Source organism: Bradyrhizobium sp. AUGA SZCCT0160 (genome assembly GCF_018130105.1).
Lineage (GTDB): Bacteria > Pseudomonadota > Alphaproteobacteria > Rhizobiales > Xanthobacteraceae > Bradyrhizobium.
Genome location: NZ_JAFCMD010000018.1, coordinates 57,063 through 113,618, shown reverse-complemented (window position 1 = coordinate 113,618; position 56,556 = coordinate 57,063). Strand labels below are relative to the sequence as shown.

The 56,556-nt window shown below is 62.3% G+C and carries 55 protein-coding genes and 1 pseudogene (2 of these 56 running past the window's edge); 26 read left to right on the top strand and 30 right to left on the bottom strand.

Going from position 1 to position 56,556, the window contains the following annotated elements:
* The 4 genes in view from JQ558_RS25970 to JQ558_RS25955 are tightly spaced (at most 35 nt apart) and all read left to right on the top strand, a layout consistent with a single transcriptional unit that may run on beyond the window.
* Positions 1-892, top strand: the 3' portion of a protein-coding gene (locus tag JQ558_RS25970) for a DUF262 domain-containing protein (RefSeq protein WP_212295570.1). Its footprint begins 155 nt before the window's first position; only the last 892 of its 1,047 coding nucleotides appear in the window; its start codon lies off the left edge, out of view; its stop codon occupies positions 890-892.
* Positions 893-901: 9 nt separating this feature from the next.
* Entirely contained in the window at positions 902-1,525 is a 624-nt protein-coding gene (locus tag JQ558_RS25965; protein ID WP_212295569.1) for a hypothetical protein, read from the top strand.
* 35 nt (positions 1,526-1,560) lie between these two features.
* Positions 1,561-1,977 carry a DUF6636 domain-containing protein gene (locus JQ558_RS25960; protein WP_212295568.1) on the top strand — a complete coding sequence of 139 codons (417 nt, stop codon included), beginning with the start codon at positions 1,561-1,563 and terminating at the stop codon, positions 1,975-1,977.
* A gap of 15 nt (positions 1,978-1,992) precedes the next feature.
* Positions 1,993-3,045 carry an SEC-C metal-binding domain-containing protein gene (locus JQ558_RS25955; RefSeq protein WP_212295567.1) on the top strand — a complete coding sequence of 351 codons (1,053 nt, stop codon included), beginning with the start codon at positions 1,993-1,995 and terminating at the stop codon, positions 3,043-3,045.
* Positions 3,046-3,073: 28 nt separating this feature from the next.
* On the opposite strand, the gene JQ558_RS25950 is transcribed toward JQ558_RS25955, so the two are convergent.
* The 7 genes from JQ558_RS25950 to JQ558_RS25920 form a co-directional block, all read right to left on the bottom strand.
* Positions 3,074-3,667: a GNAT family N-acetyltransferase gene (locus JQ558_RS25950; RefSeq protein WP_212295566.1), complete on the bottom strand. Its 594-nt coding sequence runs from the start codon at positions 3,665-3,667 to the stop codon at positions 3,074-3,076.
* 96 nt (positions 3,668-3,763) lie between these two features.
* Positions 3,764-5,266, bottom strand: a complete 1,503-nt coding sequence (gene glpK, locus JQ558_RS25945) for a glycerol kinase GlpK (RefSeq protein ID WP_212295565.1) — start codon at positions 5,264-5,266, stop codon at positions 3,764-3,766.
* A gap of 246 nt (positions 5,267-5,512) precedes the next feature.
* Positions 5,513-6,286, bottom strand: a complete 774-nt coding sequence (locus tag JQ558_RS25940; protein WP_212275852.1) for an SDR family NAD(P)-dependent oxidoreductase — start codon at positions 6,284-6,286, stop codon at positions 5,513-5,515.
* A gap of 140 nt (positions 6,287-6,426) precedes the next feature.
* Entirely contained in the window at positions 6,427-7,569 is a 1,143-nt protein-coding gene (gene pimD / locus JQ558_RS25935) for a pimeloyl-CoA dehydrogenase small subunit (protein ID WP_212206195.1), read from the bottom strand.
* Positions 7,570-7,738: 169 nt separating this feature from the next.
* A complete protein-coding gene (gene pimC, locus JQ558_RS25930; RefSeq protein ID WP_212206193.1) occupies positions 7,739-8,929 on the bottom strand; it encodes a pimeloyl-CoA dehydrogenase large subunit in 1,191 nt (396 codons plus the stop codon).
* Positions 8,930-8,939: 10 nt separating this feature from the next.
* Entirely contained in the window at positions 8,940-10,622 is a 1,683-nt protein-coding gene (gene pimA / locus JQ558_RS25925) for a dicarboxylate--CoA ligase PimA (RefSeq protein ID WP_212295564.1), read from the bottom strand.
* Between the two features lie 121 nt (positions 10,623-10,743).
* Positions 10,744-12,837 (bottom strand): 3-hydroxyacyl-CoA dehydrogenase NAD-binding domain-containing protein, encoded by a 2,094-nt coding sequence (locus tag JQ558_RS25920; protein ID WP_212206188.1) that lies wholly within the window; start codon positions 12,835-12,837, stop codon positions 10,744-10,746.
* Positions 12,838-12,998: 161 nt separating this feature from the next.
* On the opposite strand from JQ558_RS25920, the gene JQ558_RS25915 reads away from it, so the two are divergent.
* The 10 genes from JQ558_RS25915 to JQ558_RS25870 all read left to right on the top strand — a co-directional run bounded on the left by JQ558_RS25915 (position 12,999) and on the right by JQ558_RS25870 (position 25,177).
* Entirely contained in the window at positions 12,999-13,862 is an 864-nt protein-coding gene (locus tag JQ558_RS25915) for an IclR family transcriptional regulator (protein ID WP_192737210.1), read from the top strand.
* A gap of 69 nt (positions 13,863-13,931) precedes the next feature.
* Positions 13,932-14,732, top strand: coding sequence for an ABC transporter ATP-binding protein (locus JQ558_RS25910; RefSeq protein ID WP_212206186.1), 801 nt, complete (start codon positions 13,932-13,934; stop codon positions 14,730-14,732).
* Positions 14,729-15,442 carry an ABC transporter ATP-binding protein gene (locus tag JQ558_RS25905; protein WP_212038501.1) on the top strand — a complete coding sequence of 238 codons (714 nt, stop codon included), beginning with the start codon at positions 14,729-14,731 and terminating at the stop codon, positions 15,440-15,442. The genes JQ558_RS25910 and JQ558_RS25905 overlap by 4 nt, the downstream gene beginning before the upstream one ends.
* An 11-nt stretch (positions 15,443-15,453) precedes the next feature.
* Positions 15,454-16,332 (top strand): branched-chain amino acid ABC transporter permease, encoded by an 879-nt coding sequence (locus tag JQ558_RS25900; RefSeq protein WP_212206184.1) that lies wholly within the window; start codon positions 15,454-15,456, stop codon positions 16,330-16,332.
* Between the two features lie 2 nt (positions 16,333-16,334).
* The gene (locus JQ558_RS25895) at positions 16,335-17,357 is read left to right on the top strand and encodes a branched-chain amino acid ABC transporter permease (protein ID WP_212038499.1); all 1,023 of its coding nucleotides are present in this window, start codon (positions 16,335-16,337) and stop codon (positions 17,355-17,357) included.
* A gap of 33 nt (positions 17,358-17,390) precedes the next feature.
* Positions 17,391-18,611, top strand: a complete 1,221-nt coding sequence (locus tag JQ558_RS25890; RefSeq protein ID WP_409410581.1) for an ABC transporter substrate-binding protein — start codon at positions 17,391-17,393, stop codon at positions 18,609-18,611.
* Positions 18,612-18,795: 184 nt separating this feature from the next.
* Positions 18,796-20,025, top strand: coding sequence for an ABC transporter substrate-binding protein (locus tag JQ558_RS25885; protein WP_212206174.1), 1,230 nt, complete (start codon positions 18,796-18,798; stop codon positions 20,023-20,025).
* A gap of 172 nt (positions 20,026-20,197) precedes the next feature.
* Positions 20,198-21,427 (top strand): ABC transporter substrate-binding protein, encoded by a 1,230-nt coding sequence (locus tag JQ558_RS25880; protein ID WP_212295563.1) that lies wholly within the window; start codon positions 20,198-20,200, stop codon positions 21,425-21,427.
* A 126-nt stretch (positions 21,428-21,553) separates the two neighbouring features.
* Complete coding sequence (locus JQ558_RS25875; RefSeq protein ID WP_212295562.1) at positions 21,554-22,837, top strand: glycerate kinase; 1,284 nt, start codon at positions 21,554-21,556, stop codon at positions 22,835-22,837.
* A gap of 198 nt (positions 22,838-23,035) precedes the next feature.
* Positions 23,036-25,177: an EAL domain-containing protein gene (locus tag JQ558_RS25870; protein WP_212295561.1), complete on the top strand. Its 2,142-nt coding sequence runs from the start codon at positions 23,036-23,038 to the stop codon at positions 25,175-25,177.
* Positions 25,178-25,236: 59 nt separating this feature from the next.
* On the opposite strand, the gene JQ558_RS25865 is transcribed toward JQ558_RS25870, so the two are convergent.
* Positions 25,237-25,755, bottom strand: a complete 519-nt coding sequence (locus tag JQ558_RS25865; RefSeq protein WP_212275867.1) for a MarR family winged helix-turn-helix transcriptional regulator — start codon at positions 25,753-25,755, stop codon at positions 25,237-25,239.
* A gap of 174 nt (positions 25,756-25,929) precedes the next feature.
* Here JQ558_RS25865 and JQ558_RS25860 point away from each other — a divergent pair, with 174 nt between their 5' ends.
* The 3 genes from JQ558_RS25860 to JQ558_RS25850 are packed head-to-tail and all read left to right on the top strand — an operon-like array spanning position 25,930 to position 29,473.
* Positions 25,930-26,970 (top strand): branched-chain amino acid ABC transporter permease, encoded by a 1,041-nt coding sequence (locus JQ558_RS25860; protein WP_212295560.1) that lies wholly within the window; start codon positions 25,930-25,932, stop codon positions 26,968-26,970.
* Between the two features lie 5 nt (positions 26,971-26,975).
* Positions 26,976-28,745 carry an ABC transporter permease subunit gene (locus tag JQ558_RS25855; protein ID WP_212275870.1) on the top strand — a complete coding sequence of 590 codons (1,770 nt, stop codon included), beginning with the start codon at positions 26,976-26,978 and terminating at the stop codon, positions 28,743-28,745.
* Positions 28,742-29,473: an ABC transporter ATP-binding protein gene (locus JQ558_RS25850; RefSeq protein WP_212275872.1), complete on the top strand. Its 732-nt coding sequence runs from the start codon at positions 28,742-28,744 to the stop codon at positions 29,471-29,473. Before JQ558_RS25855 ends, JQ558_RS25850 begins: the two co-directional genes overlap by 4 nt.
* A gap of 96 nt (positions 29,474-29,569) precedes the next feature.
* Here the strand turns inward: JQ558_RS25850 and JQ558_RS25845 are convergent, their stop codons facing one another.
* The 10 genes from JQ558_RS25845 to JQ558_RS25800 all read right to left on the bottom strand — a co-directional run bounded on the left by JQ558_RS25845 (position 29,570) and on the right by JQ558_RS25800 (position 39,551).
* The gene (locus JQ558_RS25845) at positions 29,570-30,721 is read right to left on the bottom strand and encodes an ABC transporter substrate-binding protein (protein ID WP_192737102.1); all 1,152 of its coding nucleotides are present in this window, start codon (positions 30,719-30,721) and stop codon (positions 29,570-29,572) included.
* A gap of 114 nt (positions 30,722-30,835) precedes the next feature.
* A complete protein-coding gene (locus JQ558_RS25840; RefSeq protein ID WP_212206158.1) occupies positions 30,836-31,255 on the bottom strand; it encodes a thioesterase family protein in 420 nt (139 codons plus the stop codon).
* Positions 31,256-31,289: 34 nt separating this feature from the next.
* The gene (locus JQ558_RS25835) at positions 31,290-32,051 is read right to left on the bottom strand and encodes an SDR family NAD(P)-dependent oxidoreductase (protein ID WP_212275876.1); all 762 of its coding nucleotides are present in this window, start codon (positions 32,049-32,051) and stop codon (positions 31,290-31,292) included.
* Between the two features lie 46 nt (positions 32,052-32,097).
* A complete protein-coding gene (locus JQ558_RS25830) occupies positions 32,098-33,993 on the bottom strand; it encodes a feruloyl-CoA synthase (RefSeq protein ID WP_212295559.1) in 1,896 nt (631 codons plus the stop codon).
* Position 33,994: 1 nt separating this feature from the next.
* Positions 33,995-34,795: a crotonase/enoyl-CoA hydratase family protein gene (locus JQ558_RS25825; RefSeq protein ID WP_192737098.1), complete on the bottom strand. Its 801-nt coding sequence runs from the start codon at positions 34,793-34,795 to the stop codon at positions 33,995-33,997.
* Between the two features lie 637 nt (positions 34,796-35,432).
* The gene (locus tag JQ558_RS25820) at positions 35,433-35,969 is read right to left on the bottom strand and encodes an REP-associated tyrosine transposase (protein WP_212206149.1); all 537 of its coding nucleotides are present in this window, start codon (positions 35,967-35,969) and stop codon (positions 35,433-35,435) included.
* Positions 35,970-36,043: 74 nt separating this feature from the next.
* Positions 36,044-36,505 (bottom strand): DUF3237 domain-containing protein, encoded by a 462-nt coding sequence (locus JQ558_RS25815; protein WP_212275881.1) that lies wholly within the window; start codon positions 36,503-36,505, stop codon positions 36,044-36,046.
* 4 nt (positions 36,506-36,509) lie between these two features.
* Positions 36,510-37,826: a TRAP transporter large permease gene (locus JQ558_RS25810; RefSeq protein ID WP_212275882.1), complete on the bottom strand. Its 1,317-nt coding sequence runs from the start codon at positions 37,824-37,826 to the stop codon at positions 36,510-36,512.
* A 6-nt stretch (positions 37,827-37,832) separates the two neighbouring features.
* Positions 37,833-38,342: a TRAP transporter small permease gene (locus JQ558_RS25805; protein WP_212206144.1), complete on the bottom strand. Its 510-nt coding sequence runs from the start codon at positions 38,340-38,342 to the stop codon at positions 37,833-37,835.
* Positions 38,343-38,534: 192 nt separating this feature from the next.
* Positions 38,535-39,551, bottom strand: a complete 1,017-nt coding sequence (locus tag JQ558_RS25800) for a TRAP transporter substrate-binding protein (RefSeq protein WP_212295558.1) — start codon at positions 39,549-39,551, stop codon at positions 38,535-38,537.
* Between the two features lie 270 nt (positions 39,552-39,821).
* Between JQ558_RS25800 and pobA the strand changes: the two genes are divergently transcribed.
* Both pobA and JQ558_RS25790 read left to right on the top strand, forming a co-directional pair.
* Entirely contained in the window at positions 39,822-40,991 is a 1,170-nt protein-coding gene (gene pobA, locus JQ558_RS25795) for a 4-hydroxybenzoate 3-monooxygenase (RefSeq protein ID WP_212295557.1), read from the top strand.
* Positions 40,992-41,230: 239 nt separating this feature from the next.
* Positions 41,231-41,650 carry a PaaI family thioesterase gene (locus JQ558_RS25790; RefSeq protein ID WP_212295556.1) on the top strand — a complete coding sequence of 140 codons (420 nt, stop codon included), beginning with the start codon at positions 41,231-41,233 and terminating at the stop codon, positions 41,648-41,650.
* A gap of 132 nt (positions 41,651-41,782) precedes the next feature.
* Here the strand turns inward: JQ558_RS25790 and JQ558_RS25785 are convergent, their stop codons facing one another.
* A complete protein-coding gene (locus JQ558_RS25785; protein ID WP_212295555.1) occupies positions 41,783-42,676 on the bottom strand; it encodes a LysR family transcriptional regulator in 894 nt (297 codons plus the stop codon).
* Positions 42,677-42,801: 125 nt separating this feature from the next.
* On the opposite strand from JQ558_RS25785, the gene JQ558_RS25780 reads away from it, so the two are divergent.
* A complete protein-coding gene (locus tag JQ558_RS25780; protein WP_212295554.1) occupies positions 42,802-43,431 on the top strand; it encodes a pyridoxamine 5'-phosphate oxidase family protein in 630 nt (209 codons plus the stop codon).
* Between the two features lie 101 nt (positions 43,432-43,532).
* On the opposite strand, the gene JQ558_RS25775 is transcribed toward JQ558_RS25780, so the two are convergent.
* The 3 genes from JQ558_RS25775 to JQ558_RS25765 all read right to left on the bottom strand — a co-directional run bounded on the left by JQ558_RS25775 (position 43,533) and on the right by JQ558_RS25765 (position 45,004).
* A complete protein-coding gene (locus JQ558_RS25775) occupies positions 43,533-43,688 on the bottom strand; it encodes a hypothetical protein (protein ID WP_212295553.1) in 156 nt (51 codons plus the stop codon).
* A 265-nt stretch (positions 43,689-43,953) separates the two neighbouring features.
* Positions 43,954-44,685 carry a glutathione S-transferase family protein gene (locus JQ558_RS25770; RefSeq protein ID WP_212295552.1) on the bottom strand — a complete coding sequence of 244 codons (732 nt, stop codon included), beginning with the start codon at positions 44,683-44,685 and terminating at the stop codon, positions 43,954-43,956.
* Between the two features lie 67 nt (positions 44,686-44,752).
* Positions 44,753-45,004, bottom strand: a complete 252-nt coding sequence (locus JQ558_RS25765; RefSeq protein WP_212206122.1) for a hypothetical protein — start codon at positions 45,002-45,004, stop codon at positions 44,753-44,755.
* A gap of 129 nt (positions 45,005-45,133) precedes the next feature.
* Between JQ558_RS25765 and JQ558_RS25760 the strand changes: the two genes are divergently transcribed.
* Entirely contained in the window at positions 45,134-45,832 is a 699-nt protein-coding gene (locus JQ558_RS25760) for a YafY family protein (protein ID WP_211999372.1), read from the top strand.
* 149 nt (positions 45,833-45,981) lie between these two features.
* Entirely contained in the window at positions 45,982-46,302 is a 321-nt protein-coding gene (locus JQ558_RS25755) for a YkgJ family cysteine cluster protein (protein ID WP_212206845.1), read from the top strand.
* A gap of 130 nt (positions 46,303-46,432) precedes the next feature.
* On the opposite strand, the gene JQ558_RS25750 is transcribed toward JQ558_RS25755, so the two are convergent.
* Complete coding sequence (locus JQ558_RS25750; RefSeq protein ID WP_212206114.1) at positions 46,433-46,834, bottom strand: hypothetical protein; 402 nt, start codon at positions 46,832-46,834, stop codon at positions 46,433-46,435.
* 305 nt (positions 46,835-47,139) lie between these two features.
* Positions 47,140-47,493, bottom strand: a complete 354-nt coding sequence (locus JQ558_RS25745; protein ID WP_212206112.1) for a DUF3307 domain-containing protein — start codon at positions 47,491-47,493, stop codon at positions 47,140-47,142.
* Positions 47,494-47,905: 412 nt separating this feature from the next.
* Between JQ558_RS25745 and JQ558_RS25740 the strand changes: the two genes are divergently transcribed.
* On the top strand, positions 47,906-49,309 hold the full coding sequence (locus JQ558_RS25740) for a TAXI family TRAP transporter solute-binding subunit (protein ID WP_212206110.1): 1,404 nt from the start codon (positions 47,906-47,908) through the stop codon (positions 49,307-49,309).
* A gap of 275 nt (positions 49,310-49,584) precedes the next feature.
* Here the strand turns inward: JQ558_RS25740 and JQ558_RS25735 are convergent, their stop codons facing one another.
* On the bottom strand, positions 49,585-50,469 hold the full coding sequence (locus JQ558_RS25735; RefSeq protein WP_212206108.1) for a DUF6537 domain-containing protein: 885 nt from the start codon (positions 50,467-50,469) through the stop codon (positions 49,585-49,587).
* 17 nt (positions 50,470-50,486) lie between these two features.
* Positions 50,487-51,155, bottom strand: coding sequence for a Crp/Fnr family transcriptional regulator (locus tag JQ558_RS25730; RefSeq protein ID WP_212206106.1), 669 nt, complete (start codon positions 51,153-51,155; stop codon positions 50,487-50,489).
* A 237-nt stretch (positions 51,156-51,392) separates the two neighbouring features.
* Between JQ558_RS25730 and JQ558_RS37450 the strand changes: the two are divergent.
* The 3 genes and pseudogenes from JQ558_RS37450 to JQ558_RS25715 all read left to right on the top strand — a co-directional run.
* Positions 51,393-51,512, top strand: a pseudogene (locus JQ558_RS37450) (cyclic nucleotide-binding protein); the annotation flags it as partial.
* A gap of 40 nt (positions 51,513-51,552) precedes the next feature.
* Entirely contained in the window at positions 51,553-52,338 is a 786-nt protein-coding gene (locus JQ558_RS25720; RefSeq protein WP_212295550.1) for an enoyl-CoA hydratase/isomerase family protein, read from the top strand.
* Between the two features lie 341 nt (positions 52,339-52,679).
* Positions 52,680-52,925 carry a hypothetical protein gene (locus JQ558_RS25715; RefSeq protein WP_192737077.1) on the top strand — a complete coding sequence of 82 codons (246 nt, stop codon included), beginning with the start codon at positions 52,680-52,682 and terminating at the stop codon, positions 52,923-52,925.
* 110 nt (positions 52,926-53,035) lie between these two features.
* On the opposite strand, the gene JQ558_RS25710 is transcribed toward JQ558_RS25715, so the two are convergent.
* The 4 genes from JQ558_RS25710 to JQ558_RS25695 all read right to left on the bottom strand — a co-directional run.
* Entirely contained in the window at positions 53,036-53,749 is a 714-nt protein-coding gene (locus JQ558_RS25710; protein WP_212295549.1) for a nitroreductase, read from the bottom strand.
* A gap of 2 nt (positions 53,750-53,751) precedes the next feature.
* Positions 53,752-54,996, bottom strand: a complete 1,245-nt coding sequence (locus JQ558_RS25705; protein WP_212295548.1) for an acyl-CoA dehydrogenase — start codon at positions 54,994-54,996, stop codon at positions 53,752-53,754.
* 18 nt (positions 54,997-55,014) lie between these two features.
* Positions 55,015-56,262, bottom strand: a complete 1,248-nt coding sequence (locus JQ558_RS25700) for an acyl-CoA dehydrogenase (RefSeq protein WP_212295547.1) — start codon at positions 56,260-56,262, stop codon at positions 55,015-55,017.
* 115 nt (positions 56,263-56,377) lie between these two features.
* Positions 56,378-56,556, bottom strand: the 3' portion of a protein-coding gene (locus JQ558_RS25695) for an acyl-CoA dehydrogenase family protein (RefSeq protein ID WP_212206096.1). Its footprint extends 949 nt past the window's final position; 179 of the gene's 1,128 nt are visible here — the last part of the coding sequence; its start codon lies beyond the right edge, outside the window; its stop codon occupies positions 56,378-56,380.

Below are 56,556 nucleotides of genomic sequence, written 5' to 3'. Positions count from 1 at the left end.
GATACCGAAGGTATTCATGCGCCAGAAGATAAACGTGACTACAAAAACGTCCATTCGAGAGGTGGTTGACGGCCAACAGCGATTGCGATCGATCCTATCGTATATCAAGGACGGCTTCAAAGTGAGTAAACTTCAAAATCCTGAGTATGGGGGCAAGCTATTCAGCCAATTGCCTGAAGATATCCAAGCACAGGTGCTTTCATACGAAGTCGCGGCCGATCTCTTAATCAATCTTCCAGATGCAGAAATCTTGGACATCTTCGGGCGCTTGAACTCGTATGCAGTGGTTTTGAATGAACAGGAAAAAATTAACGCAACACACTTTAGTGCCTTCAAAGTTTTAGCCGACAAGATCGGCTACAAATACAACGAATACTGGACTAAGCAGAAAATCCTCACTTCTCGGAATATTTTGAGAATGCAGGAAATAAACTTGGTGGCAGACCTGCTCATTGCGATGATCGAGGGTATTAAACCCAAAAAACAGATTCGACGATATTATTCTCGCTACGAAAAGTCATTTGACCACGACACAGACGAACTAGAGATGAAGTTTGCCGGTGTAATGGACAAGATCGCCCAACTCTACCCGGAGGGCTTGGCAGGAACGGAATTTGCTCGGGTACATCTATTTTATTCTCTGTTCGTTTCGGTCGCACATTGCTGCTATGGCGTACCGGGTTTAGGCGAGCAAACAGTAAATTTAAGATCCGCAGCTTCCATCGAACACGCCCGAAATGGCTTGGACCGAATTGGAGAAATGTTCGAATCAACCGACATTGCCGCGTTGGAGCCTAAGGAACGGCAGTTCATTCAAGACAGCCGCCGAGCAACGACCGACGAACCTGTTCGTGAACGGCGATCGTTATTCCTACTGGACTTAATGTCATAGGATTGCCTCGTGCCTTTGGCCATCGCGCTAGCTGAGTTCAGATCTAGCGTCGCCCAATGCGACAGTTTGATTGCTAATGCGCATCAAGTTGGTGCTTCCGGCGCACCGATCTTGCCCGCAATCGATCAAGAGCAAATAACCGTTGCAGCCTTTCTAAATCTATTCATCGCTTGGGAACGATTCCTCGAATCTTCCTTCGCCAATCTGATGACAGGTAGTCCGACGGTAAGCGGCACCTTACCTACTCGATATGTTGCGCCCCCGAGCCTGAATGACGCCAAATCCCTCATAATAGGCATCAACCGATATTTCGACTATGCGAACCACGACAACGTAAAGAAGATTTCATTGATGTACTTTCAGAACGGCTACCCTTTCGAACCTCATATCAGCAGCATCTTTTCAGATTTGGCCGACCTGAAGACTATGCGAAACTCTTCTGCACACATCACTTCGACCACTCACCAAGCTTTAGAGAGTCTGGCAGTGCGAATTTTTGGACAACCGCAGCCGGGGATATCGCTATATCGACTACTTACGACGATCGATCCGCGATCTCCCAATCAAGATACCGTTTTCGTTACTTACAAAGACAAGCTGTTGGTAACTGCGGAACTCATTGCAAACGGATGACTTTGAAAACATCGTCGTCAGACCGGAAGGACGCCATGCGCCTGCCACTCAACGTCCTCGGGCTTTTGTTGCTACTCTTTGCCGGCTCAGCTCACGCCCAGAGCGGCCCCGTCGGCTTCCAGTCGCCATCGAAAAACATCGCCTGCGCGTATTTCGACTACGACAAGCAGAACACGCTCCGATGCGACATCATGGAAGCCACGGTGACCGCGCGCCGGCCGGCCGACTGTGATCTTGAATGGGGCAAGGCGTTCGAGATGCGATCCAGGGGCAGCGCCGTGCGCCTCTGCTACGGCGATACAGTGATGGACCCCAGGATGCCGATGCTGGCCTATGGCGAGGTCTGGCAGCGCGGCGGATTTACCTGCACGTCGGAGCAATCGGGCGTGACCTGCTTCAACGCGGACAGGCGCGGGTTTTCGCTGTCGCGGGCGAAGCAGGAGACTTTCTAGGGATTGAGAAACTGCTTGCTCTATGAAGCATGGGTCGATGCAATGGCTACGATTAGCGAGCGAGAGGTGGGGTTTGGTTTAGAGTTGGGTGACAAACCTGCGGTTAGAGAGAGATGTCTTGAAGCCATACGAGACATTCAGAAGCAGTTAGCCGACGAACTGACAGGAACGTTTGAAGTATTTGATCTCGGAGTCAATCCGGAGCTTTCGTCAAAAATTGACATTAACAGAGATCTTGATTCATTGATGCAAGCTAGCATTTGGCACGCCATTGCAACTAAATTTGAGTTTAAGCTGAAGCTCTTGCACACGGTCGATGGCTATCTATCGGCGGTCGGGTCAAAGAATCCGGTCGCCACATTCCTATTGGCAAGATACCTCGTCGAACTAGTGGCGACGGTTAGCGAGATCGACCTCCTGATGTCGGCATGCCAGAAGATAAGCCTCCGCGACGGCATAGGTCGAGCGACAAATTTTCTCGCAGTACTGTACCGCGCTAGACACTCAACATCCGACGAACGCTTCAAGTCGATATTTTCCGAAGTCGGTATTCCGGCAGAACATCAACGACCAATTAGAATATCTACAGCGATAAAGCGTCTAACTTCGCGCCGCGGATTCAGTTCAGCAAATTCGATCTATGCTATGTTGTCCAATCTTTGCCATCATAACGGCTCCGGCCACAAAATGTTAGCAGAGAGAATTCGCGAAACTGATAGAATTGTTACACGGGGCGGAATGCCGATCTACGCAAAGAGTAAGGCTGCCGCAATAACGCTGGCTTACCCGGCGTCAGGCTTCGCATCAAATGCGCTCGGGTTGACAGCGCGAGTCGCTTGGTGGAGCGCCCATTCGGCAAACCAGATAATTGAAGAATTAGACGAGACACCTTTTACCGATAATGAGCTCCGCACCATCACCCGCGGTCGGATAATTAACGCAAAGCGATACTTCCAAGGCTCAAAGCCAGTAGCCATCAATCGCAAAGTACCAACGAAAGTAAGACGCAACGATCCATGCCCGTGTGGGTCGGAAAAGAAGTACAAACTTTGCTGCGGCAAGGCGTAACTATCGTGGATTATGCGATAGCCTTCTGTTATCCAATCACCGGCACGTGACTCGCCGCGTCACGCGGCGCCGTTCCATCAAGCCGCGGATCGTCCTCGATCTCGATTTGCCGCCGGAACGCGCGAAAACCCGAGCGCAGATAGAACGCCACCGCGCCGGGATGATCGTGGGTGCAGGTGTGCAGCCAGAGCCGCGCAATCGGACGCGACCATGAAAGCTCCAGCGCGCGATTCATGAGCCAGCGGCCGGCGCCGCTGCCGAACAGTTTTGTGGTGACGCCGAAGAAAGTGATTTCGCATTGGCCGGCCTCGCGAAAGTCCAGCTCCAGCAAACCCTCGTCGCGCCCCTCGTGCTCCAGCGCATAGACTTCCACCAGCGGCGAATGAATGATCGCCGCGAGTTTGGCGTCCCCCATCCGCGCCCGTGAAATCCATAGCCATTCCTCGCCGACGCGGCGGAACAGCTCGCGATACCAGTCGAGCGCGGGCGTCTCGACCCGGCGCAGCGTCCAAGCGCCCGTAGGGTCGGACGGGATTGCCGGAAGTTCGGTCATCTCCAGATGCGTAACGACGGTGGCGATCTTGCCGGAGGGAACGTCGAAGTCGCCGTCGGGAAGGATCATCGGGTACTCTCGGTCGAAGGAAGTAAAACGTGGATCGCCGGGTCGTCTAGTGCGAAGACGCGCTTCGCGCTTTTTGCCCGGCGACGACGGGTAGAGCTACCCCTCCCCCTCGTCGCTCGCCAGCAATCCCTTCACCGCCCTGCCCCACCCGGCGAGCTTCCGCTCCCGCGTTGCCTTGCTCATGTTCGGCTTGAACCTGTGCTCCAGCCGCCAATTGTCGGCAAATTTTGACGGCTCGGGATACACGCCGGCCTGCAGCCCGGCGAGGTAGGCGGCGCCGAGCGCGGTGGTTTCCTGGATCATCGGGCGATCGACCGGCGCATCTAGGAGATCGGCGAGGCGCTGCATGGTCCAGTCGGAGGCGGTCATGCCGCCGTCGACGCGGAGCACGTTGGCGGCTTTTTCGCCCGGCCAGTCGGCGCGCATCGCCTCGCGCAGATCGTAGGTCTGGTAGCAGACGCTTTCCAGCGCAGCGTGCGCGAGTTCGGCAGGGCCGGTGTTGCGGGTCAGGCCGAACAGCGCGCCGCGGACGCGCGGATTCCAGTACGGCGCCCCCAAGCCGACGAAGGCCGGCACCAGATAGACGCTCTGCATGGAGTCGGATTTGTCGGCGAGCGGGCCGGTTTCCGATGCCTGCTTGATGATGCCGAGGCCGTCGCGCAGCCATTGCACGGCGGAGCCGGCGACGAAGATCGAACCTTCCAGCGCGTAGGTGCGCTTGCCGTTCAATTGATAGGCGATTGTGGTGAGCAGCTTGTTCTTCGAGGCCACCGGCGTGGCGCCGGTGTTGAGCAGGGCAAAGCAGCCGGTGCCGTAGGTCGACTTGATCATGCCGGGCGTGAAGCAGGCCTGGCCGATGGTCGCGGCCTGCTGGTCGCCGGCGATGCCTGATATCGGAATCGCGCCGCCGAACAGGCCTGGCTCGCTCTCGCCGAATCTGGCGGAAGAATCCTTCACCTCAGGCAGCATCGAGCGCGGCACGCGCAGCAGTTTCAGCAGGTCGTCGTCCCATTCGCCGGTGTGGATGTTGAACAGCAGCGTGCGCGAGGCGTTGGTGGCGTCTGACGCGTGCACCTTGCCGCCTGACAGACGCCACAGCAAATAGCAATCGACGGTGCCGAACATCAGTTCGCCGCGCGCGGCGCGTTCGCGCGCGCCGGGCACGTGGTCGAGGATCCAGGCGACTTTGGTGCCCGAGAAATAGGGATCGATGATCAGGCCTGTTTTGGCCGAGATCGCCGGCTCATGGCCTTCGGCCTTCAGTTTGGCGCAGATGTCGGCGGTGCGGCGGTCCTGCCAGACGATGGCGCGGTGCACGGCCTGACCGGTGGCGCGGTCCCACACCACAGTGGTCTCGCGCTGGTTGGTGATCCCGATCGCGGCGATGTCTTTGGCCTTCAGCCCGGCTTTTTCCAGCGCTTCGCGGCAGACCATCACCGTCGAGGTCCAGATATCCTCCGGCTCGTGCTCGACCCAGCCCGAGGCCGGGAAATGCTGCGGGAATTCCTGCTGCGCCGTGGCGGCGATCGAAATGTCCGATCGAAACACGATGGCGCGCGAGGATGTGGTGCCCTGATCGATGGCCAGCACAAAGGACATGATGGTGCTTCCCGGAAAGGTTGGTGGTGGCCGAGAGGCAATCCGATTGAGAGGCGAAGGTCAATATCTCACCGTCGTCCCGGCGAACGCCGCTCTTCCTTCTCCCCTTGTGGGAGAAGGTGGCGCGAAGCGCCGGATGAGGGGTCTGTATCCTCAAACTCGAATCTTGCGTGAGGAGAGAACCCCTCACCCGTCGCCTCACTTCGTGAGGCGCCACCCTCTCCCACAAGGGGAGAGGGAAGAGCGCTACGTCGCCGCCGTCGTCACGCCGCCATCCACCACAATCGTCTGCCCGGTCATGAACGTCGAGGCATCCGACGCCAGATACGCCACGGCACCTGCGATTTCGTCGGGTTCGCCGATGCGGCGCAGCGGCGTCGAGGCGGTGCGACGCTTCAGATTGTCCGGGTCTTCCCACAACGCCCTGGCGAAATCGGTTTTCACGAGGCCCGGCGCCACGCAATTGACGCGGACGCCCTTCGGGCCCCATTCGCCGGCGAGGCTGCGGCACAGCGAGAAATCCGCGGCCTTCGAGATACCGTAGGCGCCGATCACGGTCGAGCCGCGAAACCCGCCGATCGAAGAGATGATGACGACCGAGCCGTTGCCGCGTTCGGCCATCTGCGGGATTGCCTGCGCGCAGAGCCAGATGTTGCTCTTGACGTTGGAGCCCATGATCTTGTCGAAGGCCTCGTCCTTGATGTCGAGCAGCGGGCCGTAATACGGATTGACCGCGGCGTTGCAGACCAGGATGTCGACCTTGCCGTAATGCTTTGTGGTGCCCGAGATCAGCGCGTCGACTTCCTCGCGGCGCGAGATGTTGCAGGGAATGACATGGGCATCGCCGCCTGATTTCTTGATGCCTTCGGCGACCTCCGCGCAGGCATCCGCCTTGCGGCTGGAAATCACGACCTTGGCGCCGAGCTTTGCCAGCAATTCCGCCGAGGAGCGACCGATGCCGCGGCTCGAGCCGGTGATGACGGCTACCTTGCCGGTGAGATCGAACGGGGTGTTTTTCATTGTTGTTTTCTCCCTGCTTCCATTTTTTCAGTCGTCATCGCCCGGCTTGACCGGGCGATCCAGTATTCCAGAGACGGCGATGGAAGAACCGAGAAGCCGCGGCGTACTGGGTCCCCCGCCTTCGCGGGGGACGACCATCATCAGATCAACCCGCCCGCATCCGTCACACGGCGCAGATGATAATCCGTGTCGCCAAAAGTGTTCTCGATCATGGTCAGGCGCTTGAAGTAGTGGCCGATCTTGGCTTCCTGGGTCATGCCGATGCCGCCGTGGAGCTGGATCGACTGCTGGCCGACGAATTTCAGCGACTTGCCGATCTGCACTTTCGCGGCAGCCACAGCCGTCGCGCGCTCCTTGGCGTTGTCGAAATCGGCCGCCATGGTCGCGAACATCGACATGCTGCGGGCCTGTTCGACGGCGACGAACATGTCGGCGGCGCGGTGCTGCAGGGTCTGGAAGGTGCCGATCGCGACGCCGAACTGTTTGCGGGTTTTCAGGTACTCGACCGTGGATTTCAGCGATTCATCCATCGCGCCCACGGCCTCCGCACACATCGCGGTGCGGGCGTCGTCGACCACGCGCTCGATCAGATCAAGCGCGTTCTCGGGATCGCCGATCGCAGCCTCAGCGCCAACCTCGACGCCGGTCAGCGTGATGTCGGCGGCGTGCAGGCCGTCCTGGGTCGGATAGCCCTTGCGGCCGATGCCCTTGGCGTTGGCGGGCACCAGGAACACGCCGATGCCGTTCCTGTCGCGCCGCTCGCCCTTGGTGCGCGCGGTCACGATCAGGGTGTCGGCGTTCTCGCCGTTGATCACGACGAATTTTTCGCCGTCGATCACCCAGCCCGCGCCCTTTTTCTTCGCGGTCGTGGCGACGTCGGACAGATCGTAGCGCGAATTCTTCTCGAGCTGCGCAAACGCAAAGGTCTTGCTGCCGTCGATGATCCCGGGAATATGCGCGGCCTTCTGCTCGGCCGAGCCGCCATGGCGCAGGAAGCCGCCGGCGATGACGACGGTGGCCAGGTATGGCTCCAGCACCAGCGCCTTGCCCATCGCCTCCATCACGATCGCGGTTTCAACCGCGCCGGCGCCGAAGCCGCCGTCTTCTTCCGAGAACGGCAGACCGAGCAGCCCCTGTTCGGCAAGCTTGCCCCACACGGTCTTGCTCCAGCCGCCCTTCTCGGTGCGGTATTTCTTGCGCGCCTCGAAGTCGTAGGAATCGTTGAGGAGACCGTCGACGCTTTCCTTGAGAAGCCGCTGCTCCTCGGACAAATCAAAATCCATGTTGTTTACTCTCTCCAGAAATCATGCGGGCAACGCTGTTGCCTGATCCTCGATCGTCATCCCCGCGAAAGCGGGGATCCAGTAATCACCGGCGGTGTGTAAGCCACGACTGCCGCGGCGTACTGGGTCCCCGCCTGCGCGGGGACGACAGTTGTGGTTGTGGCGAAGCTTACAACCCCAACACCGCCTTGGTGATGATGTTGCGCTGGATCTCGTTGGAGCCGCCGTAGATCGAGACCTTGCGGTTGTTGAAGTAGCTCGGCGCGATCTGCGCGGTCCAGTCCATCGCCTCGTTGGAGCCGTCGTCGCCATGCTCGTCATAGGGCGCGGCGAACGGTCCGATCACTTCCATTAACAGCTCGGTGGTGGTCTGCTGGATTTCCGAGCCCTTGATCTTCAAGACCGAGGACGCCGGATTGGGCTTGCCCTTGCCGTGCTTGCCTTCGTCGGCGACGACGCGCAGCTGGGTGAGCTCGAGCGCCTTCAACTCGATCTCGCAGGCCGCGAGCTTCTCGCGGAACCCCTGGTCTTCGAGCACGGGCTTGCCGTTGGATTCGACCTTGGCGGCGAGATCCTTGATGCGGCGCAGCCGCTCCTTGGAAACGCCGACCCGCGCGATGCCGGTGCGCTCATTGCCGAGCAGGAATTTGGCGTAATCCCAGCCCTTGTTCTCCTCGCCGATCAGATTCTCGACGGGCACCTCGACGTCATCGAAGAACACTTCGTTGACCTCGTGGCCGCCGTCGATGGTTTCGATCGGGCGCACCGTGATGCCCTTCGACTTCATGCTGAACACGATGAACGAGATGCCCATCTGCTTCTTGGCGTTGTTGTCGGTGCGGCAGAGGCAGAAGATCATGTCGGCGTGCTGCGCCAGCGTGGTCCAGGTCTTCTGGCCGTTGATGATGTATTTGTCGCCACGGCGCTCGGCCTTGGTCTTCAGCGAGGCGAGGTCCGATCCGGAGCCCGGCTCGGAGAAGCCCTGGCACCACCAGTCGTCGACATTGGCGATGCGCGGCAGATACTGCTTCTTCTGCGCCTCATTGCCGAAGGTGTAGATCACAGGGCCGACCATGCTGACGCCGAAGGCGAGCGGCGCCGGCGCCGGGTGCATCTGCAGTTCTTCGTTGAAGATGTAGTGCTGCACGGAGGTCCAGCCGGTACCGCCATATTCCTTCGGCCAGTGCGAGACGCCCCAGCCCTTCTTGTTCAGGATGCGCCACCAGGTCACCATCTCGTCCTTGGACAGGTGGCGGCCTTCCTGCAGCTTGCGCCGTGTATCCGGCGGCACGTTATCCTTGAAGAAGGCCCGCACTTCCTCACGAAACGCTATTTCTTCCTTGCTGAAAGCGAGATCCATCGGATCCTCCTTACTGAGCTAACCGTTGTTTGGGTTGGGCCGTCTGCGGCGAAGGCTGCCGCAGGCGCAATTCATGACGCGAAAGTTTTCCGACCGGCGTGCGCGGCAGTTCATCGACGAAATCGAGCGCGGCCGGAATTTCATGCTTGCCGAGCTTGCCGGTGAGGAAGCTGCGCAACTCGTCCAGCGCGAACGGTTTTGCATCCGCGCGTAGCTTGATGAAAGCCTTGGCGGCCTCGCCGCGGTAATCGTCGGGAATTCCGATCACGATCACTTCCTGCACCGACGGGTGGGTGTAGATCGCCTGCTCGATCATCTGCGGATAGACGTTGAAGCCGCCGGAGATGATCATGTCCTTCTTGCGGTCGACCAGGTAGAAATAGCCGTCGCCATCCATGTAGCCGATGTCGCCGGTCAGGAAGCGGTCGCCCACGAACGCTTCGGCGGTTTCCTGGGGCCGATTCCAGTAGCCTTTTGTCACATTTGGTCCGCGGATGCGGATTTCGCCGACTTCGCCGACCGGCATCAGCTGCTTGGGATCGTCGAGCGACACCACGTCCATCTCGATCCCCGGCAGCATCAAACCGATCGAGCCCGGCTTGTCCGGCCCTTCCTTCGGGTGCGCGGTGCCGGGCGAGCAGGTCTCGGTCATGCCCCAGCCGCTCTTCAGCTTCATGCCGACCCGCTGTTCGAGGATCCGCGCGACCTCGACCGGCAGCGGTGCGCCGCCCGAGCCGACGCTGACCAGCGAGGACAGATCGCGCTTGTCGAGATCGGGCAATGCGGCGATCGCGATCCACATCGTCGGCACGCCGGGGAACGCGGTGGCGCGCTTCGTCTCGATATCGCGCATGACAGCCTCGACGTCGAAACGTTGGTGCAGCGAGATCAGATGGCCGCGCCGGATCGAGGACAGCAGCACCACCGTCAAGGCATAGATATGGAACAGCGGCAGCACGCAGATCACGCGCTCGATTGGATTGTTGCGCTCGGCGCGCGATGGCCTGCCCCAGACGTCGTAGACCGACACGGCCGACGTCAGGTTACCGTGGCTGAGCATGGCGCCCTTCGGCAGGCCCGTGGTGCCGCCGGTATATTGCAGCAGCGCGACATCATCGGCGCTGATATCAGGCCATTGCGCGGGTCTTGCCGCGCCGTCGGTGAATTGCCTGTAGGTGATGACGGCCGGATTGTTCGGCAATGCCGTCTGCGGCGTGCCGACCTTGCCCCAATCATCGTCCTCGCAGACGATCAGGCGATCGAGCAGACCCTTCTCGAGGAATTTCAGTGCGGTCGGCAACAGCGCCGACAAATTGCTGGTGACCAGCACGCGCGCGCCGGAATCCGAGAGCTTGTGCGACAGCGCGATCTCGCCGTCGAGCGGGCTGAGATGCACGATGCGGGCACCGGCCTTCAGCGCGCCGAAGAAATTGACGGGATGGTCCGGCGAATTGCCGAGGAACAGCGCGACCGATTGATCCTTGCTGTAGCCGGCGCGAAGGAAGGCCGAGGCTGCCGTCGCTACCAGCGCTTCGAGCGCAGCGTAGCTGATCGGCCGGTCGCGGAATTCGAGCGCCGGGCGCGATCCGAACTCGCCGGCTGCTGCCGACAACAAATCAGGCAGCGTGCCGCGCGGCAGCGGATCGTCCCAGTGAACGCCTTGCGGATAGAACTGTTCGCCGGGATGGGTCATGTAAGTTTCGACGACCGTGAGGGAAGCATAAATCTAGGGGCTCCCTCCCCTCTTGCGGGGGAGGCCCTCCCCCGCAAGGGGGGAGGGAACGGAGAGTGCGAGCCTGTGTCGCCTTCGGCCATCAAGCCGCTTTCGACTGCGCCAGCGACGCAAAGGTCTTGCCCTCCGCGGCGAGACGCTTGAGCAGCGGCGCCGGTTCGAGCGAAGGATCGTTGGTCTCCTTGGCATAGTACGACAGACGATCCGCGATGTGCTTGAGGCCGACCTGGTCGGCATAGAACATCGGGCCGCCGCGATAGATCGGCCAGCCATAGCCATAGAGCCAGATCACATCGATATCGCTCGGACGCGCCGCGATGCCCTCCTCCAGGATCCGCGCGCCCTCGTTGATCATCGGGTACATCATGCGCTCGAGGATCTCGTCATCGCTGACGGTGCGGGTCTTGCGCCCCAAGCGCTGCAGGGTTTCCGCGATCAGCTTCTCGACTTCCGGATCGGGCATCGGCGAGCGCGAACCGCCTTCATACTTGTAGTAGCCCTTGCCGGTCTTCTGGCCGAAGCGGCCGGCCTCGCACAGCGCGTCCGCGATTTCCGACTTGATGCCGCGGTCTTTCCGCGAGCGCCAGCCGATATCGAGGCCGGCGAGATCGCCCATCGCGAACGGGCCCATCGGCATGCCGAATTTCGTCACGACGGCATCGACCTGCTGCGGCAAGGCGCCTTCGAACAACAGCTTTTCCGACTGCTTGCCGCGCTGCGCCAGCATGCGATTGCCGACAAAGCCGTCGCAAACGCCGACCACCGCCGGAACTTTCGCAATTTTGCGCGCGATCGAGACGGCCGTGGTCAAGGCATCCGGCGCGGTCTTGTCGGCGCGCACGATCTCGCACAGCTTCATGACGTTGGCCGGGGAGAAGAAGTGCATGCCGAGCACGTCCTGTGGACGGCTGGTCACCTTCGCGATCTCGTCGATGTTGAGATAGGAGGTGTTGGAGGCGAGCACGGCGCCCTTCTTGGCGTGCTTGTCGAGCGCGGTGAACACTTCCTTCTTGACCGCCATGGTTTCGAACACGGCTTCGATCACAAGGTCAGCGTCCTTGACGTTCTCAAGGCCGACCACGCCGGTGATCAGGCCCATCCGCTTGGCCGGCGCATCGGCTGGGATGCCACCGCGCGCGGCGGTCGCCTCGTAATTCTTCTGCATCACGCCCATGCCGCGCTTGAGCTGCTCTTCGCCGGTTTCGATCAGCGTCACCGGGATACCGGCATTGGCGAACGACATCGCAATGCCGCCGCCCATGGTGCCGGCGCCGATGATGGCGACACGCTCGACATTGCGCGGCTTGGTGCCTTCGGGAACGCCGGCGACTTTTGCCGCCTCGCGTTCGCTGAAGAAGGCGTAGCGCTGCGCCTTCGACTGGTCTGACGACACCAGCTTGAGGAAGCCCTCGCGCTCCTTCTTCAACCCCTCGTCGAACGGCAATTCGATCGCGGCGCGCACGGCGTCGGCGGCGGCGAACGGGGCTTCCAGCCCGCGCGCCTTCTTGGTGAGGGCCGCGACGGCGTTGGTGAAGATCGAAATGTCGGCTTTCGCCGCGGCGAGTTTTGAATCGTCGTCGCGCAGCTTGCGCAGCGGACGCTTCTCCGCCAGCACCTTGAGGGCAAAGGCCTCGCCGCCCGAGGCCGGGCCTTCGACGATTTCCTCGATCAGGCCGTTCTTGAGGGCTTCCGCGGCGCTGATCGGATCACCGCTGACGATCATCTTGACCGCCATTTCCGGGCCGATCGCGCGCGGCAGGCGCTGCGTGCCGCCGGCGCCGGGCAACAGGCCGAGCTTCACTTCCGGCAGGCCGAGTTTTGCCTCTTTGGTCGCGACGCGGTAGTGGCATGCCAGAGCGACTTCGAGACCGCCGCCGAGCGCGGTGCCGTGGATCGCGGCAATGATCGGCTTCGGCGAGTTCTCCATCGCGACCAGCACTTCATGCAGGCCGGGCGGCTTCGGCGGCTTGCCGAATTCGGTGATGTCGGCGCCGGCGATGAAGGTGCGGCCGCCGCAGGTCAGCACGATCGCCTTTACCTCGGGATCAGCGATCGCGGCCTTCATGCACTCGAAAATGCCGCCACGCACGGCGGCGCTGAGCGCGTTTACCGGGGGGCTGTTGACCGTGACGATGGCGATGGCGTCATGACGTTCGAGTGTTACGACTTCGTTCACGGGACTCTCCCTTGATCCTTGTTCTTGGTTTGCCGCTCGACTTGCGTTGAGTAGCTACGGGCTTTGTTGATTTCGCACTGCGAAATTCAATTCCACATCTTGACAGCGAGGGTTATTTTGAAGCACGTCCCTTGTCAACGAGCTCGGCACAGCAGCAGGCAATGAAACGTCCAGGGAAGAAAGCGGCGACTGACCGCAGCTTCGTCGTCGCGCTCTCCCGCGGACTTGATGTGTTGCGCGCATTCCAACCCAACGACGGGCTTCTTGGCAATCAAGAGATCGCTGCCCGTACTAAATTGCCGAAGCCAACCATTTCCCGGCTGACCTACACCTTGACCAAGCTGGGTTACCTTACACCCGTTCCGCGGTTCGAAAAGTATCAGCTCGCGCCATCAGCCATGGCCCTGGGGTATGCCGCGCTGGCCAATCTCGGCGTTCGGCATTTGTCCGAACCCTACCGTGAAGCGCTGATGCGCGAGACCGGCGGCGCGGTTGCGGTCGGCGGCCGCGACCGTCACAGCATGATCTATTTCGGCCAGAGCCGGACCGGCTTGCTTGGGGTGCAGCTCGACGTCGGTTCGCGGGTACCGATCGCGACCACCGCGATGGGGCGCGCCTACATCTGGGCACTGCCCGATGACGAGCGCGCCGCTTTGTTGCGCGAACTGCGCGATCACTACGGCAGCCGCTGGGCCCGGATGCGCGACGGCATCGAACGCGCGGGCGAAATGGTGGTGCGTCAGGGATTCACGATCTCCGCAGGCGAATGGCAAGACGATGTGCACGCGGTAGGCGTTGCGTTGAAGCTCAGCGATGGAACCGGGCCGTATGCCTTCAATTGTGGCGCGCCCGCTTTCCGTTTCACGGAAGATCGCTTGATCAACGACATTGGACCTCGCCTTGTGACGATGGTAAGGAACATCGAGGCGGCGCTGGGCGGCGCGGCCCCGCAATCCAAAAAAGAAGAGAACAAGAAATTGAAAGCAGGAGGGAAAGTTGCACGTGTGGTCGAGGGGATCAGGTAGCCATCATCATGGCCAGCGCAGAGTTTCGCGCGGTCATTCCCGCCCCATGAGTCATGTGGGCGGGACGCGATGACGCAGGCACAGCTCGCGCAGGGAAATGCTCCCTTGCTTGCGGTTCGCGACGTTAGCGTCGTGTTCGGCGGCATCATCGCGTTGAATGGCGTGTCCTTTGACATGCACAAGGGCGCCATCCTCGGCCTGATCGGACCGAACGGCGCCGGCAAGACGACGCTCTTCAACTGCCTTTCCAGGCTTTATCAGCCGAGCACCGGCGACATCCTGATGGAAGGCGTCAGCATCCTGACGCGGCCAGCGCACAAGATCGCCGAGATCGGCATCGGCCGCACCTTCCAGAACGTCGCGCTGTTTCCCAATCTCTCGGTGATGGACAATGTTCGCGTCGGCTGCCACGCGCGCTCCTCCAGCGACATCATCTCGGATTCGCTCAAGCTCGCCTGGGTTCGGCGCGGCGAAACGGAGATCAACAGGAAGGTTCATGAGATCCTCGATTATCTGGATCTCGGTGACGTCGCCCATACCGTGGTGTCCGGTCTGCCCTTCGGCACCCAGAAGCGCGTTGAGCTGGCGCGCGCGCTGGCTGCCGATCCGAAGATCCTGCTGCTCGACGAGCCCGCCGGCGGTCTCAACCACGAGGAAGTTCACGTGCTCGGCGACCTGATCCGCCGCATTCGCGACGAACGCCATATGACCGTGCTGCTGGTCGAACATCACATGGGTCTTGTCATGTCGATCGCCGACCATGTCGTCGCGCTCAATTTCGGCCGCAAGCTTGCCGAGGGAACCCCGGCCCAGGTCCAGGCCGACCCGGATGTCATCAAAGCCTATCTGGGGAGCAAGGACGACCAATGACCGCGATGCTCAACGTCAAGGATTTGCGGGCCTATTACGGCCAGGTCCAGGCGCTCCATGGCCTGTCCTTTGCCCTCAACGAGGGCAGCCTGACCACGCTGCTCGGGGCCAACGGCGCCGGCAAGACCACCACCCTGCGGGCGATCTGCAACATGGTTCGCTCCACCGGCGCTATCGAATTCGAGGGCAAGTCGCTCTCCGGCCGTTCGACCGAAAACGTCGTCCGTCTCGGCATTGCGCATGTGCCACAGGGCCGCGGCACTTTCACCACCATGACGGTGGAAGAGAACCTGCAGCTCGGCGCCATCACGCGCAGCGACTCGAAGAACATCGTTTCCGACATCGAGCGCATGTACGCGCATTTCCCGGTGCTGAAGGAACGCCATACCCAGCAGGCCGGAACGCTGTCGGGCGGCGAACAGCAAATGCTCGCGGTCGCGCGTGCGCTGATGTTGCGGCCGCGGCTGATGCTGCTGGACGAGCCGTCCTTCGGTCTCGCCCCCCTGATCGTGCGCGACCTGTTCAAGATCCTCGGCAAGATCAACCGTGAGGACAAGGTTACCATTCTGGTGGTGGAGCAGAACGCGCAACTGGCTCTGGAGCTCGCCGATCAGGCCTATGTGATCGAAACCGGAAAAATCGTGATGTCGGGGAACGCGAAGGAAATCGCGAGCAACGAAGACGTCCGCAAATCCTATCTGGGCTACTGAGGAGCACGGCCGTGGAACTATTTACCAACCAAGTCCTGGCCGGCGTCGCCACAGGCGCGATCTATGCCTGTATGGCGCTCGCGGTGGTCATGATCTACCAGGCGATCGACCATCTGAATTTCGCCCAAGGCGAAATGGCGATGTTCTCGACCTTCATCTCCTGGCAGCTGATGCAGTGGGGCATACCCTACTGGTGGGCCTTCCTGGCCACGCTGGCGATTTCGTTCGCAGGCGGCATCCTCATCGAGCGGCTGCTGTTCAAGCCACTCGCCAAGGCCCCGGTCCTGACCAACGTCGCCGGCTTCATCGCCCTGTTCGCCATCGTCAACTCGGTCGCCGGCCTGATCTGGGATTTCACCATCAAGCAGTATCCGACGCCGTTCGGATCCTCGCCCTTCCTCGGCAGCCAGCTGATCTCGACCCACCAGGCCGGGATGATCGGCGTCACTCTGCTGATGCTGGTCGGGCTGTACCTGTTTTTCCAGTTCACCCGGATCGGCCTTGCGATGCGCGCTGCTGCGGCATTGCCGGAATCGGCGCGGCTGGTCGGCGTCAACACCTCCTGGATGATTGCGCTCGGCTGGGGCATGGCCTCCGCGATCGGCGCCGTCGCCGGCATCCTGATCGCCCCGGTCGTGTTCCTCGAACCGAACATGATGGGCGGCGTCCTGGTTTACGGCTTTGCCGCCGCCGTGCTCGGCGGACTTAGCTCGCCGCTTGGCGCCGTCATCGGCGGCTTCCTGGTCGGCGTCTTCGAGAACCTCGCCGGCACCTACATCCCCGGCGTGGGCAATGAACTGAAACTGCCGATCGCGCTTGCGCTGATCATCACCGTCCTGGTCTTCAAACCTGCCGGTCTCTTCGGCCGAACCATCGTCAAGCGAGTCTGATCATGAGCGCAGCTGCAGAAGACGCCGTTACAGAAGCCCCGGCCGTCGAGGCCGTTCCGAAGCGCGCCATGACGCTGGGCACCGGCACCTCGCTGGTGATCCTGGCGGCGCTGCTCGTTACCCCCATATTCGTGAAGAACTTCGTCGTCTTCCAGATGACGATGGTCATGATCTACGGGATCGCGGTGCTGGCGCTCAACATCCTGACCGGCGGAAGCGGTCAGTTCTCACTCGGCCAGAGCGCGTTCTACGCGCTCGGCGCCTATACGTCGGCGGTCCTGATGGAAGTCGCCAACGTGAACTACGCGCTGACGCTGCCGATCGCGGGCCTGGTGTCGTTCGGCGCCGGCTATCTGTTCGGCAAGCCCGCCTTGCGGCTTTCCGGCATCTACCTGGCCCTTGCCACCTTCGCGCTGGCGGTCGCCATGCCGCAGCTCCTGAAGCTGCATTTCCTCGAGGCTTGGACCGGCGGCGTGCAGGGCCTCACCGTCATGAAACCCGATGCGCCGTTCGGCCTGCCGATCGGACAGGACAAGTGGCTCTACTACTTCACACTGGCGATCTCGCTGGCGATCTATATCGGGTCGATCAACCTGCTGCGCTCGCGCTCGGGCCGCGCCTTCATGTCGATCCGCGACAATGAGATCGCGGCCTCAGCCATGGGCGTCGACGTCGCGCAGTACAAGACGCTCGCCTTCGGCGTGTCCGCGGGCATCACCGGCATCGCCGGCGGGCTCAGCGCCATCGTCGTGGCGTTCGTGGCGCCCGACAGCTACACGATCAACCTGGCCATCGCGCTGTTCCTCGGCATGGTGGTCGGCGGCGTGGGCTGGCTGCCGGGCTCGTTCGTCGGCGCGGCCTTCATCATCTTCGTGCCCAACATCGCCGAGAGCATCTCCAAGGGCCTCTCCGGCGCCGTGTTCGGCGTGCTGCTGTTCCTTGTCATCTTCCTGGTGCCGCACGGCGCAAGGCAGGTCGCAATGGTTGCCCAGCATTTGCTCGGCAAACTAACGAAGAAAAACTAACCTCAAACTCGAATACAGGATCCGGATATAATGATGCTTTCGACAAGAAGCGCCGCGTTCGCGACGGCGCTCATCGCCTCTTTTGCCGTCAGCGGCAATGCTCTCGCCCAGAAGAAGTACGACACCGGCGCGTCCGATACCGAAATCAAGATCGGCAACATCATGCCCTACAGCGGACCGGCGTCCGCCTACGGCGTGATCGGCAAGACCGAAGAGGCCTACTTCAAGAAGATCAACGCGGAAGGCGGCATCAACGGCCGCAAGATCAACTTCGTCTCCTACGACGACGCCTATTCGCCGCCCAAGGCGGTCGAGCAGGTCCGCAAGCTGGTCGAAAGCGACGAAGTGCTCGTCGTGTTCAATCCGCTCGGCACGCCCTCCAACAGCGCGATGCAGAAGTACCTCAACTCCAAGAAGGTGCCGCAGCTGTTTGTGGCCACCGGCGCCACCAAGTGGAACGAGCCCAAGGACTTCCCCTGGACCATGGGCTGGCAGCCCAGCTACCAGAGCGAAGCGCGCATCTATGCCAAGTTCCTGATGAAGGAAAAGCCGGCTGCCAAGATCGCCGTGTTTTATCAGAACGACGATTTCGGCAAGGATTACCTCAAGGGCCTGAAGGACGGCTTCGGCGCCAAGGCGTCGATGATCATTGCCGAGGAAAGCTACGAGACCTCGGAGCCGACCATCGACAGCCACATCGTCAAGCTCAAGGCCACCGGCGCCGACGTCTTCATCAACATCGCCACGCCGAAATTCGCCGCCCAGGCGATCAAGAAGATCGCGGAAATCGAATGGAAGCCGATGCACCTGCTCACCAACGTCTCGGCGTCGGTCGGCAGCGTGATCAAGCCGGCGGGCTTCGAGAACGCGCAAGGCATCCTCTCGGCGGCCTACGCCAAGGACGGCGCGGACGCGCAGTGGGACAATGATCCCGCGATGAAGAAGTTCTACGACTTCCTCGCGAAGTATTATCCCGAGGCCAACAAGCTCGACGGCTCCGTGGTCTACGGCTACGGCGCGGCGCAGACCATGGTGAAGGTGCTGGAAATGTGCGGGGACGATCTCACCCGCGCCAACGTGATGAAGCAGGCGGCGAGCCTGAAGGACTTCACGCCCGACACCCTGCTGCCCGGCGTCAAAATCAACACGTCAGCCAAGGATTTCGCCCCGATCGAACAGCTTCAGATGCAGCGGTTCAAGGGCGAGAAATGGGAGCTGTTCGGCGACATCATCAGCGGCGAACTCAGTAATTAATATTCCGCGTCACGGGCAGTACGCCCGGGACCTTAGACAAAATATCGCCTCCCGCGGCTCCGTCGCGGGGGGCTTTTTGTTGCCCGGCGCGGCCGAAAGGTATTCAATAAAGGCAGGAGCCGGAAAGTGCTCCAACTTCAAGAAAAAACGACACATTCATCATGGTCTCCAGGGAGAGAAAAACATGCCTGCTATCAACTTGCGATTGGGGGCCTTTTCGGCTGCCCTCGCAGTACTTGCCGCCACCAGCAGCGGCGCACTTGCCCAAAAGAAATACGACACCGGCGCATCCGACACCGAGATCAAGATCGGCAACATCATGCCCTACAGCGGACCCGCTTCCGCCTACGGCGTGATCGGCAAAACGGAAGCCGCCTATTTCAACAAGATCAATGCGGAAGGCGGCATCAACGGCCGCAAGATCAACTTCGTTTCCTACGACGACGCCTATAGTCCGCCGAAGACGGTCGAGCAGGTGCGCAAGCTGGTGGAGAGCGACGAAGTTCTGCTCGTCTTCAATCCGCTCGGCACGCCGCCGAACTCGGCGATCCAGAAATACATGAACCAGAAGAAGGTGCCGCAACTGTTCGTCGCCACCGGCGCGACCAAATGGAACGACCCCAAGGAGTTTCCCTGGACCATCGGCTGGCAACCGAACTACCAGAGCGAAACCATCATCTACGCCAAGTACATTCTGAAGCACAAGCCGGACGCCAAGATCGGCGTGCTGTACCAGAACGACGATTACGGCAAGGATTACCTGAAGGGCCTGAAGGACGGACTTGGTGCCAAGGCGGCGTCGATGATCGTCCTGGAGGAGAGCTTCGAAGTGTCGCAGCCGACCATCGACTCCCACATCGTCAAGCTCAAGGCGAGCGGCGCCGATGTGTTCATCAACATCACCACCCCGAAATTCGCGGCACAGGCGATCAAGAAGAACATGGAGATCGGCTGGAAGCCGCTGCACTTCCTCAACAACGTCTCGGCCTCGATCGGCAGCGTCATCAAGCCTGCCGGCTTCGAAAACGCGCAGGACATCATCTCGTCGAACTACCTGAAGGATCCGACCGACAAGCAATGGAAGGACGATGCGGGGATGAAGGCCTGGAACGAGTTCCTGGACAAATACTACCCCGAAGCCAACCGTGCCGACGCGTCGGTCATGTACGCCTACACCGTGGCCCAGGGCCTCGTTCACGTGCTGAAAGCCAGCGGTGACAACCTGACCCGCGAAAACATCATGAAGCAGGCCGCCAGCATCAAGAACCTCGAGCTCGGCGGCTTGCTGCCCGGCATCAAGGTCAACACCTCGGCGACCGACTTTGCCCCGATCTCGCAACTGCAGCTCATGAAGTTCAAGGGCGAGGGCTGGGAACTGTTCGGCGAAATTCTCACGGGCGACGTCGGCGGCTAGCTCGACTGCCTGACTACTAAAGGAGCAGCCCCTGCGGCATCGCCGCAGGGGCTTTTTCTTGATGCTTTGCGCTAAATCGTATTCAATCCCGTCCACGTCATGCGCAAACTGCAATCAACAACAGAGCATGGCGCTTGCACAAAAAGACAATCTCAAAAAAGGGAGAATCGGAATGCCTATTGCTACCAGCAGACTCGCTATTGCCTCGGCCGCGTTCATTGCGTTCGCAGCCACGAGCAACGGCGCGCTCGCTCAAAAAAAATACGACAGCGGCGCCACCGATACTGAAATCAAGATCGGCAACATCATGCCCTATAGCGGTCCTGCTTCCGCCTACGGCGTGATCGGCAAGACCGAAGAGGCCTACTTCAAGAAGATCAACGCGGAAGGCGGCATCAACGGCCGCAAGATCAACTTCATCAGCTATGACGATACCTACTCACCGCCGAAGACCGTCGAGCAGGCGCGCAAGCTGGTCGAAAGCGACGAGGTGCTGCTGGTGTTCAACCCGCTGGGGACTCCGCCGAATTCGGCGATCCAGAAGTATCTGAACTCCAAGAAGGTGCCGCAGCTGTTCGTCGCCACCGGCGCCACCAAGTGGAACGATCCGAAGAACTTCCCCTGGACCATGGGATGGCAGCCCAACTATCAGAGCGAAACGCAAATCTATGCGAAGTACATTCTGAAGGAGAAGCCGAACGCCAAGATCGCCGTGCTGTATCAGAACGACGACTACGGCAAGGACTATCTGAAGGGCTTCAAGGACGGGCTCGGTGCCAAGGCGGCGTCGATGATCGTCATCGAGGAGAGCTATGAAGTCTCCGAGCCGACGATCGATTCCCACATCGTCAAGATGAAGTCGACCGGCGCCGACGTGTTCATCAACATCACCACGCCGAAATTCGCGGCGCAGGCGATCAAGAAGAACGCCGAAATCGGCTGGAAGCCGCTGCACTTCCTCAACAACGTCTCGGCTTCGATCGGCAGCGTCATCAAGCCGGCCGGCATGGAAAACGCCCAGGACATCATCTCGTCGCAATATTTGAAGGATCCGACGGATGCGCAGTGGAAGGACGATCCCGGCATGAAGGCCTGGAACGCGTTCCTGGACAAGTATTATCCGGAAGCCAACCGCGCCGACGCGTCGGTGATCTTCGGCTACACCGTGGCCCAAGGTCTGGTGCATGTGTTGAAGGCTTGCGGCGATAATCTCACGCGCGAGAACGTCATGAAGCAGGCGGCCAACATCAAGAACCTCGAACTCGAAGGCTTGCTGCCGGGTATCAAGGTCAACACCTCGCCCACCGACTTTGCGCCGATTTCGCAGGTGCAGCTGATCAAGTTCAAGGGCGAGACGTGGGAACGCTTCGGCGAAATCCTCTCCGGTGACGTCGGCGGCTAGCTATCTGGAATTTCGATCGGCCCATTTGTGGCCTCAAGCGCCCCCGCGGCCTCGCCCGCGGGGTTTTCTTTTGCGGCGATTGGATGGATAACCGGTCTCCCATTCGCGATCTCTGGCGTGAAACCGATGACCGACCGACGTCCCCTCCTGCGTGCGATCTTCGATGCGGCCGTCGCGGCCGCGCATCCCGATGTGGTGCTGTCGGCGCATTTGCCCCCAGCACCCAAAGGCCGGGTGATTTGCCTTGCCGCCGGCAAGGGCGCCGCGGCCATGGCCGCGTCCGCCGAGCGGCACTATCTCGATACGCTCGCGCTCGACCCGGAGCGCCTCACCGGCATTGCCACCACCCGGCATGGCCACGGCGTGCCGACGCGGCGGATCAGGGTAGTCGAAGCCGGCCATCCCGTGCCCGACGAAGCCGGGCTGAAAGCCGCCGACGACACGCTACGTCTCGCGGCCGAGGCAACCGCCGACGACCTGTTACTGGTGCTGCTGTCGGGCGGCGGCTCGGCGAACTGGATCGCCCCGGTCGAGGGCGTTACGTTCGCGCAGAAGCAGCAGGTGAACCGCGCGCTGCTCCGTTCCGGCGCGCCGATCGGCGAGATGAATATCGTCCGCAAGCATTTGTCGCGCATCAAGGGCGGCCGGCTGGCCCGCGCCGGGCACCGCGCCGCCGAAATCGTCACGCTGGCGATCTCGGACGTGCCGCACGACGACCCGTCCGCGATCGCCTCGGGACCGACGGTACCGGATCCGACCACGCTGGCGGACGCCCGCGCGCTGGTCGCAAAATACAATCTCGCCGTCGACGACGCGGTTCGGCGCGCGCTGGACGACCCGAAGAACGAGAGCTGCAAGCCCGGCGATTCCGCTTTCGCGCGCGCGCGATTCGAACTGATCGCGCGGCCGAAGGCCTCGCTCGATGCGGCGATCAGGATTGCACAGGAAGCGGGCTACACCATCATCGGTCTCGGTGCCGACCTCGAAGGCGAGGCGCGCGAGGTCGCGGCCGCGCACGTCCAACTGGCGCTGAAAGCGCGCAGCGAGGGCAAGCGCACCGCGATCCTGTCGGGCGGCGAACTCACCGTGACCGTGCGCGGCAACGGCCGCGGCGGCCCCAACCAGGAATATGCACTGGCGCTGGCGGACCTCTTGAAAGAGATACCGGACGTTAGTGCGTTGGCCGGCGATACCGACGGCGCCGATGGCGGCGCCGGCAGCGCGAGCGATCCCGCCGGCGCCGTGATCGACCAGACCACATTTGCGAAGATGAAATCGCTTGCCCTCGATCCCAGGGCCTATCTGGACAACAACGACGCCACCGCCTTCTTTGTGGCAACGGGCGACCTGCTGCTGACCGGTCCGACGCTCACCAATGTCAACGACGTCAGGGTGATCCTGGTCGACTGAATTTGGGCCGCGGTCCTTTGATTTGGGCCCTTCGACTTGATATCCGCCCAGGCCGACGGCATTAACGTTTTGTTGAGGACATTCGCAGGAATGCACGGGCAATGGCCGCCTCTCAAAGCTGCAATTCACCAGCCTGGTCCTTAATAGGACCCTCCTTATTGCCGGGGTGCCGCAAATCGCGGCAGGGGGAACGCGGAAATGGTGGATTCTGTAGCGGGGGCGATCCGCCCCGAGCCCGCTCACTTGAGTGCGCGGCTCGAGGAGGCGATCAATCATCTGTCGCTCGGCATTGTCGTCTTCGATGAGAAGCGGCAAGTCGTCTTCTGCAACAGACGTTACGCGCAGATGTACGGGCTTTCGCCGGAACAGGTGAAGCCGGGCACGCCGACCAGCGAACTGATCCGGCACCGGCTGAGGCTCGGCCTGAAAGCGGCGGTGGCGCCGGATGATTACGTTCGCGCCCGCGTCGGACAGGACATCGCGCTCGACACCACGTTCCAGGAGTTCACCGACGGGCGGATCATCGCCTACACGGTCTACCCGATGCCCGGCGGCGGCGGGATGTCGACCCATGAGGACATCACCGAGCGCGAAGAACTCCATGCCCGCCTGAAGACACAATACGAGCTGGGAAGGCAGCAGGAAGAGGCGCTGCGGATACGCAACTTCCAGTTCGACACCGCGATCAACAACATGTCGCAGGGGCTGTGCTTCTTCGATTCCGACCACCGCCTGATCGTGTGCAACGACCGCTTCGTCGAGATGTACGACATTCCGTTCGGCCGTGTCGGCCCCGGCACGCCGCTGACTGAAATCGTCGATCTTCGCTTTGAAGCCGGCAGCTTCCCCGCGATGACCCGGAATGAATATCTGGACTGGCGCACCAATGTCGCGGTTTCCAACGTCGCCAAAGACAGCATCGTCGAACTGCAGAACGGGCGCACCTTCATGATCCGCCATCGGCCGATGCCCGGCGGCGGCTGGGTCGCCACGCACGAGGACATCACCGAGCAGCGGCAATCCGAGGTCAAGATCGAATACATGGCTCACCATGATTCGCTCACCGAGCTCGCCAACCGGGTGCTGCTCAACGAACGGCTCGAACACGCCCTGGGCCGCGAGGAAACGGTCGCGATTCATCACCTTGATCTCGACCAGTTCAAGGCTGTCAACGACACGTTTGGCCATCACGCCGGCGACAAGCTTCTGAAGATCGTCGCCGAGCGCCTGTGCGGGTTGGTTCGCCACACCGATACCATTGCGCGAATGGGCGGCGATGAATTCGTCATCGTGCAGGCCCCGATCGCGGACCCGGCCGATGCAACGTCGCTGGCGCAGCGCGTCATCGGCCTTTTGAGTGAACCCTACGACCTTGACGGTCACCAGGCCGTGATCGGCGCCAGCATCGGCATCTCGGTCGGACCCGGCGACGGCAACAGCCCCGACAAGTTGTTGCGGAGTGCAGACCTCGCGCTGTACCGCGCCAAGGGCGACGGACGCGGCACGTTTCGCTTCTTTGAGCCTGTCATGGATCTGCAGATGCAGACGCGCCGCGTCATGGAACAGGATCTGCGCAAGGCGCTGCCGGCGGGCGAGTTCGAGCTGCACTATCAGCCGGTCGTCAATCTGGCGAGCAACGAGATCAGCGGCTTTGAGGCCCTGATCCGCTGGAATCATCCGACCAAGGGCATGATTTCGCCGGCCGCGTTCATCCCGCTGGCGGAGGAGATCGGATTCATCGTCCCGATGGGCGAATGGGTCATCCGCCAGGCCTGCGCTACCGCGGCGCAATGGCCCGGCAACCTCCACATCGCCGTCAACATTTCGGCGGTGCAGTTTCGCAACCCCGGCTTGATGCAGGTGATAACAGGCGCGCTTGCCGCATCAAGGCTGGACCCGGCCCGGCTGGAGATCGAAATCACCGAGACCGTGCTGCTGCACAACAAGGAAGCGACACTCGCGGTGCTGCATCAGTTGCGCGAGCTTGGCATCCGGATCGCGATGGACGATTTCGGCACCGGCTATTCCTCGCTGACCTATCTGCAGAGTTTCCCGTTCGACAAGATTAAGATCGACCGCTCCTTCGTCAAGGACATCACCGAGAATTCGGGCTCGCTCAACATCGTGCGCGCGGTCGCAGCGCTCGCCAACGGCATGGGCATGACGGCCACCGCCGAAGGCGTGGAGACCAAGGAACAGCTCGACAGCATCGCGTCCGAAGGATGCACGGAGATGCAGGGCTTCCTGTTCAGCAAGCCGCTTCCCGCCCGCGAGATCGAGCGGCTGTTTCTGAAGGGGAATGGGGCGAAGGCAACTGCTGGACGTATCGTCGCTGCGTGATTCAAACACTTCGTCATTCCGGGTTCATCGCTGCGCGATGCCCCGGAATGACAGTGCAGCTAAAACTCCGCCGCGATCTTCGACAGCATATCGAGCAGTGCGACGCGATTGGCCGGCCCCAGCACTTCGTTGAGGCGGGCTTCGTGTTTGGTGGCGACGAGCTTCTTGGCGCGCGCCAGCACCGCGCGGCCCTTGTCGGTCAGCATCAGGATGTGGGAGCGGCGGTCGTTGGTCGAACGCATCCGCGTGCAGAGATCGCGGCTCTCCAGCGCGTCGAGCATCGCCACGAAATTCGGCCGGAGGATACCGAGCGTATTGGCGATCTCGGTCTGGTTGCGGCCGGGATTCTTGTCGAGCAGCAGCAGCACCGAGAATTGCGCCGGCGTCAGCTGCAGCGGCGCGACGCAGCGCAGGAAGTCCTCGAACACCCTCAGCTGCGCACGCTTCAGCGAATAGCCGAGCAGGTCGGACAATTCGCCCATATGCAGGGCGGCATTGTCAGCAGCGCCGTCGACAGGATCCTTGCCGCCTGCGCGGGAAGGCTTGACGGCGTCGGTGGCCGCCTTGGAAACTGTCATCGCAGGGGCTCGCAATCCCGATAAAAAGGTCCGCCAATGGTCCGGGCCTTGAGGTTATGTTTGATAATTGTTATAGACTATATCAAATGTCGGCTTCTTTCAACTGCCGATATCGGACCGCCGGCTAACCCTTAAGGGTCGGGATCGGCGCGACGCGTGAGGGGAGCGCCAGTCTTGAATACGACGATCATGCTGTTCCTGCTGCAGGACGGCATCACCAATGGCGCGATCTATGCGTTGCTCGGGCTGGCGCTGGTGCTGGTGTTTGCCGTCACGCGCGTGATCCTGATCCCGCAGGGCGAATTCGTTACCTTCGGCGCGCTGAGCTACGCCATGCTGGCGACCGGTCAGGTGCCGGGCACGGCGCGGCTGGCGGTCGCGATGGGTGTCGTCGCCTTCGGCCTCGATCTGTATGCGGCACGGCGCTCGCTCCGCATCAAGCTGGTGGTGCGCTCGGTGCTGCTCAACATCGTGCTGCCGGTGGCGATCCTGGCGCTGACCTTCGCCCTGGCCGGTCCCAAAACCCCGATTGCAATCAATATCGCGTTGTCGCTGCTGATCGTCGCGGCGATCGGGCTGTTTCTCTATCGCATCGCCTTTCAGCCGCTCGCGCACACCTCGGTGCTGGTGCTGCTGATCGCCTCGGTCGGCTGCCACCTCGCGCTGCAGGGCCTTGGCCTCGTGTTCTTCGGCGCCGAAGGCCTGCGCGGACCGGCGCTGTCGAATGCGGCGTTCACGATGGGACCGCTGCGCTTCACCGGCCAGAGCATCGCCGTCTACGGCCTGACCATCGCCTTCATCATCGCGCTGTGGCTGTTCTTTGGCTTCACGCTAATGGGCAAGGCGCTGCGCGCCACCGCCGTCAATCGCCTCGGCGCCCGCCTCGTCGGCATCCGGACCACGCTGTCGGGGCAGATCGCCTTCCTGCTCGCCTCCGTGATCGGCGCGATTTCGGGCATCCTAATCGTGCCGATCACGACGCTCTATTACGACACCGGCTTCCTGATCGGCCTGAAAGGTTTTATTGCCGCCATCATCGGCGGGCTGGTGAGTTACCCGCTGACGGCGGTCGCGGCGCTGGTGGTCGGCAGCGTCGAGGCCTTCTCCTCGTTCTACGCCAGTAATTTCAAGGAGGTCATCGTTTTCACGCTGATCCTTCCCGTGCTGGTGCTGCGTTCGCTCGCAGCCCCCGCGGTCGAGGAAGAGAAGGACTGACGATCATGACGCAGCGGCTTCCCCTCATCATCTTCGCCATCGTCATGGCGGTAATCCCGTTCATCCCGGGCATACCGCCGTTCTGGATCGTCCTCTTGGACAATATCGGCCTCGCCGCGCTGGTTGCGATGGGCCTCGTACTGCTGACCGGCGTCGGCGGCCTCACTTCGTTCGGCCAGGCCGCGTTTTGCGGCTTCGGCGCCTACACCACCGCGGTGCTGACCACCGCCTATGGCGTGTCGCCGTGGCTGACGCTGCCGCTCTCGCTGCTCGTCAGCGGCATCGCGGCGGTCCTGCTCGGCATCGTCACGGTGCGGCTGTCCGGCCATTATCTGCCGCTCGGCACCATCGCCTGGGGCATCGGGCTGTTTTACCTGTTCAGCAAGCTCGAATTCCTCGGCCGCAATGACGGCATTTCCGGCATTCCGCCGCTCAGCATCGGCGGCTTCCGGATGCTCGATCCCGGCACGATCTATTTCGCGATCTGGATCGCCGTGCTGCTCTCGGCGCTGCTGACCATGAACCTGCTGGATTCCCGCACCGGCCGCGCCATCCGCGCGCTGCGGCGCGGGCATATCGCCGGCGAAGCGTTCGGCGTGCAGACGCCGCGCGCCAAGCTGCTGGTGTTCATCTATGCGGCGGTGCTGGCCGGCCTTTCCGGCTGGCTCTACGCGCATTTCCAGCGCGCCGCCAACCCGACGCCGTTCGGCGCCCATGCCGGCATCGAATATCTGTTCATCGCCGTCGTCGGCGGCGCCGGCTATGTCTGGGGCGCGGTGCTCGGCGCCGGCATCGTGGTGATCCTCAAAGAGATCCTGCAGAGCTACCTGCCGTATATTTTCGGCGGCCAGAGCCAGCTCGAAACCATCGTGTTCGGCATCCTGCTGGTCGTCCTGCTGCAACTGGCGCCGACCGGCGTGTGGCCCTGGCTGATGTCGAAGCTGCCGCTCAAGCCGGCGCGCAAGATCCCCGACACCTCGCTCGAGCCGCCCGGGCGCGTGCGTGCGCCGTCGACACCTGCGGCGCTGCTGCAGGTCGACAAGGCGCGCAAGCAATTCGGCGGCGTCATCGCCGTCAACGACGTCAGCTTCGACGTCGGGGCGCGCGAGATCGTCGCCCTGATCGGCCCCAACGGCGCCGGCAAGAGCACGACCTTCAACCTGATCACGGGTGTCTTGACGTCGACCAGCGGCGCGATCTCGGTGCTCGGCAACAAGGTCGACAACGCGCCGCCGCAGGAGGTCGTCAAGCTCGGCGTCAGCAGAACCTTCCAGCACGTCAAGCTGGTGCCCGACATGACCGTGCTCGAGAACGTCGCGATCGGCGCGCATCTGCGCGGCCATGCCGGCGCGATATCAAGCATGTTCCGGCTCGACCGCGCTGATGAGGCCCGATTGCTGGCCGAAGCCGCGCGCCAGATCGAGCGCGTCGGCCTCGGCGACCAAATCGACCAGCTGGCGGGAAGCCTGTCGCTCGGCCAGCAGCGCATCGTCGAAATCGCCCGCGCGCTGTGCGTCGATCCGCTGCTGCTGCTGCTCGACGAGCCCGCCGCCGGACTGCGCCACATGGAGAAGCAGCGGCTCGCCGCGCTGCTGCGGCAACTGCGCGACGGTGGGATGTCGGTACTGCTGGTCGAGCACGACATGGGTTTTGTGATGGATCTCGCCGACCGGATCGTGGTGCTCGACTTCGGCACCAAGATCGCCGAGGGCACGCCGGCCGCGATCAAGACCAACCCCGACGTGATCAAGGCCTATCTCGGAGCCACCGCATGAGCGCGCTGTTGAAGGTGAGCGAAGCGCATGTCGCCTACGGCAAGGTCGAGGCGGTGCGCTCGGTTTCGCTCGAAGTCGCTGATAACGAGATCGTCACCATCATCGGCGCCAACGGGGCCGGCAAGACGACGCTGCTGAACGCCATCATGGGCATCCTGCCGCTCACGGGATCTGCGGCTTTCGCCGGCGCGGATATGGCCGCCCTCGACATCGAGGACCGCGTCGCTGTTGGGCTCAGCCTGGTGCCCGAGCACCGCGAACTGTTCGGCACCATGAACGTCGAGGACAATCTGCAGCTCGGCGCGTTCCGGATTCCGAAGGCGATTGCTGCGAGATCGTTCGAGCGGGTCTACACGCTGTTTCCGCGGCTGAAGGAGCGGCGCAAGCAGCTGGCCGGCACGCTCTCCGGCGGCGAGCAGCAGATGCTGGCGATGGGCCGCGCGCTGATGGGTGCGCCGAAGCTCTTGATGCTGGACGAGCCGAGCCTCGGCCTCGCCCCGATCATCGTCGCCGACATCTTCCGCACCATCGGCGAACTCCGCGCCGCCGGCGTCTCGGTGCTGCTGGTCGAACAGAACGCGCAAGCCGCATTGAAGATCGCCGACCGCGCTTACGTGATGGAGCTCGGCGAATTCGTCCTGAGCGGCCCGGCCGGCGACATCGCCACCAACGCACGCGTCGCCGCAAGCTATCTCGGCTTCACGCACGAGGGCGAGAGCGCGATTTAGGCAGTAGGGTGGGCAAAGGCGCTCTTGCGCCGTGCCCACCATTCTTCATGGAGGTAGTGGTGGGCACGCTTCGCTTTGCCCACCCTACGACGTCCCTCACTTCGCCGGAACGTACTTCCCGTTGTTCACGGTCAGGATGATGCGCGAGCGGTCATCCAGGCCGTAGCGGTCTTTTTCGGTGAAGTTGTAGACGCCCTGGCTGGCGGCGATGTCGCGTTCGGTTAATAGCGCCTGACGGATGCCTTCACGGAATTCCGGCGTGCCGGGCTTGCCGGCCTTCAGGGCCGGCGGAATGACGCGCTTGAGGACTTCAAAGGCATCATAGGAATGGCCGGCGAACTGGCTGCGGCTGTTGGCGCCGTACTTGGCTTCATAGGCGGTGTTGAGCGCGAGACCCGGCTTCTTGGTCAGTGCGCTGTCGGGCTGGGTTTCCGGCGACATCACCGGACCGGAAGACATGATCACGCCTTCCGCCGCCGCACCAGCAATACGGATGAAGTCCATGCTGGCGGCGCCGTGGGTCTGATAGATCAGGCCCTTGTAGCCACGCTCACGCAGCGCGGCCTGCGGCAAGGCCGCGGCGGTGCCGGAGCCGCCGACGAGGACCGCGTCGGGATTGGCGGCGAGCAGCTTCAGCACCTGGCCGGTGACCGACGTATCGGTACGGGCATAACGCTCTTCAGTCGCGAGGGCTATGCCCATCGGAACGGCCTGGGCCTTGAAATCATTGAACCAGAGGTCGCCGTAGGAATCCGAGTAACCGATGTAACCGACGGTCTTGATGCCGTGGGCCTTCATGTGCTCGTACAGCACCTTGCCCATGATCGGGATCGGCTGCGGCATCGCGACCGACCATTTCATGCGCGCCTCGTTGATCGGCAGCGGCGCCAGCGCGAAATGCGGAATGCCGGCTTCGTTGGCGACGGTGGAGACGGCAATCGTCGGCGGCGTGGTCGACGAACCCATGATGATGTCGGCCTTGGATTCGGTGACGAAGCGCCGCGCGTTGGTGGTGGCGGCGGTCGGATCGCCGCCGTCGTCGAGCACGATCAGTTTCAGCGGCACGCCGCCAATTTCCTTCGGCACGAATTCCAGCGCATTGCGCTCGGGAATGCCAAGGGCCGCGGCCGGGCCGGTGGTGACGATGGTGATGCCGATGACGATTTCATTGGCTTGCGCCAACGCGGGCACGGCCGGCAGCGCCAGCGACGCCGCAATCACGGCAGCGGACAGATAAAACTTCTTCATTCATTCCTCCCTTGGATATTGTTTTAATTTTAGATCAAAAATCGGTCGCCAGTTCAGCCCCTTCTTTAGGTCATGCGACGCGCCAAGTCAGCTAACAAGTCCGCCATATATGTCTCAGCCCCGCGTAAACCGCTCGATGATCTCCGGCGGCATCGGAGCCGATTTCAGCCGCGCGGGATCGTCCGGATGCCTGCCGACCAGCACGCGGGTCTCGAACGCCTCAATCGCCAGCGCCTCGCCCTTGAACACGTTGTGGACCACCTCGAAGCTGGAGCGCTTGAAACTCTCGATCCGGCTTTCGATTCTGATCCAGTCGCCATGGGTCGATGGGATGTGGAATTTCGCCCGCGTATCGACCATGGGAATGCCGACGAGGCCGTATTTGTGGATGATGTCCTGTTTCGAAAAACCGGCCGCTTCGAACATGATCGAGGTCGAATCGTCGAACATCGCGAAGTAGCGCGGGTAGTAGACGATGTTGGCGGGGTCGCAATCGCCCCACTGGATCTGCACGTCGCGGCGGTTAACGAACATCACTCAACCCCGATGATGTAATCCAGGACCATACTTAGCGCGGGGCCATGCGGAGCGCGGCATCGAGCCGCACCACTTCGCCGTTCAGATAGGGGTTGTCGATCATATGCAGCGCCAGCGAGGCAAATTCATCGGCCTGCCCGAGCCGGCGAGGGAACGGGATCGAGGCGGCGAGCGAGTCCTGTGCTTCCTGCGGCAAATTGGCCAGCAGCGGCGTGAGGAACAGGCCGGGCGCAATGGTCAGCACGCGAATGCCGAATTGCGCCAGTTCGCGCGCGATCGGCAGCGTCATCGCGACGATGCCGCCCTTGGAAGCCGAATAGGCTGATTGGCCGATCTGGCCGTCATAGGCCGCGACCGAGGCGGTCGAAATCACGACGCCGCGCTCGCCGGTTTCAAGCGGGTCCAGCTTCGACATCCCTGCGGTTGCGAGCCGCAGCATGTTGAACGAGCCGATCAGATTGACCTTGATCACGCGGTCGAAATCGGTGAGCGCCATCGGGCCTTCCTTGCCGATCACGCGCTTGGCGACGCCGATGCCGGCGCAATTGACCAGCACGCGGGCCGGGCCATGCGCCTTCGCGGCGGCGGCGACCGCCGCTTCCGCCGAGGCGGCGTCCGAGACGTCGCAGACCACGGCGACGCCGCCGATTTCGGCGGCGACGGTTTCAGCAAGCTTGGCGTTGAGGTCGCACACCGCGACCTTGGCGCCCTGCGCGGCAAGCCGGCGCGCGGTGGCCGCGCCCAATCCGGATGCGCCACCGGTGACGATGGCGGCCTGGTCCTTCAACTGCATGGTGCTTCTCCCTGGTAGAATCTTCTCGAAGTTGAGTTGCTGGAATTCATTTCAGCGCGATGACCTGCGCCGGCGGCGCCGGTGAATAAATCTGATCGATCAGCGCGCTGCGATGCTCGATCACCGCGCGCTGGTTGATGGAGCCCTTGTCGGTGACTTCGCCGCGATCGATCGACAGCGCCGCATCGAACAGCACCGCGCGCGTGATCCGGGTCGACGAGCCCGTGGCTTCGGCCAGCAGCTTTTGAAACCGCTCGCGGAACGCCGCGCGGATCAGCGGATCGGCTGCCGCTGCCGCGAGATCGTTCGCCGGAAGTTTTGGATTGATGAGACGGCAGCCGTCGAGATCGAGCATCACCAGCGCCGATAGTTCGTCGCGGTTGATGCCGGCGATCACGACATCGCGCACCAAAGGCGCGCAGGCCGCGACGAACCGCGCTCTCAAGGGGCCGACGCTGACCCAGGTGCCGCTGGCGAGCTTGAAATCCTCTGCGATGCGGCCATCGAAGTCGAAGCCGGCGTCGAAATTGTCGGGATCAACAGGCTTGAGCGCATCGCCGAACTTGTAGAAACCTTCCTCGTCGAACGCCGCCGCGGTCAGTTCGGGCTGACGCCAGTACCCCGGCGTGACGTTCGGACCCTTGGCGCGGACTTCCAGCTTGCCGTTGTTGGGCAGGAGCTTTGCGTCGTTGCCGAGCACGGGCAGGCCGACATGGCCGGAGCGGCTGGTGTCGGGCCGTACCGACATGAAGAACGGCGAGGTTTCCGTGGCGCCGAGGCCGGTCAGCATCGGTACGCGAAAGCCGGTCTCCTGCACCGCGAGTTCGTCGAGGCTGTTCCAGATGAACGGCGACAGCGCCGCGCCGGAGAAGAACATCGCATGCAACCGTCCGAAAAACTTTGCGCGCAGCGCTGAATCTTCGCGCAGATAAGGCAGCAGCGATTCATAGCCCTTGGGGACGTTGAAATAGACCGTCGGCGAAATCTCCCGGAGGTTACGCACGGTCTCCTCGATGCCGCCGGGCATCGGCTTGCCCTCGTCGAGATACATCGAGCCGCCGTTGAACAGTGTCAGCCCGATATTGTGATTGCCGCCGAAGGTGTGATTCCACGGCAGCCAGTCGATGATCACGGGCGGCTCGTCCATCAGGAAGGCCAGCGTTTCGCGCAGCATCACCTGGTTGGCGCAGATCATCCGCTGGGTGTTGATGACGGCCTTGGGGTTGCCGGTCGAGCCCGACGTCAACAGAAACTTGGCGATGGTGTCCGGGCCGATGGCGTCATGGGCCGCGTCGAGGCGCCAATGCTCCGGCGTCGCCAAGAGGTCCGACAGCAGCGTCACGTCGCGGCCAGGCACCTCGCCGCGCGTTGCTGCGATCTCCGTTCCCTGCGAAACGTTGGTGGCAAGTGCATCGGCGAATTTGCCTGCGTCGTCGGCGAAGACGAGGCCGGGCGTCAACAGCTTCATCAGGAAGGCGAGCTTGCCGTAGTCGCGCGACACCAGCGAATAGGCCGGCGATACCGGGCAGAAGGGAATGCCGGCATAGAGCGCGCCGAACGCCAGCAGCGCATGGTCGACCGAATTGCCTGACAGGATCACGATCGGCTTTTCCGCCGAAAGCCCGCGCGCCAGCAGCGCCGAGGCGATGCGCCGCGTCGAGGTCAGCAGTTGCGCGTAGGTGAGCTTGCGCCAGCCGCCGGTCGTCGCGTCGCGTTCCGCCATGAAGACGCGCTCGGGCGCTTCCTTCGCCCAATGATGCAGGCGATCCGTTATGCGCACGGGATAGTCGCGCAGTTTGAGCTTCGGCCTGAGATAGATGGTGCCGTCATCGCGGCGATCGACCGTGATGTCGGGATTGCCGAACGAGATCGCGCGGAGCGGATGGGCGCTGCCGGTGCGCGTGCCGCTTTCAATCGGGGACATGCTGGGCTTGGCGCTCATGTCAGGTCGGTTTCACTTTGGCGGTCTTGCGATCGAGAAACTCGCGGATCCGGCGTTTTGCTTCCTTGTCGCTCTGCGCCACCGTGGCCATCAGCGACTCCATCAACAGGCCGGCCTGCGGATTGGCTTCCGCGATCATCGGCAGCGCCTGAAGCACCGCAAAATTGGTTAGCGGGGCATTGGCCGCGACGCGTTCGGCCAGTTCCAGCGCCTTGGGCAGCGCGCCGCCGGCCTCGGTGAGATATTGCGAGAAGCCGTAGGCGGCGCCTTCGGTCGCGGAATAGACCCGCCCCGTCAACATCATGTCGGTCATCCGCGCCACCCCGATCAGCCGCGGCAGCCGCACCGAGCCGCCGCCGCCGACGAAGATACCGCGCTGGCCCTCGGGCAGCGCGAAATAGGCTGACGGTTCGGCGACGCGGATATGCGCGGCGCAGGCCAGCTCCAGCCCGCCGCCGATCACCGCGCCCTTGAGCGCCGCAATGACGGGCACGGGGCTATATTGAATGCGGTCGAACACCCGATGCCACATCTGCGAGTGCCGCAGGCCCTCGGTCGCATCGTGCTCGGTCAGTTCGGACAGATCGAGGCCGGAGGAGAAATGGTCGCCGATGCCATGGATGACCACGGCGCCGGTCCCTTCGGGAAGATTGGCGAAGCAATCCTGGATCGCAAGGATAATGCCGTCGTTCAGCGCATTGCGCTTGGCGGGCCGGTTGAGGCCGACGGTCAGCACCGCGCCTGACTTCTCGATGGTGAGCAATCCGGCCTGGTCAGCGGTTGCGGAAGCGGCGTTTCCCATGGATTATTGTTTCCCGTCCAGAATAGTTATATTTTATAACTATTGGCGAGGGAGTCAATCCTCTCGCTTTTGTCGTCCCGGCCTTGAGCCGGGACCCATACTGCCGCGGCAGTCATTGTTGCAGAAGGTGTCTAACGCCAGCGCTCTAACGGATAGGCCGCGGCGTGGGTCCCGGGTCAAGCCCGGGACGACGGCGGTGTTTGTAGCTGCACCGTGCACTAAGCGCACTTTCACCTTCTCGCGACGCATTGCGCCCGAGCTTTGCCAGAAATTCCTTTGCCCTCGAAAATAGAGGGCGCAGGGAAGACCGGGTGCGCGCTGCACCCGCGGTCCCGTGTGCGGTTAGCACAAAACAAAATGCACACGAGCATACAGGGCAGCGGAGAACACCCGGCCTTCCCTGCGCAATGGCTTTACGGCTTATGCCGTGATCTCCCCGGAGACGAGTTCTCCAGCAACAAAGTTGCGGCGGTAGCCGGCCATGCGGGCACGCTCGGGCGGTAAGGTGATGGGTTTCGCGAAGAGCTCAACCCATCCTACGCTCTGCGTCAATTGGGACGACGTAACACATAGTCACGCTTTAAGTGCGTAGGATGGGTTGAGCTCTTCGCGAAACCCATCGTCTTGCTCAGCAAACCTATCCCCGTTCGCCAAAACCTGCATCCTCGTTCATCACGACGCCTGCCCAATCCTCAGGATAGACGCCTAGCTTCACCATGCGATGGAACGACGAAAAAGGCCAATCCACAACCCGCGCGACGAGACCATGTTTCACCGGATTGATATGGATGTAGTCGACGTGGCGCTCAAAGTCGGTCTCGTCGCGAACGGTATGCTCCCAGTACCGGCGTTGCCAGATGCCGCGCTCGCCCTTGGCCGCGCGGCTCCCGGAAATTTGTTCGCCGGCCGGCAGGCTGTGCGAGAACACCGACTTGATCAGTCGCCAGCGTGTGGCAAAATTGGCGTCGCCCTCGGGGAGTGTCCATACCGCGTGGAGGTGATCGGGCAGAACGACCATGGCGTCGATCGTGAACGGATGCTGCTGCCGCACCTTCCGAAACGCCATGCGCAATTCATCGATGTGCTCTGTCAGGAGGCGCAACCGTCGATCCGCGAGATTGACGGTGAAGAAGAAGCAGCCTCCAGCAACGAAGTTGCGACGATAGCCGGTCATACGGGCACACTCGCGCGGTGAGGTGATGGGTTTCGCGAAGAGCTCAACCCATCCTACGGCCTACTCCGAAAGGCTCACAACACCTGGTGCACGTCGATGACGACGCGGTCGGTGTGGCGGGCGGCGGAGCCGATGAAGAGGTTTTCCATCAGCCAGCGGTATTTTTCGTGGCCGGTTTCGAATTTCGGCACGGTGCGGAAGTAGATCAGCTTGGGATCGACCGGCTCGCCGCGCTTGAGTTTTTGCAGCAGATCGACCGGACCGAAACGCAGCCCCTTGTTCTCGACATAGACGGTCGCGCCGTCGTCGGTCTCGAAGGCGTATTTGGCTTCCAGCTCGATCAGCTCGTTGGGCCGGATGATCTGAAAATCCGCGCCGAACGCGCAGATCTTGCCGTTGACGCCTTCGCCCTGCACCTCGCCGCCCAGGATCGGGATGATCCGGCGCACGCCGTGGCCGGTCTCGCCGGCCGAAGTCACCTCGCCGATGCGGACGGTAAGCGTGAAGATATACTTTGTCTCAAGCTGCGGCGTCATGGAATTACCCCATCATGCGTTGCGGGAGCCAGAGCGCCAGGATCGGGAATGCGATCAGGATCACGAGGCGGATCAGGTCGGTCACGACGAACGGGATCACGCCGCGGAAGATCGTGGTGAACGACACGTCCTTGACCACGCTCTTGATGACAAAGACGTTCATCCCGACCGGCGGATGGATCAGGCCCAACTCCACCGTCATCACGATGATGACGCCGAACCAGATCGGATCAAAACCGAGATGCATGATGACGGGGAAGATGATCGGCACCGTCAGGATGATCATCGCCATCGCGTCCATCAGGCAGCCCAGCACCAGATACATCACCATGATCAGCGCGAGGATGCCGTAGGGGCCGAGCCCGAGGCCGGTGAGCAGTTCGGTGACCTTTTGCGGGGTCTGCGTCACCGTGAGGAAATAGCCGAAGATCAAGGCGCCGATCAGCACGGTGAAGACCGCGGCCGCGGTGCGGGTCGCCTGCAGCAGCGAGTTCAGGATTTTTTCCTTGTTCAGCCGCCCGGTGAGCACGCCGATCAGGAACGCGCCGGTGGCGCCGACGCCGCCGGCTTCCGTCGGCGTGAAGCGCGGCAGGAACGGCAGGCCGTACAGCCCGCCGATCACGAAGACGAACAACAAGACCGGCGCCCAGATGTCTTTCAGGCCGGCAAAGCGTTCGCGCCAGCTGGTTTGCGGTCCCTTCGGCAGGAAGTCGGGCCGGAACCAGCCGATCAGCGAGATCGTGATCATGTACATGGCCATCGCGAGCAGGCCGGGAATGATGCCGGCCATGAACAGCTTGCCGATGTCCTGCTCGGTGATGATGCCGTAGACCGCCAGCACGGTCGACGGCGGCAGCATCGCGCCCAGCGTGCCGCCGGCCGCGATCACGCCGGTGGCGAAGGATTGCGGATAGCCGAAGCGCCGCATTTCCGGATAGGCGACGGCGGAAAACGTCGCGGCCGTCGCCACCGACGAGCCGCAGATCGCGGCAAAGCCGCCGCAGGCCGCGACCGTGGCAATGCCGAGGCCGCCGCGCAGATGGCCGACGAAGCCGTTGGCGGCGCGAAACAGTTCGCGACTCATCCCGGAGTTGCTGACGAAGGCGCCCATCAAGAGGAACATCGGAATGACGCCGAACGTATAGTCGGTCACCGTGCGCATCGAGGTCTGGCCGACCATCTTGAGCGCCGGGGAAAAGCCGACGAGATATCCAAAGCCGGTGACGCCGACGAGGCCCATCGCCATGCCCACCGGCACGCGCAGCAACATCAGCGCGAACAGCGCGACAAATCCGAGAATGGCGACGGCGTCGGTGCTCATGATGCCCTACTCCACCGTGGTTTCTTTGGCATCATGGATGTCTTCCGGATGGAAGATCAGGCGGTAGGTGCGGATCGCGATCAGCAGCACCGCGGAGGCGTCGCCGGCCCACGCGATCGCGAAAAACGGCCAGGTCGGCATCCGCATGTCGAAGGTCAGGACGTTGTCGTTGTAGGTGCCCTGCACCTTGTCGAACAGCGTCCAGGTCTGCACCGCCACGACGAACAGCAGGACCAGGGTCGCGAACACGTCGATCCAGCGCTGGTATCTCGGACCGACATTGGCCCAGACCAGATCGACGGTGATGTGCCCGCCGCGATAGCTGGTCGCCGCGATGCCCCAGAAGATCAGGATGCCGAGCATCATGCGGCCGATGTCGAAGGAATCCGGGATCGAATAGTTGAAGATGTTACGCAGCAGCACGGCGAGGAAAATGTTGGCGGCGACGATGCCGACAAACGCCGCCGCGATCCATTCGATCGTATCGATGAAACGATCCATCGAAGCGCGATTCATGTGGGGAGGTCCTAAGACTTAAACGAGTTGATCAAGGTGGCGCCTGGAACTCAGTTCACCTCTCCCGCTTGCGGGGGAGGTCGGCGCGAAGCGCCGGGTGGGGGCTCTCTCCACACGAAGATTCTTATTGCGGAGACACCCCCACCCCGACCCTCCCCCGCAAGAGCGGGAGAGGGGGCGCAGCGGAGCGCGTTACTGCGCCAAAGCGTTGTGCTTGGTCAGTTCGGCGCGAAGCGCGGTCATCGCCGCATCCGGGTCGCCGCCGGCTTTCTTGACATTGTCCGCCCAGGTCTTGATCAGCGGCTCGGACGCCTTCTTCCAGAGCGCGGTCTGCTCCGGCGACAGTTTGTAGACCTCGTGGTCGGGCAGCGCCTTGATCTTGGCGACACCGGAGTTCTCGTAGATGCCCCAGGGCTCGCCGACGCGGCCGGCGGCCTCGGTGTTGCAGTTGTTGTCGATCGCCTTCTTCTGGCGGTCGGACATCTGGTTGTATTTGTCCTTGTTCATCACGAAGGCAAAGGTCGTGACATAGAGAGGCGCCTCGATGTGATACTTCGTCACCTTGTCGATGCCGAACAGCAGCACCGATCCCCACGGGAAGGTGACGGCGTCGGCGACGCCGCGCTCGATGATGTCGCGGACCTCGGGCGCCGAGGACTGCACGTTGGTGCCGCCGAGCAGGGTGACGTAATTCGCCATGGTGGCATGGGCGGGGCGGATCTTCATGCCCTTGATGTCTTCGGGCACCACGATCTTCTTGGTGCGCGAATGGAACGTGGAGGGCGAGTGAATGAAGCCGAGGCAGAACTTGACGTCCTTCATCTCCTTCTCGGCATATTTGCGGTACCAGGCGTCGAGCGCCATCGAGCCGCCCTTGGCGTCCGACATCAGGAACGGCAATTCGCCGGCGCCGATGATCGGGAAACGGCCGGGCTGATAACCCGGGTTGATATAGGTGACGTCGGCAATGCCGTCGCGCGCCATGTCATAATGGTCAAACGCCTTGCCGAGCTGCTGGGCCGGGAACACCTTGTATTTGATGGTGCCGCCGGATTCCTTTTCGACTGCGGAGCCCCAGTCTTCCAGCGCCTTCTGCAGCGGGTGCGACGCCGGCACCCAATGCGACAATTTCAATTCGAAGTTTTTTTCCTGCGCCATCGCAGGTGTCACACTGGCGGCGAGCAGCAGCGCCAAAAACGCTTTTCTCATCGGCATTCTCTCCCTTTGCGCATGAAGGCGGGCTTGGCGCCCGGTCTTGTTAGTTAACATGTTATATAGTTGGCGCGGCTTTTCAAGCCGGACGTTTGGTGCGACGCTTCCACGCGTCCGTCGACAGGACGGCCTTGCGGTGCAGCGCAACAAACGACAATGTTTCGCGCCAACGCTGTTTGCGAAAATTGTTATATGATATAATTATCATTGCAACACCTCGCGCAAGCGTCGGCGTGCCAATCTGTATCAGACCATGGGAGCAAACAATTGCGGACTAAAGTCGCAATCATAGGTGCCGGGCCGGCTGGATTGTTGCTTGGGCAACTACTTCACCGCTACGGCATCGATAACGTCATTCTCGAGCGCCAGACCCCGGAATATGTGCTCGGCCGCATCCGCGCCGGCCTCCTGGAAGAGGGCACCGTGGCGCTGCTCGACGAGGTCGGCGCCGGCGCGCGCGCCCATCGCGAGGGCCTGGTGCACCATGGCGTGGAACTGGCGTTCGGCGGCGCGCGGCACCGCATCGACATGCACGCGGCGACCGGCAAGACGGTCATGATCTACGGCCAGACCGAGGTGACGCTCGACCTGATGAACGCGCGCAAGGCCGCCGGCCTCACCACGGTCTATCAGACCAGTGAGGTCAAACCGCATGATTTCGACACCGATCATCCGCGCGTCACCTACACCAAGGACGGCGTCACTCACGAGATCGCCTGCGACTTCATCGCCGGCTGCGACGGGTTTCACGGCGTCAGTCGCGCCAGCGTGAAACCTTCGGCGATCCAGACCTTTGAGCGGATCTATCCGTTCGGCTGGCTTGGGATTCTTTCGGAAACCCCGCCGGTCAGCCCTGAGCTGATCTATTCCAACCATGCGCGCGGCTTTGCGCTGTGCACCATGCGCTCGACCCACCGCAGCCGCTATTACGTGCAATGCCCGCTGGACGACCATATCGATCAATGGCCGGACGAGCGGTTCTGGGACGAACTGAAACGACGGCTCGACCAGAAGGCGGTCGATGAACTCGTCACCGGGCCGTCGATCGAAAAGAGCATCGCGCCACTGCGCAGCTTTGTCGCCGAGCCGATGCGGTTCGGAAAAATGTTCCTGGCCGGCGATGCCTCCCACATCGTGCCGCCGACCGGCGCCAAGGGACTGAACCTGGCCGCCAGCGACGTGCATTACCTCTCGAGCGCGCTGCGCGAATATTACGACGAGAAATCCAGTGCCGGGATCGACAATTATTCGGGACGCGCGCTGACGCGGGTCTGGAAGGCGGTGCGCTTCTCGTGGTGGATGACCTCGATGCTGCACAAATTCCCCGACCAGGGCGAGTTCGGCGCGCGGATTCAGCTGGCGGAGCTGGAATACCTGGTCAGTTCGAAAGCCGCGTCGACGTCGCTGTCGGAGAATTACGTGGGGTTGCCGTTGTAGCTCATTACCGTCATTGCCTGCGACAAACGCGAAGCGTTTGCGCAAGGGAGCGAAGCGACGAAGCAATCCATCTCTCCCCGGGGGGCGCCATGGATTGCTTCGCTTCGCTCGCAATGACGGGGAGGGATCGTCCTGCATTTCAAACACCCATGCGAATCCCGTTTAAAACTTTGTAGGCGGTGACTTTGCAGGCGCGTTGCGTTCAATGACGAGAGACATCGTCAGCACGCGAGCCACACATGACAGTCATCCCCGATGGTTTTGAGCTCCACACCCGCAAGAGCCCGCTCACCGAGCCGTGGGAGCCGCTCTATGCCAAGCGGACCGACAAGGCCGTGATCATCGGGCTGCGACTTGCAAGACCGCACACCAACGGCCGCGGCCTGATTCATGGCGGGCTGATCGCGGCCCTCTCCGACAATGCAATGGGCTACAGCTGCGCGCAGGCGACGAACTGGACGACGTCATTCGTGACGATCGGGCTGGCGGTTGACTTCATCGGCACCGCGGAGGTCGGGCAATGGCTCGCGATCGAGAGCGAAGTGATCAAGACCGGCCGCACGATCTGCTTTGCGCAAAGCCTGATCAAGGCCGACGACGTCGTGATCGCGCGCGCCAATGCGACGTTCCGCGTGGTGCCGAAGAAGGAAGCAGCGTAGGGCCTCGCCTCGTGTCCCGGGCGCGGTGCGGCGTTCTTCACGCCGCTCCGCAGAACCGGGACCCACGCGGAGAGATGGGCCCCGGCTCTGCAGCGCATCGTTACACGCTGCGCTGCGTCCGGGGCACGATCGCTAACCAAAATGCCAATCCGCGGTCTCGGTCACCAGATCGATGAATGTCCGCACCTTGGCCGACAGCAGCCGCGAGGTCGGATAGACGATGTGGATCGGCAGCGCCGGCTGCTCGAATTCCGCCAGCACGATACGGAGCCTTCCTGCTTTCAGTGAATCGGCGGCCTGATAGGCCAGCACCCGGGTCAGGCCGCCGCCCGCCTCCGCATACTGGATCGCGGCGTCGGCGCTGTTGGAGGTAAACCGCGGTGTGCTCGAGACGCGAATTTCGCGCCCCTCGACGGCGAAGCGCCAATCCGGTGCAGCGCTCATGGCGCCGAAATGGATGGTGTCGTGCGTAGCGATTGCCTCGGGCGTCTTCGGCTCCCCGCGCCGTTTGAGATAATCCTTTGAGGCCACCACGATCCGCCGCATCTCGCCGACATGGCGCGCGACCAATGTCGAGTCCGGCAAATGGCCGATCCGCACCGCCAGATCGACGCCCTCCTCCACCAGATTGATCATGCGGTCCGATAGCCGAAGCTCCGCCGAGACGTCGGGGTAGCGCTTCAGATAGGCCGTCATCACAGGGCTGACGTGAAGCCGGCCAAAACCGTTCGGCGCTGATACCGCCAGCCGGCCGCCCGGCCTGGTGCGCTCGCCCTCGGCGGCGCTTTCGGCCTCCTCGACGTCGCTGAGGATCTGCCGGGCGCGCTCCAGGTAACGGGCGCCGGTATCGGTGAGCATCAGGGATCGCGTGGTCCGCTGCAGCAGCCGGGCGCCAAGACGGTCCTCCAGCGCCGCGATCAGCCGCGTCACGCCCGATGGAGACAGCCCGAGCTTGCGCGCGGCGGGGGCAAAGCCCTGCAGATCGGCGACAGTGACAAAGGCCTGCATGGCGTCGATACGGTCCATGCCATTATTTCATATATTGCAATAGTGTCGTGTCAATCGGAATGATTGTTTTAATTCCAGGTGAGAGCATCTTATGACCCAGCAGAGGCGCACCGGCGCCGCCGAACTTGGCAGGAGCAACCCCAATGTCAGACGTTCACACCTATTCCAGCGACGTCGCCTTCACCCCGGCGGTGAAGGCGGTGCAGGCCCGTAAGGGATCGCGCGACGCCTATGCCCGCGTCGAAGAAAACGGCGGCTGGCGCACCGAGATCGACGAGAACCTCGCGGGCTTCCTCGGCGAAACCAACAGTTTCTATTTTGCCACCGCCTCGGCCGCCGGCCACCCCTACATCCAGCATCGCGGCGGCCCGAAGGGCTTTGTCAAAATCATCGACAAGAACACGATCGCGTTCGCCGGCTACAGCGGCAACCGGCAATACATTACGCAAGGCAATCTCTCGGAGAACCCGCAAGCGCATATCTTCGTGATGGACTATGCGCACCGCAGGCGCGTCAAGATCTGGGGCGAGGCGCGCGTGGTCGATGACGACCCCGCGCTGACGCAGGCGTTGATGCCGAAGGGATACAAGGCGCGGCCGGAACAGGTCATCCTGTTCCGGATCTCGGCATGGGACACCAATTGCCCGCAGCACATTCCGCAAAAATTCGACGCCGGCGACGTCGCGACCGCCCTGGCCTCTCGCGACGCCCGGATCGCGGAGCTCGAGGCGGAACTGGCCGCATTGAAGGGCCAGCCTGCATCGGCGAATTAGTCAGTTCAATGAAAACTCGCCCGCTTCGTCTGCGGGCGAGTTCTCTTACGCGTCAGCCGATCAATAATAGCTGCGGCAAACGTTGATCACGCCGTAGGAGGTCACCCGCCAGCAGCCGTAGCCATGGGCGTGGTGGTAGTGGCCGTGATGGTGGTGGCCGTGGTGGTGATGGCCGTGGTGGTGATGGCCATGATGATGATGGCCATGATGGTGATGCCCGTGGTGGTGATGGCCGTGGTGATGATGGCCGTGGCCATGGCCGCCGTGCCCGTGGCCACCGTGGCGCCCGCCGGCGAAAGCCGCGCTGGACAGCGAGGCAGTGCTCAGAGCGAGAACTGCAATCGCCGACACAATGAGTTTCTTGATCGTCATGGTCATTCTCCGATTTGTGCAGCGCGAGTATCGCCTGCTGTGATCGGGAACGTAGGCCTGCTCAATGTCATGCGATGTGACGGAGATCACTCAGATCGCTGGGCGTGCCGGTCCCTGCCCGGCGCGCCGGAGATGCGTGAACGGACCCGACTACGCAGCCTCCTGCTGCAGCGGCGCCCAGCCGAATTCCGGATAATATTGCAGCATCATCCGGTCGACATAGGCGGTCAGGTTGCCGAACTTCTCGGTCTGCTGGCGCAGCGGAGATTCGAAGTACGGCGTCAGGATGCCGGCAATCGCACCGAAAGCGGTGGCATCGGTGCCGCAAGGCGTGTCGCCAAACAGATAGGGCTTGTCGCCGAGCTGAACCGACAGCGCAAACAGCGAACGGACCGCAAGGTCGACATCCTCTTCCGGGGCGTGGCGGCCGAGACCGCTCAGCAAGTAGTTCTCCGCCACCCGGAACTGCGCATCCTCGCGCAGCTTCTCGCGCATGTGCTCCGGCGCGGCGTCGAAGAAGTGCGCCGGTCCCTTGGCGAAATTCTCGGTATCGACCCAGCGGGCGCCGACCAGTGCCCAATAGACGTGATGTTCGATCATCCGCTCGAACGCCCAGGCCTGCGCCCGCGCCTGCAAGCTCAGCGGCGCGTCGAAATCGAAGCCGTATTTGCCCTCGATATGGGCGCGGATGAAGGTGGAATCGGCGATGCTCTCGGCCTCGTCGACGATGTATGGCAGCTGCCCCTTGGGCGAGGCCGGCGGCATCGCCTTCTCCTTGTGATAGGCAAGTCCAGCCATCTTCAGCTGGACCTCGGTCTTGGTCACAAAGGGGCTGATTTCCGGCAAGCCAAAGCCTGTGCCGAAACCATAGAGCGTGATCATCCGAAAAACTCCTGATCTCCGTAAGAACGTGGGGAAAGCCTAGCGACGCCCTGCTGCCACCGTGGTGTCAGCAGCAGCAGTGCCGGCCATGACCTTCCTCTTCCTGCGACGCACGGCGTCGCCCGCGGGCCCAGGCAAGGAACTGCCCTTGCGCAAGGGCGCACATTGCGGTCAATGAGCGCCATGCCAGCTCGACCATCGCCCAGCGCAAATCTGACGTGACGCTGTGGATGGAAACCAGCTGTTCCAGGGCGAAGACCTGGCTATTCGCAAGACGCCGGCGGCTTTCCAGGGGACCGAATTGGCTGAAAATCGTCATGGACAAATTCCCTTCAGTTGAGGTGTTGTCCCGATATACAGACCCCCTGCTGCCAACATGCTGTCAGCATCGGCCAGGCGGACCTATGAAAAGTGGACTTGCGAAAAGCGACCAGAAAAGAGACTCGCCATGAGACGCGCCGACCGGCTGTTCCAGATCATTCAGGTGCTCCGGCGCACGCGAAAGCCGCTGACGGCGGACGCGATCGCGGCCGAACTCGAGACCTCGAAACGCACCATCTATCGCGACATCGCAACCCTGATCGAACAGCGCGTACCGATCCGCGGCGAGGCCGGCATGGGCTACATCCTGGAGAAGGGGTTCGACCTGCCGCCGTTGATGCTGACGCCCGACGAGATCGAAGCCGCGGTGCTCGGCGCGCAATGGGTCGTAGGTCACGCCGATCCCGTGCTGGCGCGCGCCGCGCAGGACCTGATGGCGAAGATCGCCGACACGGTCCCGGAACGGTTGCGGCCTTTCGTGCTCGAACCTGCAAGCCGGGCGCGGTCGGTCTGGAACCGGGAACCGGACCGTATCGACATGGTGCGGACACGCGCCCAGATTCACGAGGGCAAGAAGATCACCCTGGACTATCGCGACGAACATGGCCGCGAGAGCAAGCGCACGATCTGGCCGATCGCGATCGGCTATCACGAGGCGGTGCGGATCATGGCGGCGTGGTGCGAGCTGCGGAAGGATTTTCGCAGCTTTCGCACCGACCGGGTCGTCGACGCGGTGTATCACGACGAGAAATATCCGGAGCGGCGCGATTTGCTGCGGGCGAAATGGCGGCGCAGCCTGGTCTGGGAAGCCCCGAAGGATACATAGTGTCGTTCCGGGGCGACACGTAGTGTCGAACCCGGAACCTCGAGATTCCCCGATGTGCAATGGCACATCTGAGGTTCACGCGAAGACGCGTGCCCGGAATGACGGAGCGTGTCACTGGCCGGACGCTTCATTCCGCGCTAAACGGCAGCATGGATGAAGCCGGATCAACATCTGCCAGCGAAAGCCCCTGCCAGGCCTGCGGCGCTTGCTGCAGCTATTCCCGGAACTGGCCGCGCTTCACGACCGAGGATGATGCCGACCTCGACCTGATCCCGGAGAAATTCGTCAACGATCGGCTGTCGGGAATGCGCTGCGACGGCGACCGCTGTTCGGCGTTGTCAGGCAAGGTCGGCGAGGCGACGGCGTGCACCATCTATGCGGTGCGGCCGGAGGTATGCCGGACCTGCATGCCCGGCGACCCCGAATGCGCGATGGCGCGGAAGCGGCATGGGTTGGCGGTGTTGGTGTAGCCTCACCGCTGTCGTCCCGGCGAAGGCCTAGCCACGATGCTTGTTGTTGAAAAGTCTCTACCCGCTTGCCGCATCACAACGGCCGCGGCGTATGGCTCCCGGCCTTCGCCGGGACGACGTGCGGAAAAACTTAAGCCGGCACCGCTTCGGCGAGGTCTTCGTCGTCGAGATCTTCAATCGGAGCGAAGGTGGAGAGCGGCTTGGTCGAGAGCGTGATCGGCTTGCGGTTGCCGTAGGACGACGAGGGCGTGGAGCGCGCGGCCGGTTCGCGGGACAGCGCGTAGAGAGTCGAGCCGACGCGCCCGCCCAGCGAGATCAGCTCGCGCTCGGTGCAGCTGGCGGCAATGGCGAGGGCCAGCGAGTGCAGGTGGCTGCGGCGGTAGCAGAACAGCGCCAGCATCGCGCGCGTCTCGGAGGAGACACTCTCCACCAGAAGCGGCAGCCCGTTGGCGTTGGCGCGGTACATCTCGCCGAGCAACTCGTCCCTAACGGGGCAGAAATCGTTCTCGAAGGCGTCGCGGCTTGAAAACATTGCGGTTCTCCCTATGCGGAAGATGCAGTGCAATACTCTAACGAAAGGTTAACCACCCGTACCAGTAGTGTTCCGGTGCTCTTGCCAGTTTCGACCAAATCGGACCGGCGCGGCCGGTGATTCGCCTGCGCGAATGGCGCCTAAATCCCTGCCGCCACGGGCTGGCCGGCGGTCACGTGCAGACCCGGCAGGCTATGCGTGAGGGAGGCTGGTGCCTATCCGGAATACTCCGGTCCGATTCTTGTTTTGACGCGTTTTCTTTACGCGAACCGGTATCCACTTCGCTGGAAAACGCTCTGACCGGATCAGTTCGCGGCCATGTAGATCGCCAGGCCGAAGCCGGTCAGATGGTGCAGCGCCTGGTCGACGCCGATCAGCGTCCAGAACCAGGGATGCTCGTTCTCCAACGTCACCCCGAAGGACGATGCGCAGATCCCCTTGATGCGGTCGATCGTGAGGTGAATGGCGAAATCGATGAAGGCGACGAACCAGAACCGCGGCGCGACCACCATGATCAGCAGCAACGATGTCACGAGATGCACCGAGCAGTGCGCCAGCAACGGCATCGCCCAGCCGGTCTTCTGGTCCTTGCCGATCGCCATCCAGGACGTCTGAAAAATGAAGTCGGCAATGATGTGCTTCACCGTAAGAAGCAACATCCATCCTATCAGCGCACCAACCGGGACCGACGACGACATGGAAGGAAACAACAAAGCTGACGCCCTTTGCTGGGACTAACGAGGTGGCAATAAAACCGGGGGTCTAGGCTGTCAGCGAATTTTCTTCTCGAACCCGGACGTGAACGTTGCCGTTATTTATGGCACCTCCCGGACCGGAATGCACCTGTGAGTGGCTGGAAAAAAGCGTGGTGTGGCCCAACGGCGATACTGCGGCATCGGCGCGCAGCTCTGTGCGGGTAAGGTTACCCGCGGGGGGCGATTTGCAATCCGGCGGGGGCAGGATATCATTGCCGTGCAGGAAATTGTCGTTCGTTTCTAGGTATTTACGAATTCATTTGGATGGCCTCCGACGCCGATTTGGCGGCGGGATGTCCTCCGACCGGGTATAGCCATGAGTGCTGAGGCCCCAACACCAAAACCCGGTATGCCACGGCGCCTCCGTATGCCGGTCGTCAAGAGCAACCGCTCCCAGATCGTGCTGTTTTCGATCCTGACCCTGATTCTCACCGCCGCAACGATGTGGGGCGGCCGGGCTTTGCTGCGAAATTCGGAGACGCTGGTCTTTGCCGTCGGCGAAGCCAATGGGCCCGAAGCGCGCTTTGCGGCCCGGCTTGCCGCCGTCCTGAAGAACAATTCGTCGCGGCTGCACCTCAAGATCGTGCCCAACGCCGACAACGCCAAGGCGGTCGCCCAGTTCGACCGCAAGGAAGCCAACCTGGCGATTCTGCGCACCGACGCGAAAATCCCGTCCCGGGCGCGCGCGGTTGCGATCCTTGAACACGACCTGCTGCTGCTGATCAGTCCCGCCGGCAAAAAGATCAAGACCGTCACCGAACTGAAGAAAAAGAGGATCGCCGTCGTCGCCGACCGCGAGAGCAGCGTCACGCTGATCCGGAACATGCTCGAACTTTCCGAGCAGCCGGAAGCAGCGGCGCGAATCCAGATGGCACCGCCGGGGTCGACCTTCGACAGGCTGTTCGCGTCGGGCTTCGGCGCCGTGGTCGCGGTCGTCCATGCCTCGAAGGTCGTGAAGGACAGGAGTTACGAGCAACATGCCAGGCGCGGCGGCTTCACGCTGAACGCGATCGACGCCGCGAAGGCTATCACCCGGAAACATCCTGCCCTTTCGGAGGAAACGGTCACGACCGGCATGCTGTCGGCGTCGCCGACGCTGCCCGAGGAAGATATCGAGACCATCGGGCTGCAATGGCTGCTGGTCGCGCAGTCAAATCTGTCGACGACAACCGTCAGCGACCTCGCGCGCATCATCTACGAGAACAAGGCCGAACTCGCGCTCGACGGCGGCTTCGCCTCCAGGATCGAACCGGCCGCGACCGACAAGGATGCCTTCATCGTCGCGCATCCCGGCGCTACCGAATACATCAACGACGAGATCAAGTCGTTCGTGGAGCGCTACAGTGACCTGATGTATGTTGCCATCGCGGCGCTCGGCATCATCGGCTCGCTGTTCGCCACCATCTACACCAAGGTCACACGCGTCGCGCCCGAAAAGGCCAGCCAGCTGGCCACCGCCATTCTCGATATCGGGCAGCGGATGGCGGATGCCAAATCCCTCGACCAACTCGACGAGTTGCAGGACCAACTTGAAGCCATTCTTCGGCGTGTGGTGATAGGGCTGCGCGACGGCACCATCTCCAGCGACGGGCTGGACACGTTCAAGCTCGGCTATGAATTCGTGCGCGACGAAATCGGCATGCGCCGCGATCACCTGAAGCGGCACCCGCCGCCCCAGGACGACAAGGTCGTAGCCGTGAAGACCGCGCAAAGCGCGTGACTTTAGCCAAGCAGAGATTAGATCGAAGTGCATCCACGACGGAGCAGCGCTCCCTCTCCCGCTCTTGCGGGGGAGGCGTAGGCGGCCTACGGCCGCCGTCCTTGAGCTTAAGAACGCCGATGCGTAGCATCGGCTATGGGTGGGGGTGCCGCCACGAGTCAGACTGTTCGTGTGGAGAGAGTTTCCCCCACCCGGATCGCATCTGCCGATGCGATCCGACCTAAGAGCGAGCTTCGCTCGTCTCGACCCCGCAAGAGCGGGAGAGGTGAAGCGAGTCACCCCGCAGCGGCGTTCGAGCCGCTGGCCGGGACCCGCGCCCTGATTTCCTCGATCTTGCGCTTGAGCGCGGCCTGCCGCGGATCGGGCAGCGCCGCCGCGCGCGCTTCCGCTACCGCTCCGGCCAGATCCGATAGCGCCAGCACGCCGTCGAAGGTCGGCTTGGCCAGGCCGTCGATGATCGCGTTCCAGTCCGCCATGCCCTGACGGTAGACGTCGCCATAGCCCTCGATCATGGTCGCGGTCTGCACGATTTCGGAAGCCGCGGCCGGCTGTTTGTCCAGGCTGCGGCTAATCATGTGCAGCCAGCGTTCGACCCACAGCCGCTCCTTGGCGTAACGCACCGAATAGCGTCGCCACCGCTTCAGCCCGGCTTCAATCTTGAGGCGGCGAACGCCGAGACGGCTTGCCGCGCTGAAACGCATGGAAATCCGCTTGTGCGCCCACCCCGCCCAGTTAAGCACATCGATCAGATATTCCGCGATAATGGCGGGGAGCGCGCTGACCAGTTCGTCGACCCGGAACTTCCTGATATCGACGACCGGATTGTAGTTCCCGCCGGACCCCTCGTTGAATTCGGCAAGCTTGAGCTGCGCGATCCGGATCGGATCCTGATAGCTCATGCGCACCGCCATCAGCCGCGCGATCTCGACCAGCATCGCATCATCGACCCCGTTGCGGCCGACGAACCGCCGCAACCGGTCGACGTAAAGCTGCGCGTAGCTGGTGCTTTGATATTCGATCAGGAGGTGGATGGCATCGCTTGCAACTGCGGTGACAGCCTCCGGCAGACCTTCGGGAAGAAACGGCGGGGTGTCGTCCTCTTCACCGATGAAATCGGCGAACAGATAACGGAGCGACGACAGGAAACCGCGGTCTGACACTCCCTTGGCTCCGGCCTCTATGCGGGTTTCGGCCCGGCGGCAGATGCCGCCGTTTGCTGGGCGAGCTGGTGCTGCAGCGTCTCGAGGTTCTGAAACAACCGGGCGCTGGCGAGGCGAAGGAAGTAAAAGCCGAACGCCGGGTTTTGAACGTAGAGTTCCTCGACCTTGCTGTAGCTGACGCTCAGCACGAGGCCGGCCTCGACGCATTCCAGCGACTGGGTGCGCGTGTTCGACGGCGACAGCATGCCAAGCTCACCGACGATGGCGCCGACCGGCAAGACGATGCCGGACTCGACCAGCTTGAACTTGCCGCTGACGATGTAGAGCATGTCTTCGGCCTTCTCGTCCTTGTAGAACAGCATCTCCCCGGCCGCGCAATCGCGCTCGGTCATGAACGGCTTCAGCCAATCCATCGACAGGTCGCTGTTGACCGATTTTTTCACGTCGCGCACGAGCTGCAGCATCTGGTGCAGCCGCCAGGAATTGACCAGCAGCATCGCCGCCTGCACCACCATGACCAGATAATTACGGGACGGAATGGCGGTCAGGAACAGGGCGATGTTGGCGAGAATGCCGAACACCCGCAAAGGAATCATGGTCCGCATCGTGGTGGTGGCGATCACGAAGATCGACGCGAAGAGCATGCCGGCGGTGCCGGCGTGTTGTGCCAAATGAGACGGATCCATTGGAGGCCAACCAATTTTTCAGGGAGTGAATTTTTTCGCGATTTTATTGCAGTGCCGCTGTCGTAAAGGCCGCAGGCTATTTTCGATATGCGGGGAAAAAACGACGATTTGTCGGGATTCGACAAAATTCACCCCCCGCCCGGGCTTGCCGCGCAGCCGCGCCGGCGGGCATTTCGACGCGATATCGCGGTTTGCCGGCCGTCGTTGACGGCCTTCCCTGCGGCGGGCACTTTCGGCAGCACCACGCGGCCGTCGAAGCTGTTGGTGCTTGACCTCGTCGATTTTCGCCTGCTGATGGCACGGCATCCTGACCTCGCCCGGGTCATCGACGCCGAGGCCAAACGGCGTGCGCAAGAACAAACAAGAGCACAAGTAAATAACAAGAATGGAGAACGAGATGCCCAATTCAGCCGCGGCGGCGAGCTCGCCGGTCCTCGACATCAGCGGCGCGCGCGCCACCATCCGCCTCAACCGGCCGAAACATTTGAACCGGCTGCAGAGCGAGGATCTCGGCGAACTGGTGAAACTGTTCGACCGGATCGAGGCCGATCCTGGCATCCGGGTGCTGGTGCTGACCGGCACCGGCCGCGCCTTCTCGGCCGGCTACGATCTCAATTCGGTCGCCGACCGCGCCGTCAGCGCCCAGGAAGAGCAGAGCGCGGGCTCCGCGTTCGAGGTGGTGGTCAACCGCCTGGAAGATCTCGGGGTGCCGACGATCTGCCGGCTCAATGGCGGCGTCTATGGCGGCTCGACCGATCTGGCACTGGCCTGCGATTTCCGCATCGGCGTCGATACGGCTGAAATGTTCATGCCGGCGGCGCGGCTCGGCCTGCATTATTACAAGAGCGGCATCGAGCGTTACGTGACGCGCCTTGGCGTCGACAATGCCAAGAAATTGTTTCTGACGGCGGAGAAGATCTCGGCGCCCGAGATGCTGCGGATCGGCTATCTCACCGCGATGGTGCCGATGGAGATGCTTGACGAGGAAGTAGGCAAGCTTGCGGACATCCTCGCCGGCAACGCACCTGTCGCGATGCGCGGCATGAAACGTGCCATTAACGAATTCGCCCGTGGCAAGCTCGACGAGGCCGCCGCGAACCAGCGCCACCGCGAGAGCATGCGCGGCAACGAGATCAAGGAAGGCATCAAGGCGTTCGCGGAAAAGAGGGCGCCGAAGTTTTGAATCCTTCCCTTCTCCCCTTGTGGGAGAAGGTGGCATAGGCGGCCTTCGGCCGCCGTTCTTAGAACGCCGATGCTCTGCATCGGCTATGGCGCCGGATGAGGGGTCTCTATCCGCATCTCGAAATCTTACCGTGAGGAGAGAACCCCTCACCCGTCTTCGCTGCGCGAAGCCACCCTCTCCCACAAGGGGAGAGGGGAAGAAAACGTGTCGAACCCTCCGCCGCCACGAAACACTCCTGAAACACGATTCTCCAGAACCGGCGTGAACGAATATTCACGTCGCGCCGACGAAGGTGCAGGGACGAAACAACGGCCCCCGCGCCATACAAACTGGAGAATACGATGCTTCGCAAGGTCACCCTCGGACTGATCGCCGCCACCGCCCTCACCTTCGCCGCTGCTGCGCCCGCCGCCGCCGGCCCCTTCCATCATCACCACCACCACGGCTATTGGGGCCATGGTTTTGGCCTTGGCTTCGGCGGCGTCTACCTCAACACCGGCTACGGCTACAACGACTGCATCCAGCAGCGCTGGGTCGAAACCCGTCGCGGCCTGCGCCTGCGCACGGTCAATGTCTGCGCCTACTGATCTCGTCTGAGTTCAGATAGCGAAAAGCCCCGGCCGCCATTGGCGATCGGGGCTTTTCCTGTGCGCGCTATCTCCGCGCAAACGCTCACGCGTTTGTCGCGATAGGTGTTCTATTCGTCGAAGAACGTCACGGTATCGGCCACGCTTGCGCGCGAGGTCCGGTAGCTGTTGACCTTGTGCGCATTGTCGGCAAAGCCGAACGAAATGCCGCAGACCACGCGCCGGTCATCGGCGAGATTGAAGTGACGGCGGATCAGCCCGGAATGCCGCGCTAATGCTGCCTGCGGAATGGTGCCGAGACCGAGCGCCTGCGCCGCCAGCATGAAATTGCCGACATAGGCGCCGCAATCGACCGCGCCGTAAACTCCGAGCGGCTCGTCGGTGTGAATAACAGCGACATGCGGCGCGCCGAAGAAATTGTAATTCTCCAGCGCCTGTTTGGCATAAGCCATCTTGTCGCCTCTGGTGATCCCGAGCGTGTTGTAGAGCTGGAAGCCGCTCTCGCGCCGGCGCTCGAGATAGACGCCGAGATATTCACGCGGCGGCGTGAAATCATGGTCGTCCTTGGCGCCCGACGAAGCCTCGCCATAGATCGCCTTGCGAAACCGCTCCTTGGCTTCGCCGCTCGCGATCAGCACCTGCCATGGCTGGCTGTTGCACCATGACGCGGTGCGTTGCGACACGGTGAGAATATGCTCGATGGTCTCGCGCGGCACCTCGCGCGGCAGGAAGGCGCGCACCGAATAGCGCTCGCCGAGCAACTCTTCGAGCACGCCGATGCGATCTTCGCTGGCGTAGCGCGCCTTCGGCGCTTTTGCATCCATGGTCATCGCCCTTTGGTCGGGATCTTGTTGAACGGCACGTCCTTGTCGACACGGATATCGCCGGGCAGGCCGAGCACGCGCTCGGCGATGATGTTGCGCAGGATTTCGTCGGTACCGCCGGCGATACGCATCGACGGCGAAGAGAGCAGCATCTGCTGGAACTGGCCGCTTGCGGCTTCCTCGTCGGCGCCGGTCAACGCACCGGCCGCACCCTCCAGGTCCATCGCATAGGTCGCGATGTCCTGCAGCATCGTGCCCGACACCAGCTTGCCGATCGAGTTCTCCGGTCCGGGACGCTCGCCCTTCGACAGCGACGAGATCGCGCGGTAGCTGGTGTATTTCAGCCCGCTGGCCTTTACCGCCCAACTCGCCAGCTTGGAGCGTGTGGCGGGATCGTCGATCGCAAGCCCGTCTTCCGTCATCAGGTTGGAGCAGAACTCGAACATTTCGGGGAAGCCGGTCGCCAGCCGCGAGCCGATCGACATGCGCTCGTTCATCAGCGTGGTCAGCGAGACGTTCCAGCCGTCACCGACCGCGCCGAGACGCTGGCTGTCCGGGATCACCACATCGGTGAAATACACCTCGTTGAACTCCTGCATGCCGTTGGCCTGCTTAATGGGGCGCACCTCGACGCCCTTGCTCTTCATGTCGAGGAAGAACATCGTCAGGCCCTTGTGCTTGGGCACGTTGGGATCGGTGCGGGTGATCAACAGACCGTAGTCGGAATAATGCGCGCCCGAGGTCCAGATCTTCTGGCCGTTGATGATCCAGTCGTCGCCCTTCTTCTCGGCACGGGTGCGCAGGCCCGCGACGTCGGAACCACCGGCCGGCTCGGAGAACAGCTGACACCAGATATGTTCGCCGGACGCAAGCTTCGGCAGATAATGGCGCTTGTGCTCCTCGCTGCCGAACGCCATCACGGTCGGGCCGCACATGCCCTCACCGATCTGGAACGGCTGCGTCAGCTTGCCGTAGACGCCCTCTTCCTGCTGCCAGATCACCTTCTCGATCGGGGTGGCGCCGCGGCCGCCATATTCCTTCGGCCAGTGCAGACAGGCCCAGCCGCCTTCGGCCTTCTTCTTCTGCCAGGCCTTGCCGACATCGACGATTTCTTCCTTCTCCAGCCGGATGCGGCCGAGCGAGGATTTTGACAGTTCCGCCTCGTATTTCTTCGGCGCGTTGGCCTCCATCCATTTACGGGCGAGGCTACGGAATTCGGCTTCCTGCGGGGTATCGTCGAAGTTCATTGGCGGCTCCTTTCGCGCTTACGCGCGTCCCTTGGTCGGAATCTTGTTGAACGGCACGTCCTTGTCGACCCTGATGTCGCCGGGCAGGCCAAGCACGCGTTCGGCAATGATGTTGCGCATGATCTCGTCGGTGCCGCCTTCGACGCGGGTACCCGGCGCACGCAGCAGCATGGCCTGGAATTTCCCGGCGATTTCCGCGTCCTCCGGCCCGCTCAGCACGCCGGCGGCGCCCTGCAGATCGAGCGCGTACATCGCGACTTCCTGCACCATCGAGCCCGCGACCAGCTTGCCGATGGAGTTTTCGGGTCCCGGGCGATCGCCCTTCGACAGCGCCGAGATCGCGCGCATGCTGGTGTATTTCAGCCCGCTCGCCTTCACCGCATAGTTCGCAAGCCTTGAGCGAACATTGCGATCCTCAATCGCGGGACCATCGTCCAGCATCAGGCTGTTGCAGAAATCGAACAGCTCCGGAAAGCCGGTGGAAACGCCGGCGCCGATCGACATGCGCTCGTTCATCAGCGTGGTCAGCGAGACGTTCCAGCCGTCATTGACGGCGCCCAGCCGCTGCGAATCCGGAATCTTCACATCGGTAAAGTAGACCTCGTTGAAATCGGATTGCCCGCTGGCCTGCTTGATCGGTCGCACCTCGACGCCCGGGCTCTTCATGTCCAGGAAGAACATGGTGAGGCCCTTGTGTTTGGCCACATTGGGATCGGTTCGCGTCAGCAGGATGCCGTAATCCGAATAATGCGCGCCTGATGTCCAGATCTTCTGGCCGTTGATGATCCAGTCATCGCCCTTCTTTTCGGCCCGGGTGCGGAGGCCCGCGACGTCGGAACCGCCGGCGGGCTCGGAGAACAGCTGACACCAGACCTTCTCGCCCGAGGCCAGCGGCGGCAGGTACTTCCGCTTCTCCTCTTCGCCGGCGAACGCCATCATGGTCGGCCCGCACATGCCGTGGCCGATGATGAACATGCCGCTGAGCTTGCCGAACGGGCCTTCCTCCTGCTGCCAGATCACGCGTTCGATCGGCGACGAGCCGCGGCCGCCATATTCCTTTGGCCAGTGCAGGCAGGCCCAGCCGGCGTCGGCTTTTTTCTTCTGCCAGGCCTTGGCGACCTCGAGGATGTTGGCGCCCTTGAGCACGGTGCGGCCGAGCGAGGATTTGCGCAGTTCTTCCTCGTACTGCTTCGGTGCATTGGCCCAGATCCAGGCCTTCGCCTCGGCGCGGAACGCGGCCTCCTGCGGGGTGTCATCGAAGTTCATGGTTCAATCCTCGGTATCCGCTTCGTAGGATGGGTCGAGCGCAGCGAAACCCATCATCTTTCCTGCCGTGTGGTGATGGGTTTCGCTAACGCTCTACCCATCCTACGGACCAATCTTAAGCCGCGTTCTTCTTGCGCATGCGGTCGATCAGCTGGTCTTCCCAATAGGACAGACTGCCGAGCGTCACCGCGGTCGCGTTGGCGCGGCGGTAGTACATGTGGCAGTCGAACTCCCAGGTGAAACCCATGCCGCCATGGACCTGGATGTTGTTCTTGGAGCAGTGCTGGAACGCCT

Coding starts and splice junctions, on each gene's coding strand:
- JQ558_RS25960 (WP_212295568.1), top strand. CDS start 1,561: ATGCGCCTGCCACTCAACGTCCTCGGGCTTTTGTTGCTACTCTTTGCC.
- JQ558_RS25950 (WP_212295566.1), bottom strand. CDS start 3,667: ATGATCCTTCCCGACGGCGACTTCGACGTTCCCTCCGGCAAGATCGCC.
- glpK (WP_212295565.1), bottom strand. CDS start 5,266: ATGTCCTTTGTGCTGGCCATCGATCAGGGCACCACATCCTCGCGCGCC.
- JQ558_RS25940 (WP_212275852.1), bottom strand. CDS start 6,286: ATGAAAAACACCCCGTTCGATCTCACCGGCAAGGTAGCCGTCATCACC.
- pimD (WP_212206195.1), bottom strand. CDS start 7,569: ATGGATTTTGATTTGTCCGAGGAGCAGCGGCTTCTCAAGGAAAGCGTC.
- pimC (WP_212206193.1), bottom strand. CDS start 8,929: ATGGATCTCGCTTTCAGCAAGGAAGAAATAGCGTTTCGTGAGGAAGTG.
- pimA (WP_212295564.1), bottom strand. CDS start 10,622: ATGACCCATCCCGGCGAACAGTTCTATCCGCAAGGCGTTCACTGGGAC.
- JQ558_RS25915 (WP_192737210.1), top strand. CDS start 12,999: ATGAAACGTCCAGGGAAGAAAGCGGCGACTGACCGCAGCTTCGTCGTC.
- JQ558_RS25910 (WP_212206186.1), top strand. CDS start 13,932: ATGACGCAGGCACAGCTCGCGCAGGGAAATGCTCCCTTGCTTGCGGTT.
- JQ558_RS25905 (WP_212038501.1), top strand. CDS start 14,729: ATGACCGCGATGCTCAACGTCAAGGATTTGCGGGCCTATTACGGCCAG.
- JQ558_RS25895 (WP_212038499.1), top strand. CDS start 16,335: ATGAGCGCAGCTGCAGAAGACGCCGTTACAGAAGCCCCGGCCGTCGAG.
- JQ558_RS25890 (WP_409410581.1), top strand. CDS start 17,391: ATGCTTTCGACAAGAAGCGCCGCGTTCGCGACGGCGCTCATCGCCTCT.
- JQ558_RS25885 (WP_212206174.1), top strand. CDS start 18,796: ATGCCTGCTATCAACTTGCGATTGGGGGCCTTTTCGGCTGCCCTCGCA.
- JQ558_RS25880 (WP_212295563.1), top strand. CDS start 20,198: ATGCCTATTGCTACCAGCAGACTCGCTATTGCCTCGGCCGCGTTCATT.
- JQ558_RS25875 (WP_212295562.1), top strand. CDS start 21,554: ATGACCGACCGACGTCCCCTCCTGCGTGCGATCTTCGATGCGGCCGTC.
- JQ558_RS25870 (WP_212295561.1), top strand. CDS start 23,036: ATGGTGGATTCTGTAGCGGGGGCGATCCGCCCCGAGCCCGCTCACTTG.
- JQ558_RS25865 (WP_212275867.1), bottom strand. CDS start 25,755: ATGACAGTTTCCAAGGCGGCCACCGACGCCGTCAAGCCTTCCCGCGCA.
- JQ558_RS25855 (WP_212275870.1), top strand. CDS start 26,976: ATGACGCAGCGGCTTCCCCTCATCATCTTCGCCATCGTCATGGCGGTA.
- JQ558_RS25850 (WP_212275872.1), top strand. CDS start 28,742: ATGAGCGCGCTGTTGAAGGTGAGCGAAGCGCATGTCGCCTACGGCAAG.
- JQ558_RS25845 (WP_192737102.1), bottom strand. CDS start 30,721: ATGAAGAAGTTTTATCTGTCCGCTGCCGTGATTGCGGCGTCGCTGGCG.
- JQ558_RS25840 (WP_212206158.1), bottom strand. CDS start 31,255: ATGTTCGTTAACCGCCGCGACGTGCAGATCCAGTGGGGCGATTGCGAC.
- JQ558_RS25835 (WP_212275876.1), bottom strand. CDS start 32,051: ATGCAGTTGAAGGACCAGGCCGCCATCGTCACCGGTGGCGCATCCGGA.
- JQ558_RS25830 (WP_212295559.1), bottom strand. CDS start 33,993: ATGAGCGCCAAGCCCAGCATGTCCCCGATTGAAAGCGGCACGCGCACC.
- JQ558_RS25825 (WP_192737098.1), bottom strand. CDS start 34,795: ATGGGAAACGCCGCTTCCGCAACCGCTGACCAGGCCGGATTGCTCACC.
- JQ558_RS25820 (WP_212206149.1), bottom strand. CDS start 35,969: ATGACCGGCTATCGTCGCAACTTCGTTGCTGGAGGCTGCTTCTTCTTC.
- JQ558_RS25815 (WP_212275881.1), bottom strand. CDS start 36,505: ATGACGCCGCAGCTTGAGACAAAGTATATCTTCACGCTTACCGTCCGC.
- JQ558_RS25810 (WP_212275882.1), bottom strand. CDS start 37,826: ATGAGCACCGACGCCGTCGCCATTCTCGGATTTGTCGCGCTGTTCGCG.
- JQ558_RS25805 (WP_212206144.1), bottom strand. CDS start 38,342: ATGAATCGCGCTTCGATGGATCGTTTCATCGATACGATCGAATGGATC.
- JQ558_RS25800 (WP_212295558.1), bottom strand. CDS start 39,551: ATGAGAAAAGCGTTTTTGGCGCTGCTGCTCGCCGCCAGTGTGACACCT.
- JQ558_RS25790 (WP_212295556.1), top strand. CDS start 41,231: ATGACAGTCATCCCCGATGGTTTTGAGCTCCACACCCGCAAGAGCCCG.
- JQ558_RS25785 (WP_212295555.1), bottom strand. CDS start 42,676: ATGGACCGTATCGACGCCATGCAGGCCTTTGTCACTGTCGCCGATCTG.
- JQ558_RS25780 (WP_212295554.1), top strand. CDS start 42,802: ATGTCAGACGTTCACACCTATTCCAGCGACGTCGCCTTCACCCCGGCG.
- JQ558_RS25775 (WP_212295553.1), bottom strand. CDS start 43,688: ATGGCCACGGCCATCATCACCACGGCCATCACCACCACGGGCATCACC.
- JQ558_RS25770 (WP_212295552.1), bottom strand. CDS start 44,685: ATGATCACGCTCTATGGTTTCGGCACAGGCTTTGGCTTGCCGGAAATC.
- JQ558_RS25765 (WP_212206122.1), bottom strand. CDS start 45,004: ATGACGATTTTCAGCCAATTCGGTCCCCTGGAAAGCCGCCGGCGTCTT.
- JQ558_RS25760 (WP_211999372.1), top strand. CDS start 45,134: ATGAGACGCGCCGACCGGCTGTTCCAGATCATTCAGGTGCTCCGGCGC.
- JQ558_RS25755 (WP_212206845.1), top strand. CDS start 45,982: ATGGATGAAGCCGGATCAACATCTGCCAGCGAAAGCCCCTGCCAGGCC.
- JQ558_RS25750 (WP_212206114.1), bottom strand. CDS start 46,834: ATGTTTTCAAGCCGCGACGCCTTCGAGAACGATTTCTGCCCCGTTAGG.
- JQ558_RS25745 (WP_212206112.1), bottom strand. CDS start 47,493: ATGTTGCTTCTTACGGTGAAGCACATCATTGCCGACTTCATTTTTCAG.
- JQ558_RS25740 (WP_212206110.1), top strand. CDS start 47,906: ATGAGTGCTGAGGCCCCAACACCAAAACCCGGTATGCCACGGCGCCTC.
- JQ558_RS25730 (WP_212206106.1), bottom strand. CDS start 51,155: ATGGATCCGTCTCATTTGGCACAACACGCCGGCACCGCCGGCATGCTC.
- JQ558_RS25720 (WP_212295550.1), top strand. CDS start 51,553: ATGCCCAATTCAGCCGCGGCGGCGAGCTCGCCGGTCCTCGACATCAGC.
- JQ558_RS25715 (WP_192737077.1), top strand. CDS start 52,680: ATGCTTCGCAAGGTCACCCTCGGACTGATCGCCGCCACCGCCCTCACC.
- JQ558_RS25710 (WP_212295549.1), bottom strand. CDS start 53,749: ATGGATGCAAAAGCGCCGAAGGCGCGCTACGCCAGCGAAGATCGCATC.
- JQ558_RS25705 (WP_212295548.1), bottom strand. CDS start 54,996: ATGAACTTCGACGATACCCCGCAGGAAGCCGAATTCCGTAGCCTCGCC.
- JQ558_RS25700 (WP_212295547.1), bottom strand. CDS start 56,262: ATGAACTTCGATGACACCCCGCAGGAGGCCGCGTTCCGCGCCGAGGCG.